Origin of the sequence: Haloarcula sp. K1, from assembly GCF_001647155.1 — an archaeon.
GTDB classification, from domain to species: domain Archaea; phylum Halobacteriota; class Halobacteria; order Halobacteriales; family Haloarculaceae; genus Haloarcula; species Haloarcula hispanica.
The window spans coordinates 1-41274 of record NZ_LRHL01000013.1 but is presented as its reverse complement, the minus strand read 5'-3'; the positions used below and the strand labels follow the sequence as shown (position 1 = coordinate 41274).

Annotated in this window: 33 protein-coding genes; 7 read left to right on the top strand and 26 right to left on the bottom strand. The window is 56.5% G+C overall.

Annotated features, from left to right (window positions below; all coding sequences use genetic code 11):
* Positions 1-46 precede the first annotated feature (46 nt).
* Complete coding sequence (locus AV929_RS06355) at positions 47-1237, bottom strand: ABC transporter substrate-binding protein (RefSeq protein ID WP_064287771.1); 1191 nt, start codon at positions 1235-1237, stop codon at positions 47-49.
* Positions 1238-2074: 837 nt separating this feature from the next.
* Between AV929_RS06355 and AV929_RS06350 the strand changes: the two genes are divergently transcribed.
* A complete protein-coding gene (locus AV929_RS06350) occupies positions 2075-2902 on the top strand; it encodes an IS5 family transposase (protein ID WP_064287770.1) in 828 nt (275 codons plus the stop codon).
* A 21-nt stretch (positions 2903-2923) separates the two neighbouring features.
* Here AV929_RS06350 and AV929_RS06345 read toward each other — a convergent pair whose 3' ends face one another.
* The 4 genes from AV929_RS06345 to AV929_RS06330 form a co-directional block, all read right to left on the bottom strand.
* Complete coding sequence (locus AV929_RS06345; RefSeq protein ID WP_064287769.1) at positions 2924-3562, bottom strand: MBL fold metallo-hydrolase; 639 nt, start codon at positions 3560-3562, stop codon at positions 2924-2926.
* Between the two features lie 3 nt (positions 3563-3565).
* Positions 3566-4165: an ECF transporter S component gene (locus tag AV929_RS06340; protein ID WP_064287768.1), complete on the bottom strand. Its 600-nt coding sequence runs from the start codon at positions 4163-4165 to the stop codon at positions 3566-3568.
* A 119-nt stretch (positions 4166-4284) separates the two neighbouring features.
* Positions 4285-5106, bottom strand: a complete 822-nt coding sequence (locus tag AV929_RS06335) for an energy-coupling factor transporter transmembrane protein EcfT (RefSeq protein WP_064287767.1) — start codon at positions 5104-5106, stop codon at positions 4285-4287.
* Positions 5107-5110: 4 nt separating this feature from the next.
* Positions 5111-6982 (bottom strand): ABC transporter ATP-binding protein, encoded by a 1872-nt coding sequence (locus tag AV929_RS06330; RefSeq protein WP_080510055.1) that lies wholly within the window; start codon positions 6980-6982, stop codon positions 5111-5113.
* A 502-nt stretch (positions 6983-7484) separates the two neighbouring features.
* Between AV929_RS06330 and AV929_RS06325 the strand changes: the two genes are divergently transcribed.
* Positions 7485-8312, top strand: a complete 828-nt coding sequence (locus AV929_RS06325) for an MBL fold metallo-hydrolase (RefSeq protein WP_064287765.1) — start codon at positions 7485-7487, stop codon at positions 8310-8312.
* 120 nt (positions 8313-8432) lie between these two features.
* On the opposite strand, the gene AV929_RS06320 is transcribed toward AV929_RS06325, so the two are convergent.
* From AV929_RS06320 to AV929_RS06295, 6 genes are all read right to left on the bottom strand, one after another.
* Entirely contained in the window at positions 8433-9020 is a 588-nt protein-coding gene (locus AV929_RS06320) for an AsnC family transcriptional regulator (RefSeq protein WP_064287764.1), read from the bottom strand.
* A gap of 95 nt (positions 9021-9115) precedes the next feature.
* On the bottom strand, positions 9116-9847 hold the full coding sequence (locus AV929_RS06315; protein ID WP_064287763.1) for an FAD-dependent oxidoreductase: 732 nt from the start codon (positions 9845-9847) through the stop codon (positions 9116-9118).
* A 3-nt stretch (positions 9848-9850) separates the two neighbouring features.
* On the bottom strand, positions 9851-11038 hold the full coding sequence (locus AV929_RS06310; protein WP_064287762.1) for an ABC transporter substrate-binding protein: 1188 nt from the start codon (positions 11036-11038) through the stop codon (positions 9851-9853).
* A 165-nt stretch (positions 11039-11203) separates the two neighbouring features.
* A complete protein-coding gene (locus tag AV929_RS06305) occupies positions 11204-12151 on the bottom strand; it encodes an NAD(P)/FAD-dependent oxidoreductase (protein WP_196219979.1) in 948 nt (315 codons plus the stop codon).
* The gene (locus AV929_RS06300) at positions 12148-13401 is read right to left on the bottom strand and encodes an ABC transporter substrate-binding protein (protein ID WP_064287761.1); all 1254 of its coding nucleotides are present in this window, start codon (positions 13399-13401) and stop codon (positions 12148-12150) included. Before AV929_RS06300 ends, AV929_RS06305 begins: the two co-directional genes overlap by 4 nt.
* A gap of 262 nt (positions 13402-13663) precedes the next feature.
* Positions 13664-14266 carry a HEAT repeat domain-containing protein gene (locus AV929_RS06295; protein WP_064287760.1) on the bottom strand — a complete coding sequence of 201 codons (603 nt, stop codon included), beginning with the start codon at positions 14264-14266 and terminating at the stop codon, positions 13664-13666.
* A 714-nt stretch (positions 14267-14980) separates the two neighbouring features.
* Here AV929_RS06295 and AV929_RS06290 point away from each other — a divergent pair.
* Positions 14981-16165, top strand: a complete 1185-nt coding sequence (locus AV929_RS06290) for an ABC transporter substrate-binding protein (protein ID WP_064287759.1) — start codon at positions 14981-14983, stop codon at positions 16163-16165.
* Between the two features lie 297 nt (positions 16166-16462).
* On the opposite strand, the gene AV929_RS06285 is transcribed toward AV929_RS06290, so the two are convergent.
* Positions 16463-16897 (bottom strand): hypothetical protein, encoded by a 435-nt coding sequence (locus AV929_RS06285; protein WP_064287758.1) that lies wholly within the window; start codon positions 16895-16897, stop codon positions 16463-16465.
* 1621 nt (positions 16898-18518) lie between these two features.
* Between AV929_RS06285 and AV929_RS06280 the strand changes: the two genes are divergently transcribed.
* Positions 18519-19601, top strand: coding sequence for a Gfo/Idh/MocA family protein (locus AV929_RS06280; protein WP_064287757.1), 1083 nt, complete (start codon positions 18519-18521; stop codon positions 19599-19601).
* Between the two features lie 494 nt (positions 19602-20095).
* On the opposite strand, the gene AV929_RS06275 is transcribed toward AV929_RS06280, so the two are convergent.
* From AV929_RS06275 to AV929_RS06265, 3 genes are all read right to left on the bottom strand, one after another.
* The gene (locus AV929_RS06275; RefSeq protein ID WP_064287774.1) at positions 20096-21379 is read right to left on the bottom strand and encodes an AGE family epimerase/isomerase; all 1284 of its coding nucleotides are present in this window, start codon (positions 21377-21379) and stop codon (positions 20096-20098) included.
* 257 nt (positions 21380-21636) lie between these two features.
* Complete coding sequence (locus AV929_RS06270) at positions 21637-23013, bottom strand: CBM35 domain-containing protein (RefSeq protein ID WP_230458851.1); 1377 nt, start codon at positions 23011-23013, stop codon at positions 21637-21639.
* A 483-nt stretch (positions 23014-23496) separates the two neighbouring features.
* On the bottom strand, positions 23497-25215 hold the full coding sequence (locus AV929_RS06265) for a glycoside hydrolase family 27 protein (protein ID WP_230458850.1): 1719 nt from the start codon (positions 25213-25215) through the stop codon (positions 23497-23499).
* A gap of 255 nt (positions 25216-25470) precedes the next feature.
* Here AV929_RS06265 and AV929_RS06260 point away from each other — a divergent pair, with 255 nt between their 5' ends.
* Both AV929_RS06260 and AV929_RS06255 read left to right on the top strand, forming a co-directional pair.
* On the top strand, positions 25471-26559 hold the full coding sequence (locus AV929_RS06260) for a Gfo/Idh/MocA family protein (RefSeq protein WP_064287755.1): 1089 nt from the start codon (positions 25471-25473) through the stop codon (positions 26557-26559).
* Between the two features lie 49 nt (positions 26560-26608).
* Positions 26609-27340 carry a sugar phosphate isomerase/epimerase gene (locus AV929_RS06255; RefSeq protein WP_064287754.1) on the top strand — a complete coding sequence of 244 codons (732 nt, stop codon included), beginning with the start codon at positions 26609-26611 and terminating at the stop codon, positions 27338-27340.
* A gap of 12 nt (positions 27341-27352) precedes the next feature.
* On the opposite strand, the gene AV929_RS06250 is transcribed toward AV929_RS06255, so the two are convergent.
* Positions 27353-27811 carry a universal stress protein gene (locus tag AV929_RS06250; RefSeq protein WP_064287753.1) on the bottom strand — a complete coding sequence of 153 codons (459 nt, stop codon included), beginning with the start codon at positions 27809-27811 and terminating at the stop codon, positions 27353-27355.
* A gap of 63 nt (positions 27812-27874) precedes the next feature.
* Complete coding sequence (locus AV929_RS06245) at positions 27875-28240, bottom strand: hypothetical protein (RefSeq protein WP_064287752.1); 366 nt, start codon at positions 28238-28240, stop codon at positions 27875-27877.
* 186 nt (positions 28241-28426) lie between these two features.
* On the opposite strand from AV929_RS06245, the gene AV929_RS06240 reads away from it, so the two are divergent.
* Positions 28427-29341: a HEAT repeat domain-containing protein gene (locus AV929_RS06240; RefSeq protein WP_064287751.1), complete on the top strand. Its 915-nt coding sequence runs from the start codon at positions 28427-28429 to the stop codon at positions 29339-29341.
* A gap of 1 nt (position 29342) precedes the next feature.
* On the opposite strand, the gene AV929_RS06235 is transcribed toward AV929_RS06240, so the two are convergent.
* From AV929_RS06235 to AV929_RS06195, 9 genes are all read right to left on the bottom strand, one after another.
* Complete coding sequence (locus tag AV929_RS06235) at positions 29343-29585, bottom strand: hypothetical protein (RefSeq protein ID WP_064287750.1); 243 nt, start codon at positions 29583-29585, stop codon at positions 29343-29345.
* A 59-nt stretch (positions 29586-29644) separates the two neighbouring features.
* On the bottom strand, positions 29645-30694 hold the full coding sequence (locus AV929_RS06230) for an ABC transporter ATP-binding protein (RefSeq protein WP_064287749.1): 1050 nt from the start codon (positions 30692-30694) through the stop codon (positions 29645-29647).
* Positions 30691-31767: an ABC transporter ATP-binding protein gene (locus AV929_RS06225; protein WP_064287748.1), complete on the bottom strand. Its 1077-nt coding sequence runs from the start codon at positions 31765-31767 to the stop codon at positions 30691-30693. The genes AV929_RS06230 and AV929_RS06225 overlap by 4 nt, the downstream gene beginning before the upstream one ends.
* Positions 31767-32801, bottom strand: a complete 1035-nt coding sequence (locus AV929_RS06220; RefSeq protein WP_064287747.1) for an ABC transporter permease — start codon at positions 32799-32801, stop codon at positions 31767-31769. The genes AV929_RS06225 and AV929_RS06220 overlap by 1 nt, the downstream gene beginning before the upstream one ends.
* Positions 32788-33786, bottom strand: coding sequence for an ABC transporter permease (locus AV929_RS06215; protein WP_064287746.1), 999 nt, complete (start codon positions 33784-33786; stop codon positions 32788-32790). Before AV929_RS06215 ends, AV929_RS06220 begins: the two co-directional genes overlap by 14 nt.
* 80 nt (positions 33787-33866) lie before the next feature.
* Positions 33867-35612 carry an ABC transporter substrate-binding protein gene (locus AV929_RS06210; protein ID WP_230458849.1) on the bottom strand — a complete coding sequence of 582 codons (1746 nt, stop codon included), beginning with the start codon at positions 35610-35612 and terminating at the stop codon, positions 33867-33869.
* 445 nt (positions 35613-36057) lie between these two features.
* Entirely contained in the window at positions 36058-38508 is a 2451-nt protein-coding gene (locus AV929_RS06205) for a glycoside hydrolase family 2 protein (RefSeq protein ID WP_064287744.1), read from the bottom strand.
* A 335-nt stretch (positions 38509-38843) separates the two neighbouring features.
* The gene (locus tag AV929_RS06200; protein WP_064287772.1) at positions 38844-39638 is read right to left on the bottom strand and encodes an IclR family transcriptional regulator; all 795 of its coding nucleotides are present in this window, start codon (positions 39636-39638) and stop codon (positions 38844-38846) included.
* A gap of 32 nt (positions 39639-39670) precedes the next feature.
* Positions 39671-40759 carry a Gfo/Idh/MocA family protein gene (locus AV929_RS06195; RefSeq protein WP_064287743.1) on the bottom strand — a complete coding sequence of 363 codons (1089 nt, stop codon included), beginning with the start codon at positions 40757-40759 and terminating at the stop codon, positions 39671-39673.
* Positions 40760-41274 lie beyond the last annotated feature (515 nt).

Genomic DNA, 41274 nt, shown 5'->3' with positions numbered 1-41274 from the left:
CTTCCTCGCTTCTCAAACTCGCTCAACTAGGCAGTGCCCTTCTCGATTATGTGTTCCCGTTGATGATGTCTGCGACGCGCTGGCGGTCAAACAGCTTCTCGTCGGAGGTTACCTCACCGAAAATGTCTGGGTACAGTTGTTGTGCGGCTTGTTCGGTTAGGAAGAGGTTCTGAACTGGGCCTTGCCAGAGTAGCCCACCACGATACACTCGTCCGTTCTGTACGGCGGTCAATTCACTAGCGACTGTATGGTCCTGCAGAGAGGTGAGGACCGTCTCCTCGAACTCACTGGCGGATTTCTCTTCGTGTCCTCGTATGAGTAACACTTCGGGATCGATCATCAGCAGGTTCTCGAAATCGAGTTTGCTCCGGTTTTCGGCACTGAGTTGTTCCACGCTCGTGTTGGTGAGTGCATCGGTAACTCCGAGGTCGTGCCATTGTTTCTTGTTCGTCCCCCTATCATCAAGCCGATACGGTGAGAACGTCTCCGGTTCATCTGACGCTTCGTAGGTGAGCAGGACACTCGGCTGATCGCTTTCCGCCGGGAGTAGGGACTGGATGTCGGCAATAAACTCGTCGTGGAATTGCTTGAACGTCTGGTACTGGTCTTCTTTCTGGAACACCTGCGCAACCTTCTCGAAGGCCTCGTACATCGTGTAGTAGCGGTGATCATGCCACTCATCAGACCGACGGTAGATGCGGTTGCCAATGAACGGACCGACGTTCTCTGAGATCTCGGTCAGGTCCTCATCGGTCCAGTCGAATGACAGTTTCATATTCTCTGGACTAATGAGATGTACGTCGTTGTCCAGTTCGTAGAAAATCTCCTTATCGATCCCATCTGCCCACAGCGCCGTTAGTGCATCCGAATCAACTGAGACACCAGGAACGGCATCATAAAACTCAGTGTAATACTCCGCGGGCTGGCCAATACCGGTAAGATCATCACTCAGGCCGAGCGCGACACCCATGTCCGCATAGCCTGGATAGTAGGTCGCCCACTTCTTGGGAATGCTCTTGAAGATGACCTCCCCGGTGGGTGCCATCGATACCGTGTAGGTCTCGTCTTCGGACGCTGAGGTCGTTGTTGACTCGCTGGTTTCTGTTTCAGTTGGGGTCGATCTACTATTAGACTGAGCCGCACAACCCGCGAGCAGTCCCCCACCCACAACCGCTCCGCCGTACTTCATGTACTCACGCCGCGTCGGTGCCTCGTGGCCGCCAGAATTGTCTGCCATGGGATTTAGGCTCACCTAAAACATAAAAACGTTTTGAACTTTAGGTTGGGCTAAATTCCAGCAAGGAGAGTCCACAGCGCGGACACATCGGCGGACTGCTGTTCGGGAGCGCGAACCCACAGTAAGGGACTCCCTCCGTCAGGAGTAGTCCTCTCCCCAACCACGATGGGTGTCTCCTCTCGAACCTACTTGACCGTGCCGACATCAACCGGCGTCGACCCAGACGGCTTATCGACTAGCCGTCCCAGATAATTGTGACAGCCGACAGCACGCTGACACTGTTGAAGAAAGAAACCGGAATCGAATAGTGGGGTTATCCCCCGAGGGCGTCTGAGTGGCAACGCTGTCGGAAGTCTCCGACATCTGCGTATATGATTGAAAATCCGACAAGATTGGACGTTTGGTGAGCAATCTGAGTCAGTTCCTCTTCACTAAATCTGCCGAAACCACGCATTACAGTCCAGCTAAACTCGGTGTAGTCTCAACTTCCCACAACCTCGGAGGATGATTTTGATGTGAGACTTTATTTCAAATACTGTCGTGACGTATAGTAGTTCGGATGGCCAACCTCAGTCGAGCCGTAGCGTAGTCCCAACGCCTGCTGGTTCAAACGTCTCCGGAAGACACTCGTTGAGAACGCCCATGGCCGTTGTCCCCGTACAGTGGGCACCCACGAGGCGGTTGAGTTTCCCCGCTAGCCAGCCCGCAATCTCCCGAACTTCTTCGGAATCCAAGGCGATGAGGTGTATGCCACCGATTGGCTCTGGTGAATCACCGGATAGCGTCGGCTTCGACCGTTAGAACTAGGAAGTTGAAGCGGGAAACCGTCGATGATTCATGTCTAAGATCTCCCGCTTCACGAGCAAAGTCGTTCAGTTAGCTAAAAATGCTGTTGGTGAGCGAGGCGAAGTCGCCGCCCCCGAAGGGGGTGGCGGCTTCGCCGAGTATGCGGTGGTGTCGCTGCACTGTCTGCGGGTTTATCTGGAAAAATCCTACCGAGAGGCACTCGATTTGCTGAGCGAGATGCCACAAATACTCGGGGAGATCGGCCTCAACGCGGCCGATCTTCCCGACCACTCCACGCTAGTCAAGTGGTTTGACAGGATCAAGACAGCATTCTGGCGAGTGCTGCTGCGCCTGTCGGCGCAGCTGCACGACACGAGCGGTCACGCCGCCATTGATGCGACATTCTTCGACCGCGAAAACGCTAGCAAGCACTACTGTCGGCGGACGAATTACCGGGTTCAGACGCTCAAAGCAACTGCTCTCCTCGACACAGAAAGCCAAGCCATTCTGGACGTTCATTGCACGACTGAGAAACGCCACGACACACGGCTCGGCTGGCAGGTCGCCCTCCGCAACGCGGCCGACCTCGCCAGCCTCGCTGCCGACAAAGGCTATGACTGGATGGATTTACGCGACAAACTCCGCGAAGAGGGCGTGAGACCACTGATCAAACATCGTGAGTTCCGGCCCATCGATCACGCGCATAACGCGCGGATCGATGGGCCTCGATACCGCCAGAGAGCGATGTGTGAGACCGTCTTCTCGACGATCAAGCGCACGCTCGGCGACGCCGTGCGTGCGCGAACTTGGTACGGTGAATTTCGTGAACTCGTTCTGATGTGTGCCGTTCACAACATCAAGCAATCGCTAAAACAGTGAAATCAAGCTACGTCTGGCGATTCACCACGGCCCACCGATTATATATCGGACCTCCCCGCCACAGACTGACTCTGCGTGCTTGACAGTGTTGCGTAGTCCGGCGTGGCAACAACCCAGCACCAGCGCCAGCCCGTCGTCAGTCTCGACGACGACCGACTGGTCGTCGACAATCGGGTCCTTAACGACGCCGTCTTCCCGCTCCACTTTCCCAATCCTGTGATCCTGGTGTGTTCGAGGGATCTCGCCGAGAGCGCAGACACCGTCGGCGACCTCGACAGGATCTCGATGTTCGACAACTTTCGCCTTCGCCTCGACCGTCGACTTCGTGTACGGGATGCCCAGCGGTGCGCCCTCGAACTTCCCTTCCCGGTCGAGATAGCGGTGGGCCCATATCTTGGGATGGCAGTAGACATCGGGCCGGTCCATCACGTCCAACACGCCCATCATCCCGCTCGTGTGGTCGAAATGTGAGTGACTCACCACGACCGAGTCGAACTCCTCGATCGGAACCTCAAGCAGTTTCGCGTTGTGGACGGCGGCCGACTGACCGGTGTCCAGAAGCACGTCGCCGACCGCCACCGAGAAACCCCATTCACCGCGCAACCCGCGTGGGTACGGGCTCGCCACCCTGTTGTCGGCCAAGATCGTGATCTCCACCATCGTTCACACCCCCATTTCGGCGTCGTCGACGACAGGATACGCCGTGAGAACACCAGTTGCTGCGAGTCTATCAACGAGCAGTTTGGCGAGGAGGCCGCTCAGGACCGCCCCGCTGAGACCGTGGCCGACGACGAGCGTCACCTGAATAGGAAGCGCAAGCGTCTGAAAGCTAGAGGGGATGTAGATCATTCCCAGCGCGAGAAGCCCCGCGGACGCGCCGCTGGCAACCATCATCGTTCGGTCGTATCGCCGGTATCGCGTGAGGAGGAAGGGGATCTCCGAACCGATCCTGGCGACAATCGTCGGGACGGTAACTGCCAGACCGAATGGTGTGAGCGGGATCCAGACCAATCCCACGAAGACTCCGTTGAGTACTGACGCTCCGGGTTTGCGCACGATATACAGTGCCATCAATCCTGGAAGGTAGAACAGTCCCGCGTTCAGAATCGTTCCCAGAGGCCCCAGCGCTGCCCTGATCGTGAATCCAGCGAACACGACCGGCAGGAGCGCCAGTCCCGGGACGACCCCCAGCGCGGCGACGACCAACAATTCCTTCGTCTCCCAGTTCCTGATTCCCGTCCACTGTGTGCTGAGTGCTAACATCTATTGTGACTTCGAATCTACTCGATTTAAATTTTTAGGTCTACCTAAAACAGTCTGAGTATTCGGCTATTTCGTTTGAATTCGGTGACAACAGAGGCATTGCGGACCAACATCAGCAATCATTGTAGAATAGTCAGGGCTCCGAACACGTTCAGCTGCCACAGTATCACGACGATCCCGGCCGACAGCGTCCAGAAGAGGACGACGAACGCGACGTCCGTTCCGGTGACCGAATGCGTGCGGTAGTGGGTCCGTTCCTCGTAGGCACCGAAGGCTCGCGCATCCATCGCGAGTGCCGTGCGTTCGGCGCGGCGGATCGCGTTCACGAACAGGGGTATCGCGTAGCGGCTCACCCGGTGGACTCGGTCGCGAAGTCCATCCGTCTGCGGCGTGCCTCTGACTGTGTGGGCAGCGCGGACCCGTTTCACGTCGGACCGCATCATCGGTGCGAACCGGAAGGCGGCCATCGCGCTGTAACCGATACGGTAGGGCAGACCGAGGTTCTGTACCAGCGCACGAAGGAACGATTCCGTCTCCGTCGTCAAGACGAACAGCAACGAGAGGACGGACAGTGCGAGGATACGCAACCCCGTTGCCGCCCCGATCCGGACTCCGGATTCTTGCACCGCGAGTGGGCCGAGAGACACCAGAACCCTCGAGGGGGCTCCGTCGGGACCGCCGACGACGAACGGATAGACGAGCACAAAACTCGCTGCGAGGACAACGAGCGGCGCCGCCACGCGGAGGTAACTGAATGGGGAGAGACGGCCCAAGACGACCGTCACGAGGGCACCGACCACGACGAACGACAACGGCGTGTACGGATCGGTCGCGAGCATCAGTAGCCCCATCGCCGGCGTGATGGCTAGGAGCTTGCTCACCGGATTCAGCCGGTGGAGTACTCCGTTTTCCTCGGTCTGATCGATTGGCTTGGCCCGCATGGGCTCACCGCTCCTCCCCGTAGTCCGGGCGTCGGCGCTCCTGATCCGGGTATCTTTTTGCCTGATCCGGGCGTTCCTCCCCGCTATCCGGGGCGGTTGCGTTCTGGTCACGAGATATTGGGTCCATCCGTCCGCCGGTACAGTACTTGTAGCACCGCTTCGGGGTCGCCGGGCCGGAAAACACGGGAAGGTGGTCAGCGAGTTCGGCCAGTGGCGGCCGAGAGAGGGCTGCCGCCGAGAGCGTCTCTCGGTCGTCGAACAGGTCGGCCGGCGTCCCGTGGAACTGTATTTCGCCGTCGACCAGCACGGCGACAGTGTCCGCGTGTTCCGCGACAATTCGCATGTCGTGGGTGAGTACGACGACCGTCCGCCCGGACTCGTGTAGCTCGGACAGCGTTCTCATGAGAGCGTCTGTGTTCGCGCGATCCTGTCCGTAGGTCGGTTCGTCGACGACGAGGACGTCTTGCCCGACTACGAGCATCGTCGCCACGCTAAGTCGGCGTTTCTCACCGTGGCTGAGAGTGAACGGGTTCCTGTCGGCGTACTCAGTCAGATCGAAGCGCTCGAGGGTCCGGTCGACGCGGCGTTCGATCTCACCGGCGCCGAAGTCGAGTTGTCGGAGCCCGTACGCAAGCTCGTCTCGGACGGTGTCAGTGAGGAACTGATCTTCGGGGTTCTGGAACACATATCCCACGTATCGGCTGATCTCGCGTGACGGGAGCGCTGTCAGGTCGTGCCCGCCGACGAACACTGTCTCCGGCGGCGGGGAACAGACGCCGACACAGTGTTTTGCGAGCGTCGATTTCCCCGCTCCGTTGGGTCCGACGAGCGCGAGGAACGACCCCTCTGGCACGGCGAGGTCGACGTCTTTCAACACCGGGTCCGACGCCTCGTCCGGTCCATACCGAGCGTCCAGTCCGCGGATATCGAGTGCGGGCGACGTCGTGGATCCGCCGCTGGGATCCGGTTCGGCCGCTCCGGCCGGCCGGGAATCGAAACGCGTTCGCTCGGATGGTTGCTCGGTGAGCAGGTCGCTGACGGCATCGACCGTCTGGTTGACCGTCACGGGTAGCGTCGTCGCATCCGGCCAGTCCCCACTCGCCCGGAGTTTGAGTGCGAGTCGCGTCACCGCGGGGATCCAGACCCCTTCACGCCGAAGTTGCTCAGGGTGTTCGGCAAAGACAGTCTGGGGCGTTCCCTCGACGAGCAGCCGGCCGTCTCTGTCGAGGACGACGGTCCTGTCGACTGCGTCAAGCAGCGACTCGCACTCGTGTTCGATCAGGACAGTCGTCCTGGATTCGTCTCGAGCCAACTCCCGGAGGAGCCCGTAGACGGCCTCGGTTCCCTGCGGGTCGAGATTCGCTGTCGGTTCGTCTACAACGAGGATATCCGGCTCCATCGCCAACTGGCAAGCGACGGCGAGCCGCTGTTTTTCTCCGCCGGAGAGCGTGTCGATCTGGCGGGTCTCGAACCCTGATAGGCCGACGTCGTCGAGGGCGGTGGCGATCCGCTCGGAGATCTCGGCAGGCTGAACGCGAAGATTCTCGAGGCCGAAGGCGATCTCGGTTGCGACTGTCGACGTAACGAACTGCAGGCTGGGGTCTTGGAAGACGAGACCGACCCGAGTTGCGAGTTCGGTCTGAGACGTTTCGGTGACGTCACGCCCACAAACCTTGATTGTACCCTTGAGCTCACCGGGCACGCTGTGTGGAACGAGTCCGGTGAAACATCTTGCGAGCGTACTTTTCCCGGACCCGGACGGGCCCAACAGAAGAACGAACTCCCCCGGGTCGATACCGAGGGTGACGCCAGACAATGCCCGCTCCCTGTGCCCACGATACCTGTACCGTAACTCGTGAGTTTCGATCCCTGACATAGACCCCGACTCAGGCCACCGCCTTCGTGGTCCGATAGGAGACGGCCACGTTCCCGACTTCTCTGTTCATTCGAGTTGTCCAGATGTTCGAACCTCACTCTTAATGCGATTTGCACTAGAAAAAGAAAGGAAGACTGAACCACGACCTCGAAAAGTGAACTCTGGTTGCCGACCGAAACCAGACTCCCGAAATCGAGGGTATACGGGCTGGTTCGCTCACACGCTGTGGAACCCGCCGCTAGGTGGGGGACGAATGTCCGTTAGACGGCGAGGCCGACTGGTCGAAATCCCTTTCAGACTGCGATTTTCGGCTCGAAATCTAAGACGATGCGCCGTCGAACTTCGATATTCTATCGGAAACCGCAATCAGAAACGGACCCATACGAACTGCTGTGAGCGAAATCGTAAGCCCCGGTTCGAGAGTTCGTCCGACCAGTGACCGGTACCGGAACAGCGGCCGACGTGAGACAGTGTATCACGCTGCGTCGGGTGGTGAGGACCGATGAAGGTCACGATCCTGGCCGACAACACCGTCGCGACGGGAGTCCCGAAAGGCCTCTGTGGTGAGTGGGGCTTCGCGGCGGCGATCGGCGACGTGCTGTTTGACACCGGGCAGTCGTCAGCAGCCCTGGAGAACGCGCGATTACTTGACATCGGCACGACGTTCGAAGACATCGTACTGAGTCACGCACATTACGACCACACCGAGGGACTGGAGTCGTTTCTCGACCCGTTCGAACGCCCGACCGTCTACTGTCATCCCGATGTCTGGACTGCACGGTACATCCGGGAACCGGCCGATGGCAGGACGCTGGAGAAACCGATCCACATCGGCATCCCCTACGCTCGGTCCGAAGTCGAGACGGGAGCCGATATCGTTGAACACCACGACCCCGTCGAGGTCCGCGAGGGCGTGTACGCACTCGGTGAGGTTCCCAGACCCCACTCGGACAACCCCGTCCATCTGCGCGAGGCCGACGGCGAGTTAGTCGAGGACTCGGTTCCGGACGACCAGTCGGTCGCCGTTGAGACCACTGAGGGGGTGGCGCTGGTGCTCGGATGCTGTCACGCGGGTCTCCGGAACACTATCGAACACGCCGAAACGGTCACCGGTCGGGATGTTCGCTACGTAATTGGCGGCACCCACCTCGTTGCCCGCGACCCAGAAGAGATTCACGCACTCGCTGACTGGCTGGAGGGGAGACTCGACGTGTTCGCCGGCACGCACTGCACCGGCTTCCAAGCCGAAAAGATACTCTCTGAACGGATTCCCGACGCCTTCCGCTCGGTTGGCGTCGGGAGTTCGGTCGAACTCCCACCGACGGCCTGACGCACACAGACCTGACGCGGACAGGGGGTGGGCGTTCGCCATAGACTGTCGTGAGGGCCGTCTATAATCAGGATCGCCTAGCGGGGCGTTCGGAACACCGATAATCGGCTTTCGACCCGTTCAGACGCCTTCCTGGAGCCGGTTTAACTGGTCTTCGAACTCGCGCTTGCAGGTCGAACAGCAGAAGTGGTACATTCGGTCGTCGAGCCACTCGGACTTCCCCTCGCTGTCGACGGTGTTCCCACACTCCGCACAGGTGAGCGCGAAGTCGGTCCCGTCGAGCGACGGTTGCCACTCGATCTCGTCGATGAGCGTCACGGAATACTCCGCGTTCTCGGCCGGTTCCAGCAGGTCACGGAGCCACGAGTGAACGCCGTTGACGTCCACCCGCGCGTTGAACCAGAGTTCGCCGCCGGCGGTGACCATCACATGTTCGACGGCGTCGGACTCGTCAAGGCGCGTCCGGAGCGAGTCGAAGTTGTTCCCCGGGTCGACCTGAACGAAGACCTGTGCGCCCGCACCGAGCTGCGTCCGGTCGATATCGACGGTGAAACGGTTGATGATACCCGCGTCCTGTAGTCGCTCAATGCGGTCGGCGACAGCAGGGCCCGACATGTCGACCTTCTCAGCGATTTCGGTGTATGTCCGGCGGGCGTCGTGACTTAGGAGTCGCAGGATCTCGATGTCCGTCTCGTCGAGTGCTGCCATGGGCGACAAAGAAACCCCGCGTGAGAAGTATCTCCCGGTTAGTATATCGAACTCACATTGGCATTCCCCTTCGTCTGCAAGGTCTCTCCGGCGCGCTATTCCTCTGTCAGACTCGGGTGATTGACCTGTTCGTCCGGGTGGGGTTCGGCGAAGCGCTCGGGGGTCACCTCGAGCGAGCGTCGTTCGCGCTCCCGTCGCTCTTCCCCGTCGATCTCCTCACAGCCCGGGGGTAACTCGCGGCCGCGGTCGGTGAAGTAGCCCTCGGGCGCGACCCAGTCGTGGTAGAACGGCCGGTTGTCGTCTTCGAGGATCGTCACGCCGACCTCCGCGCCGTGCCCGGCACAGACGATAGCCTGGTGAGGTTTCTCGGCGAGTCTGCCGGCGGCGTACAGGCCGTCGATGCCGGTGCGCCCGCGCTCGTCGGTGTCGACGAACGCCTTCCCGCGGTTGATGATCCCGACGCCGTCGATACCGTCGAGATAGCCGACCGCGTTCTTCGTTGCCGCGACAACATATGTCGCGTGGTAGCGGTCACCGTCCCCGGTCTCGACGGCGAACCCCTCGCCGGTCCGTTCGACCCGCGTGACGGTGCCAGTCACTTGCTCGCAGCCGGCTTCCGCCGCCTGTTCTTCCAGCAGGTCCAGCAACTGGCGCCCGTTGACGCCTGCTGGGAAGCCCGGGAAGTTCTCTAGGTGAGCGTTGCGCCGGAGGATCGACTCGCCCGAGTCGACGACGAGCGTGTCCAGCCCGTGGCGAGCGGTGAACAGGGCTGCTGAGCGGCCGGCGACCCCACCGCCGACGACGACCACGTCCATCGGGACCGTCATGATTCAGAGGTTCCCGTTGACGATGTCGGCCACGCGCTGACGGTCGAACAGCTGTTCGTCTGCCGGGACCTCGTCGATGGAGCCCAGCCACTCGCCGAATTCCTCGGGATAGAGCTGCTTGGCGAGCGCTTCCGTCGAGAACAGATCGATAATGGGGCCCATGTACTGCCCGCCGGTCCGGACGAAGTTCCCGTTCTCGACGGCACTCAGTTGACTCAAGGTCTCGTGATTCTGTGCCGTCTCGACGATCCCCTGGAACTGCTCGTCGTCGATATATGAGAGGTAGCCGATCATTCCGATGTAGTCCGGGTCGACTTCGAGAAGTTGCTCGTACCCAATCGGCTTGAAGGGGACGTACTCCTCGCCTTCGAACGCGTTATTCACGCCGAGCGTTCGGAAACTCCGTGTGTCGTTCCGTTTCGCGTTGAGGTTCGCCGCGAAGAACTTCCCCGATTCGGGGTCGAATCCGAAGTTGAACGCGGCGACAGTTGGCGCTTCCTCCCCCGAGACTGGCACTCGCGACTCGACATCGGTGTAGAATGCTTCCTTGAGGTCCACCCACGCCTCGTACTGGGCCTGGCGCTGGAAGAGCTGTGCGGTCTTTTCGAACGCCTCGTAGAGGGTATAGTACGGCTCGCGTCCGTCGAAGGGGAACCGTATCAGTGATCCCATGATCGGCCCCACCTTCGATTCGATCTCCGCGAGGTCCTCGTCCTCCCACCCCGAGTACTTCTTCAGCATCCGGGGGTCCATCAGATGGACATCGGCATCCACGTCGTAGAACACTTCTTTGTCGTACTGTGACTCAGCGGACTCACCGAGCGTCCGGACGGCGTCAGCGTCGAACTTGACCCCGGGTAACGCGTCGTAGTACTTCAACGGGAGTCGGTCAAACGCCGCGACGGCCGTCGGCTGGATACCGAATCCCATCGCGATGTCCATCCACGCACCAGGGATGCTCGCATAGGTTTCGGGAACATCCTCGAACGTGTGGCTCCCCGCGGGTTCGATGGTCACCTCGTACGGCGTCCGGGATTCCGTCTCCGTCGGCGTCCCCGTCCTGTCAGCTGGTGTCGAATCACCGTTCTCACCCGTGCAACCGGCGAGGAGCCCGCCACCCAGGATCGTGCCGCCGCCCTTGATCGTCTCTCTCCGGGTCGGGACCTCGTGAACGTCTGCTTCGCTTGCCATATTTTTAGGCCGACCTAAAAAGTAATAAATTTTCCCATTTGTCCCCGCTGTAGCACGAAATCTGGTAGTTAGCTGGGCCGTTTCGTCTGGGCTGACAGGGGGTGTCGCTCTGGTGTCGGCCCGCACGCGTCCACGAACCCCACTCCCGGGCGGTACTCCCGGCAGTTATGCCGATTCGTCACCGGTCGTCTCCGGCTGTTCTCTCAGGTACGCCCGTATCCGGTCGTCGTCTATAGTATCGAGGAGTAACTCCTGATCGAGATGAGCCGCGAGTCGACGGTGTGCGCGCCGTCGCCGACGCTCGATCTCTGACCGGTCGAGGTGAGCGGATTTCACGAACTTGATCTCTCGCTCCCGGATATCTTCGAGTCGATCCTGTTCGATATCGTGATCGTTAGGGAGCCTGTGGTCGGCGAATCGCTGGTGCCAGGCTTCCTCGTCGTCCCAGTCGTAATCGAGCGCCTCGCGTCGTCGCAGCCAGTCATAGTGCGTGGCCGCTTCCGGCCAGCGGCCGTTTGCATTACGGACATCAGCGAGGATTTCACGACCAACCGTCATCCCGTGTCCAGCGGCGATCTGTACTTGTTCGCCGTGTCCGGCGAGGCCCCCAGTGACATACAGCCCCTCGACCGGCGTCCGTCCATTTGCGTCGGCGTAGTCGTGGTCGAACTCCTCGTAGGCCTCGCCGTGGTGCTCGTGAGTGTCGAACATCGCCTCGTCGCTGTCGAGTCCACGCAGATACTCACCGTCGTAGGTGGTCGCAGCCACGACACACGGGGTCTGCACGGACCTCCCGTCCTGTGTCCGAACGCGAAAACTCTCGTCTGTCCCGTTACGGACGACCGCGACCGTGTCCGAGACGATTTCACAGCCCGCTCGCTCGACGTGGTCGTGTATCAGTTTGTAGAACGTCTCGATGTCGACTCCGTCGGGGAACCCGAGGTAGTTCGTCAGGAACGCACACCGGCGAAGCGACGAATTCCCCCGGTCGAAGACCACGGTGTCGAGTCCATACCGGGCGGTACAGACGCCGACGGCGCACCCAGAAGGCCCGCCACCGACAACCACTACATCAGCATCCATGCCGTCCCGGACAGACTCGGTCGCGGTCATGACGACAGGTTCCCGTTGATCGCGTCGGAGACGCGCTGGCGAGCGAACAGTTGTTGATCCTCAGGGATCTCGGGGTACGGTTCGCCGTTCTCGTAGCCCGGCCACTCACCGAACTGGTCGGGGAACAGCTGCTTGGCGGTCATCTCCAACTGGAACAGGTTCATAACCGGACCCTGCATTCCGTATCCAGAGGGATAGTACCGCTTGTCCCGGAACGCCGGGACGTCGTCGGCTAGGGGATTGTCCATCAGCTCCGACCGATTATTCAGGAACGTTTCCCCGAGTGCGGCCCCCCAGTAACGCAGGACGACATCCGGCTCGACCTCGACCATCGCTTCGTAGTCGTAGGACCCGTCGCTGCTGGGATCGATATCGGTCTCTGCGAACGCGTTCGTCATCCCGAACGGCCGAAGGTGGTTCCAAATATACCCCTCCTGTGTGAAATCATACGGCCAGAACGTCCCGCCGGTGTAGGCGATGACCGCCAGCGATGGACGCTCGGACTCAGAGGGCAGATCGGATTGGATTCGACTGACAAGATTGTCGCGCATCGATTTGAACGTCCGATAGCGCTCTTCTTCCTGTATCACGGAGGCGAATTTGCCGATGTACTCCCAGAGCGAGTAGTACTCGTAGTCGTCACGACACCCCTCCGGGGGCTCCCCGTTCGTCCGACTATAGTAGTTCCCGAACCACGGGCCGATGTCCTCCTCGATCCGCGAGAGGTCTTCCGAGCTCCAGCCGAACGTGTCGCTCTGCAGGAGACAGGGGTCGAGAAAGTGGATGTCACTGTCCAATTCGTAGAACAGCTCTTCGTCGAGCGTGTTGGGATTCCCACTCGGCGTCATGCGGCCGAGATCTTCCCACTCGAACACTACCCCGTCGAGGCTGTCGTAGTAGTAATCGACCGTGTCCCCGAACAGTTGTTTGTCGTATCCGATAGCGTTGATCGAATCTCCGTGACCGAGCGCGACGGCGGTATCGGCAGCAATCGGGTAGTACGCTACAAAGCTCTCCGGAACAGTATCGAGCGTAACCTCACCAACCGGTGAAAGAGTCACCGAGTAGCTCTTATTTTCGGGTGTCGACGTGTCCGTCGCAGTCTCGTCACGATCCGTCTCGGTCGGCGTCGATCCGGAGTCAGACTGCCCTGTACACCCGGTGAGAAGACTACCCCCAACAACTGCCCCGCCGTACTTCATGTAGTCTCTGCGCGTCGGTATCTCGTTCTCGTTGGAATCGTCTGCCATTTACTTTAGGCTTGCCTAAATATGCAAAAGCGTTCCGAAGTTTAGGCCGGTCAAGATGTCAACAGAGGGTACAGCATCGCGGACACACCGGCAGCCCGCTCTCGGGCAAATTGAGTCCGCAGTGGGGACACGCTTCGCCGTCAGGGGCGTTCATCCCCTCGACAACGGCGTCTGTCCCGTCTTTTATCGACTCGATCGTGCCGACCCCCTCGGAAACGTCCGCGGATTGGTCGCTGGCTAGCTGCCACCTGCAGATCGATAGTCAGTCGGTCAGGAAGGTCGGTGGGTCCTCTTGCGTGCCCGCATCTCCTTCGAGGTCGAACTCTGATCCAACGCTAGTCTCAGACGCGGCGAGTAGTCTAAGCGCTTCGGCCGCCCGCCCCTGCACGTACGGGTTCTCGTCACCGAGTCGCTCCTGGAGCGGTTCCGCGGCCGCGGTCATTCCTAGATACTCACACCCGACAACGACCAGCCCCGTACAGAGGTGATACCGGACGAGTTCGTTTTTGTCGTTGAGGTGCCCAGCCAGCGACGCGACCTGATGGCGAAGCCGATGCGGGTTGCCGAGTGCGACGTGCACCAGCGCCTTCGCCAGCTTCTCCTTGACCTTAGGTTCGTCGAACTCCAGTCCGATGCGGAGGTCAGCTACTGTCTCCGGGTCGGTGACTTCTTTTGGCGAGTCGACCGCGACGTAGCCGAGTGCTTCGGCACTCCGGGCACGGACATAGTAGACCAACTCGTCGTCGGCCAGCCGGTCGGCGAGCACGTCGACGGCGGGCAGAACGGCTGCCGGCTCCGACTGGACCAGCGTGACGGACAGCTTCGTCGTCGTCAGCCTGACCGCGCGGTCTTCGCCAGTTTTCAATAGGAATAGCCGTTTGGAGAGCAATCTGAGCCAGTTCCCGATCACTGAAACAGCCGAAACCACGCATTACACTCCCGCTAAACCCGCTGTAGTCCCAACTTTCAAATTAAGTGGGATAGTTGAGACTAACAGTCTCAATGCATACGAAATGAGATTTAGGGGCATTTTGGCTGAATTAGCTGTTCAATCTGGATGCCTATTGACTGCCAATTGATTTGCCAATCTGCGTAGCGCTTCGAAGAGTTGTGCTGAATGCACAGCGCGTCTACAGCAGTAATTACAGTGAGTGGGGCGTCCAACGAGATGTTCGTTTCAGGAGCAAGTTGATGGTGACTAGGAGTACCAGCAGAAGAGCAATTACATTCCGGACTGTTTCAAGACGGATACCAGCAAGTGATCCCGTGTAGAAGGATCTCAAGCCTATTACCATTGCACCCGCTAATCCCACGGACTGAATTAGTGTATTAATTCTCTCACCACGACGGTAGCTCAACACGATATTGTAGATGAATGTCCCAAGAATGACTCCTATTGCGGCGACACTGATGGGCTCCATTGTCTGGAAGGTGATGCTCTGCCAATAAAAAAACCGCCGGCTAAATCGGCCGTTCCACTACATTCCATTGTAGACGCAAATCGCTACAGGAACAATCATATCATTTTTGGCCCACCTAAATCGAAGCTATTATATTTATTTAGGCTGCCCTAAATAATATGTCAAGCAATAGTAGAAGTCAGGGTGAACCGACACGGCGTGATTACGTGAAGTACGGTGGGGCAGTTCTGGGTGGTGGACTGGTCGCAGGTTGTGTTAGTGGTGGCGACAACACTGCTCAGGAAGAGACCTCAGAGACAACTGATACACCGGAATCGTATTCCGTTTCGATGGAACCTGCTGGCGATGTAACGTTCGATAGTATACCCGAGACGTGGATGTCGTACTTTAGCACCTACGGCGACATGGCAATCGCTCTCGGACAGCTTGACAGGATGGAAGCCGCCATCTTCACGGACAACTGGCCCCTCCAGTTCTACGACGCCCTCCCGGACATCGACATCACCCTGGATGGTGTGCAACAGATTTGGTCCGATGGAATTTCGCTGGAGGCGTTCTACGAAATCGATGCCGACGTCCATCTGATGGACCCAAACTTCCTCCAGCGACTCGACGATAGTTGGGGCTCCGACCGAGTTGCAGAGATTGAGACAAACATCGGGCCTGTCATCGGCAACTGGATTCGCCGGCGGAACTTCGACTGGCACGACTACGAGTACTACTCCTTGTACGAGGCGTTCGAAAAGATTGCACAGGTCTTCCAAGAACAGGAGCGCTACGAAGCTCTCAAGACGGTCCACGACGAGTTCATCAGCGAAATCCAATCCCAGCTTCCCCCGCAAGAGGAACGCCCCGAAATCGGTCTCATGTCGGTCAACGACGACTTCGAGGCGGGAGTGTTCTCGCTGTACCAGATAAACGCGGGCAACGGCAAAAAGCAGTACCAGGACCTAGGTATTAACGACGCGTTCGCGGATCTGGATTCATCGAACACGAACAATGCTGATTACGAACTCCTGCTTGACATCGATCCAGACATCCTCGTCTTCCACTTCGCCGCCTCCCATGTGACGGAAGAAACGATCGAAGAAAAACGAGAGGTCCTTCGCAACAGTGACTTAGGGAGCCAGCTGACGGCTGTTCAGAATGACCGGATGTATCCCGGTGGGACGGCCTATCAGGGACCGGTTATCAACCTGTTCCAGACGGAGATGGCCGCCAAACAGTTCTATCCTGAGGTCTTCGGTGAGTGGGATGGTTACGAAACTCTGAGCGAGGAGAGTAACTGGCTGTTCGACCATCGACGAGTCGTAGACATCATCAACGGAGATTTCAGACAATGACCGATAACACCACTCAACACGAGGTCCCAACTCACAGACACGACCTCAAGTAAGCTACTGGATTCCTGTCGGCGCATACTCATCCTCTCAGCGAAATGGACCCGTTCAGTGAGTGGCTTACGTACACGGGTGGGATCATCCCGCAAGCTTTCGATGAGTGAGAAGTTATTTGACCAATACCACGTCGATGATATCGTCGACAGAACTCGTGGTCGACTGATACGCTAAGTGACCGACTCCTATTCTGAATGGAACGTCTGCGGCTACTGTTCAAATCTAATTACGATTCCCGAGTGGTTATTTCGTAATCTGCCCCCGAGAACGCCACTGTGCAGCAGCGACCGCAACTGTCACGGCAGCTAAGTGTACGCCGCCATAGGCGGCCGTCAACTGGAAGAAGTCGGGGGAGAGTGTTACGGTGGCGATTATTGAGGTAATGAGGCATACTCCTACAAAAGAAAGGACAAAAGTAATGATCCACACCCGCACCTTTGTTTCTTCAGTGTGCGAACTGATGCGGCGGCTCCAGTAGTAGCCGACAGCGAAGGCAACTAACGTTAGCGAGATGCCGATGCCCGCGGCTGCTTCAAGCCAAGGGGGTGTGCCCACATGCTGTGTGAGGAGGAAGACGGCGACAACTACGATTGAGACGATCGAGTACCAAAAGATACCCATAGAGACACCAGCCAGCAGCCGAGAAGTGAACGCCGGTTTGTAACCGGATTCAGACATACTTAGAGATCCACAGGCGAAGTCAAAACATTATCTATGATTGTAACGCTGGCTATGTGTAGATGCTCTGTCTTGATCTACGAGTCCCCTGTACTGACCGTAGCCCCTTACCACATTTAGGCGGGTTATTATTAGCGGATTTGGAGTGAAACAGCCGTTCAGTAGATGTGCTTACTTATCAACAGATGACCTCGATTCGGAGGTGGTTCTCTCACGTAATGCTTGGGTCTTTCCCCTGTTATAGAGCCAGAATAGGACGAGTAGCGTCAGAGGGAACAATACAATAGCGATGATGGCAAGAGGGGGAAAGAGGAGGAATAGAGCAAATGTTTTCCATGAAACGATAGTGTCACGCGACATAACTGAACTTCAGGTCAAGATGGTATTTGTCTTGTGGAACTTCACAAAAGTGAGCTTCCGTACCTTCCCTGTACTGAGCAGTAAACGGGTTCTTGAGCCTGCCGTGGCCAGCATCTCGTAGTGGTTGCGAGTTGTGACTCTCAACGCAGTGTCTTTCGATGGATCGCACAGCAGTCATACGCTGAGTGGCCAGTATATCGTTCAACGCCACTCTATGACCGGAGTTCTCTCGCCGATCTCAAAGAAGACATCCGGACCGTTGCCTCCACATGGTTCGACCATGAGGCTCACGACTCCGTCGACGAGTTCGTATCTCACTACTCGGTTACGTACGTCGGGTTTGGACCACACGACCGGTATTCGGGAGCTACCCAGTACGAGATGGCCTAACCGTTCCGACTGTTTCTGCTCAAAGAGGTCAATGGCTGGAGCCACGAAGCGGCACTCCTCACGTCCCTCACTCACGGTCCAGAACTCTGTGAGCAACTAAACCTAAAGACGATTCCAGACCGTCGGCACTGTGGTGCAGTTGGCACCACCGTTTCACTGCGATCCCCAAGACACCGTCGAGACCGCGGATCGAACGGTCCTTATCAAAGCTCAGCGGGTGTCACGGTCCGGCGTGAGCCTGAACGACAGAGTCGCAGACACCGTGACGAGAGTGCGGAATCGGACTCTGATGACCAGACCGTCTTAGATCAGGCCGAAACAGTCACTGAACAGGTAAGTCGTGTTGCGTTACCAGCGTCTCACTGGACCGTGGCGGGAGCTGTGAGATCCACGGAACGCTTACTGGCATGATCTCGTCTGGAGACTTAACGATGGGAGCGTCACCGAATAGTGATTATTCCGTCAAAAGCAGCCGTGTGTACTGATACAATGGAATCTTCTTGATTCTCAGTTACCGGATTACTCCACCAATTAGCGCACTTCATCGAAAATCTGTAGTTTGTCAAAATAATCTTAAGCTCTCTCGATCCTTCAGGAACAGAGGGCGAAATAGATTTAAAACACGCCAAACGAGAGTATTTGTATTTATCTATTCATTTATGGTGGTGAAATGAGAGTATAGGAACAAAATAGAGAGGATATCTATTGGACCGAGTGCCAAGATCAGACTACTTACTATTGAAACAATTGAAACGATTTACGCACCGTCGCACCGTGGTCATGTAATTAGGTTCGTACTAACTTGTAATGGCACTCAGTATTCGGCGGGTTCGAACGTAAATGGTATGACGGTCCTCGTAGAGAAATAGATATGCGAACAGACAAACGACTCGATATCGGAGTAATCGGGCTCGGGACATACGGACAGTACCGGGCTGAGATTCTCGATAACTTTGGCCACCGAATGTATGGGGCAGACACGGATCTCGACAGGGAACAAGATGATGTCTCTGATTTCGAAGGGGGACTGTACGATACCCCCAGTGCATTGTACGAACAGGACATCGATGCAGTCGTCATCGCGACACCAAACAAGTTCCACGAGCCGATCGCGGTAAGCGCCATGGAGTGTGGAATTGACGTCTTCATCGAAAAACCACTGGCACATACGATGGAAAGTGCGTCACGAATCGCGGAGACGGCGAAGGAGACTGGAAGGATCTGTATGACCGGATTTCAAAACCGGTTCCTGAATGTCTGTAATATTCTTAAGTGGTATATCGATGAGGGATATTTCGGTGGGATCAACCACATCCAGGCAAGCTATACCCGCCGTCGCGGGGTCCCGGGACGTGGTTCGTGGTTCACTTCGAAAGAGATTGCCGGTGGAGGTGCGGTAATAGATATCGGGATTCACGTCTTCGATCTCTTGTTTTATTTTCTCGATTCACCAACTGTCTCGACCGTCACCTCGTCAACGCGATCCGATTTCGGGCATCGTGAGTCCTACGCATATCTCGATATGTGGGGAGAGGACGACGACGCGAATATGTTCAACGTCGAAGACGCGGCGTCGGGATTCATTGAGTTCGAGAACGGGTGTACAGCGACGATAGAAATTGCGTGGGCTACGAACGTTGAACCCGAACACGCCTATTATATCCACGGAACAGAGATGGGTGCGCACCTCGATATTACAGATATCGTCGAGAGCGAGGCAGATGTTGTTCAGATGCTCGATTTCTATCGAGCGGAGACAGGCGGGGCGGACCACTTCCTCGATACGACAGTTACGACCAATCGGAACGATCCGTATCGCGATCAGATGGCGATGTTCACCGACGCCGTCGCGACAGGTGAGGCTCCAGCAGTGAATACCGTCACACAGGCACTCGATACCCAACGCCTCGTCCACCGAATCTACGAGCAGAACGACCTGACAGAACCATTTTGACAAGATGAACCGAGTTCAGTATTTCATACTATCAAACCCTGGTAGGGATAAATAACACACGTACAGCTGTTATCGAATCCAGTACGGTCAATTGTGTTTCAGTCGCACCGTGCTTGGAGTTGTCGTCGCGTGGCCACTGATCACTCTGTCCGTCGTACAGCTCATTTGGGTGGACAGTAACAGATGCTGTCCCACCGACGCTAGGAGGCGTAATATTTGATAATAGGAAACGCTCGGCCGATCATTTCCGTCGACCTATGCGTGTGTGAAACGAACTATATCCAGGCGATAGTCGCAGTGGATGCCGCGATGGCCTCGTCGCGGCCCCCGGGAAGCAATACTGAACACGCCTTACTAGTCTCCGGGCATGCCGTGTCCGGTGCGATGTGCTGTCGTGTAGGCCTGCTACTGCTGGAGTCGAGTTCCCTCGGCCGAAATACGCCAGTAAAGAGAGGAACGCCAGAGGTGGAGAACTCAGCTCCCCTCCGTATGGTCTACGCCGGTGGAAGCGACAGCTCTTCCAGTTCGGCGATGCACTCCAGCATCGCACGACCGTTGTGATAGGCGGCCTTGTACTCCGCGCCTTTGCGACCCACCGGTTCCAAATCGTCCGTAATACCGGAGTGCCACTCGCCGACGTCCCAGTCGATCTGATGGTCGGTGATGAACGAAACCGTTTCCTTGAATACCTCACGATACGTCTCGTCGCCTGTATGGGCGTACATCTTCAGCGCACTCGTGGCACATTCAGCTTGAACCCACCACGCCTTAATTCGGTTCGTCGCCGGTTCACCTAACGGTCCGTAGAAATAGAACCCGCCGTGCTCGGCGTCGTATCCGTATTCGAGCGAGTAATCGAATAGGTCTCTGTAGAGGTCTGTGAACAACGATTTCGACACGTCTACCGCTTCGGCTGCTTCCATCGTCAGCCAGACGTTCTCTAGGTCATGACCATATGAAGCGATGCGGAAGTCATCGTCGTCGAGTTTCGGTGTCCAGTCGGGTTCGTACTTGTCGCTACAGGCCGTCAGGCCGTGTCGAACGACCGTGCAGGTCAGGATATGAAGCAGTTCCTGCAAGCGAGCAGCGCTTCGCTCCGTGCCGATAGCCTCGTGGAAGGTGGTGAACGCCTCCATGAGATGGAGATGGGTGTTCATCAGTTTCAGCGAGGGGTCCAACACGTCGTTGCCGGACTCCTTTGGCGACCAGTCCGGTTCGATGTTCTCCAGATACGTCTGCCCCTCGGTTATCGGCGTCCAGTCCGCTTCGAAATATTCGATATAGCCACCGTGTGTGTGGTCTTTTGCTTCAGTTTCCAGTAGGTCGAACAGTTCGACGGCGAGATCACGGGCCTCCTCGACAGCTGTTGTACGGTAATATTCAGAGAGTGCGTAGAGCCCGAACGACTGGCCGTACATGTGTTTGTTCGGTTTAGTTGTAGTACCGTCACGTTCGACTTCCCAGTAGAAGCCACCGTGGTCGTTGTCCCACATCTCGTCGCGCAGGAACTCGTACCCAAGGTCAGCCGCCTCGCGGTATTCCCCATCGCCGTACCCTTCGCGGTCGAGGCGAGACGAGAGCCAGACCATCCGAGATTGACTGACGATCATCTTGTCGTCTTGTCCATTGAACTCGCCGTCCTCATCGTATCCGAGGACATACCCGCCGTGGTCCTCGTCGAGACAACGGGGATACCAGAAACCGAGGATGGTGTCTGTCAAGACCTCCTGTAGTTTCGGGAGGTACGACTCTGCTAACGAGGTGGGGGGCTCACTCATGATATACATCGACATACACTCAACGATCATATATAAAACTTTTCCAGTGGTGGCGATGAGAGCGGTACGGTGAACGACATGTTGGAACGAGCTAGTGACACACTGCTCCGGTTGTTCGAAGAGTCCACCGATAGTGCGTAGCAAATCACCGAGGACCGGCGGGAGGGGCAACGCGAGGGGATGATACAGGGCGGGCAAACAGAAGGGGCGTCTATTGAACCGGCGGGCGATAGTCTACGGCTGATGGTTAGCGACGCTTATTCGACCACGACAGCGTCGATATCGTAGTACCCCCACCCTTTCTCAATGGTGATGGTGTTAGTTCCCTCGTTGAAGGCATACGTCCCAACGCCCGTCTTCGTGAACGAGGAAGATTGTGGGAGTGTTATTTTCCCCTTTGAATCCTCGTTAACGTAGAGATTTGCTTCTTTCGTATCGTGCTCAGAGGCGTACCGGACCATGACTGTCCGGTCACCGCTGGCGGCGGCATCAAAGTCCATCGTCACTGAGTCGCCGGTGCTGTCAAAGCCAGTGACATACGCGTCGCCCCAATACCCTGAGCGACTAGTGCTTGTAGATACACCGTCATGTGAGTGATATTCAGCGTTCAGGTGCTTCTTTTCCGTGTTTCCGCTATCATCCTCCTCTGAGCCGAGTTTACTGTATATCGTTTCGAAGTATGCCGTCTTTGAGGGGGAAGTCGCACTACATTGATCTCCCCAATACGGCGAGGTCATATTCATCGGTTCAGATGATCCGTCCCCGTTCCATGCCCACCCGAGAACTGGCCATCCCAGTGACTTGGCATGATCGACGAGTGCAGACCAGTCGGCCTGTCCGTCCCGCTTGCTACCGAACTCGCCGATCATACACGGGTACTCACTATTGTCGTCCAGATAATCCAGATCCTGTACGTCCAGCCAGTCGCCGTCGACAGAATTGTAGGCGCTGGGATAGATATGCGCTGAGAAGATGATATTGTCGTCGGTGATCGACGACGACGCATCAGCTGCAATATCTGTCTCTTGGCCGTACCCCGAGAGATCACAGACTATTGGGCCTGTGTAACTCGTGTTGTTGCGAACGGTATTCAGTGCGTTGTTATACGCGTTGGCGTACTCGCTTGCGGTCGTATCGTGGCTCCCCCACTCATTGTGGAGATTGACGACGAATGAGGAGTTTGCCGAGAGATAGCTGTAATTATCTGCCCACCAGCTTGCGGCGTCATACAGCGCCTGAGGATCACCGGACCCGTTGTTAGGGTAGTGGTGACAGGTGGCGATAACCTGGTACCCGTTGGCGTTGGCCTCGTCGATCCATCGTCGAGCGTCCGAGAGCGTCGCACTCGTCTCTCCCCATGACGGGGGTTCGATCTCGATTCGGACCGTCGAGATATCAGAGTGATCGTTCATCAGGTCCCAGCCCAAGTCCTGATCGCCGTCGCAAAAGTACGTGGGCTGGAGGTTTACTCCGTCGCCGAACGAGGCGCCCGTCGCGGCGACAGGCGAAGTGCTGGCAAGCCCGCCGAGTCCGAAAACTGTACTCACTGCTGTCGATTTGAGTAGGCTTCTCCGTGTTATCATAGGTTTCCCGCATCCCTGTGAAAAAGTGGCGTGATAATAAATCCACACCATGAATAATCCAAATTTTTGTTTGTGAATAAGTCAAATGGTTAGTTCACGGTCGGATCTAAGCCCCAAGTAGCCGTGCACATTCTTTCACGGCGAGGTAGTGACTTAGTGTACGATAGCAGTCTTGACGATAAAAGTGCCAGCAGACCCGGACGAGTCTCAAACAACTATCGGCCGAAGGACAGTGCTACGCGTGAATGTGAAGGCAAGGAGTTTCGTTACTGGGAACGGGCCAAAGCATCCACCTCCCTAGTAGGGGCAGACGGATCTGACCTTGGCATCTATCGTAGCAACTGAAATATTTTGCACACCGATCACACTGCAGTCGTGCGATAGAATATACGCTGAATTTCAATGGCTACTATATCTCAAAGCGATGATCGAGTGGAGTTGCACAGCATCCTACCCAAATCACGCAACGTCCTACTCTGGCCTCAAATTCGGTCAACTATACAGTATTTCGCGGTCTTGTGCTATTTGAGACAGTCAGTCGGAGCTTGGGGTAGAATCGGCAGATTCGTCTACGGTTACGATAAGTGGTGTTTCGATAGTGGTACCGTCGGCATACTCGGTAGCGATAGTGAGTTCGTAATCTTTTGCCTCTGCATTTTTCGGGGTACGTGCCATCCAGTCCGCTCCAGCGTTGTATTGATTGCCACCTCCACCCACGATAGACGGTCCAGCCGCGATGTCGTCGAACGTCATTGAGTCAGGCTTCGAACTCCAGTCGTCGGGAACGGTACACCTTACCTGAACTTCGTCGAGTGAGATAGGCGACACGTTAGTGAATTCGATTCGTGTCGTAATTGCTTCACCCGGCGCGACAACCACCTCGCTTGGAGTAGAGGAAACTGTCGCAAGTGGCTTACTATCGTCAGAGCTACCACTACTGACGCGGAACAGTGCGAGACCGTGGGATGGTACTGATGCGCTAATCAGCCCAGCGGTCTGCCAATCGCCACCATTCCAGAGGTCACGTACATTGTAGCGCTCTTCATCGTCAAGTCCCACTGCCTGCGCGCTGGTCGTGATTGTCGTTCGCATGTCGCTACGATTCAGTAGTCCTACTGCCTGGTCACCGTTAGCTAGTTCTTTCGCCCAGACAGAGCGTGGCTGGCCGTCTTGACCGGTAATATGTTGAATCCGTGTCGCCTGATTCCCCGCCGGGTCCTGGTTGATCGCAATCACCTCTTCGTTGGTGAGAACCGCCTGGGTGTGCTCGGACATATTTCGGATGTCATTCCCTGCAATTAGTGGCGCAGCCATCATCGCCCACATCCCAAAGTGGGTTCGATCTTCTGCTTGAGTGAGGTTTGGATATTCGGGAAGATCTACGCCGACGACAAGCATGTCCGGGTCGTTCCACTGGCCGGGCCCAGCGTACTCGGCGAGTGGCTCGTTCTGGTCAATGATGTCGATAATCCCGTTCCCCCAAAGATCTTCTTGTTTGCTCCAGAGGGGTTTAATATCGCCAGTTGTCCGCCAGAGGTCGCCACCCACGTCTGCGGCCCAGAACCACGGGTCGTTATCTCCCCACTCACAGATACTGAGAACGATATCACGGTCGGTTGCTTCGAGCGCCTCGTGCATTCGCGTATAGCGCTCGATCGCCGATAAGCCTCGGTGGTTTCCACAGTTGTCGTACTTCAGGTAGTCTACTCCCCAATCTGCGAACGTCTGTGCGTCTTGTTTCTCGTGACCCAGACTACCGGGCAAGCCTTCACACGTTGTCGTCCCAGCCGATTCGTAGATGCCGAATTTCAGCCCCTTACTGTGAACGTAATCGGCGACGGGTTCGATACCATTGGGGAACGTCTCAGGATCAGCTTGGAGAGACCCATCTGCGTCACGCTCTGGGGCCATCCAACAGTCATCAACACAAATGTACTCGTAACCGACCTCTCGTAGCCCGTTTTCTACCATTGCGTCGGCAGCCTCTTTGATCAACTCCGCATTGATGTCGCAGTAGAACGTGTTCCAGCTGTTCCATCCCATCGGTGGGGTTTCTACTAATGTCTCATCTGAACCCTCGGGTTCGTCAGAGTCGTCAGTAGCACTCACCGACGAACTCGCGAGCAGGGTACTCCCTCCGAACGCTGCTGCACCCTGTATCATTGACCGTCGTGTTACCGACGAAAGAGTTGAATCATTGCTTTCTACGCTATCCAGTATCCTCTCGGCATCTTCTCCGTCATTTTCGGTCATAGCTCTAATCCCATAGTGTGTTAAATACACACACAACCGCTATCTCCCATCGTTCTATTAAATATGACGATTTATTGATGATATTTCCGCTGGAGAACGCATCAGTGGATGAAACTCAGTACCCGTCCTTCAGGAATTCCGATACGATGTAACCGAAACCGACTGGGATTAACATATACACCACCAGCGGCGAAACGACACCGCTTCCAATGAAATGGAGATGTTTAAAATGCATGGACGATAATTGACGAAGTGATGACGGCTTACAACGTTGCAGTCGTCGGTACAGGCCCCGACCCGTCGAACCCATCAGTCGATGGATTCGCGATGGGCTATCGTCACGCCGAAGCATTCCTCGCTGACGAGCGCTGTGAACTGGTCGCGTGTGCGGATATCGTCCCGGAGAACGGTGCGGCATTTGCTAACGCCTTCGACCTCCCACAGGACCGCGTATTCGAGGACTACGCCGAATTGCTCGAAAAAGTGGCTCCGGACGTGGTAAGCGTCGCCGTGCCTCCACAGGTCCACGAGGAAGTCGTCGTCGGCTGTGCACGCGGCGGCGTCGAGGCCATCCACTGCGAGAAGCCAATGGCCCATACGTGGGCCAGCGCACAGCGGATGGCACAGGTATGTTGGCGGCATGGTGTACAGCTGACGTTCAACCGACAACGCCGGTTCGCTCGACCATTCACCAGGGCGAAGGAGTTGCTCGACGACGGCGAGATCGGCGAGCTTCGGCGGGTCGAAATCGGCTGGGGAGATTTCTATGACACCGGTGCGCATACGGTCGACCTCGCCGGAATGTTCAACGACGATATCGCCGCCGAATGGGTACTCGCGGGCCTTGACTACCGCGAGAAGGACGTTCGGTTCGGGAGCCATCAAGAGAACCAGATGTGGGCGCAGTGGCGCTACGAAAACGGCGTCTACGGTGTCGCCTCAACCGTCGACGGAAGCGACTTCGTGGACGCCGCGCTAACTCTCAACGGAACCGCCGGGACGATACGTATCGACGTAGCAGACGGCCCGATGCTGTCGGTGAAACGGGGTGCCGACTCGCGACAGGTCGATGTCGACGGCGAGACGATGCACAGGACTGGCACGGAAAGTGAGGCCCGATACGGATCGCACTTCCATGACCGAGCAGTCGAAGCACTCATCGACGGGATAGGAACCGAAATAGAACCACGCATTAGCGCTCGAATCGGCCTGAATACTGCCGAGATACTGTTCGCAGGCTACGAGTCCGTCCGAAAACGAGGCCGTGTGGAACTCCCGCTCACCGTCACGGACAATCCACTCGAAGCGATGGTCGAGACGGGCAGCTTGACACCCACCGAATGAGTCAGAAAGTCCAAAATATTATGAGAGGGGACAATCCACACAGAACTGCATGACAAAAGTTGGCTTTCAACTGTACAGTCTCAAGGCCGTCGACGATCCGTTACCGACAGTCCTCGAACGAGTCAGTGAGACGCCTTTTCATGGTGTCGAGTTCGCCGGGCTCAATGGCGGAACCGTCGACCAAGCGCAAACGGTACTCAAGCGAACGGAACTCCAGTCGGCAGGAGCGCATGTTGGATTGGACGAAATTGAAGTCGATCCAGAGGGGATGGCGACCACGTATCGACGATTGGGGTGTGAACACGTCGCTGTGCCGTGGCTCGACCCGGGGCACTTCGAGAGCCACGACCGTATCGCAGCGGTTGCCGAGCGGCTTGACGCTGCAGCTGAAGAACTCTCTAACCACGGGCTGACCCTGCACTACCACAATCACGATCAAGAGTTTACTAGCCTCGGTGGCAGTCCGGCTATCGAGATCCTGCTCGACCTGACCGAAACCGTGCGATTCCAGTTAGACGTTGGCTGGGCCGGTGCAGCCGGCTACGACCCGCTTCTGATACTGGAAACATTCGGTGACCGAATCGAGCTAGTACATCTCAAAGACTTCGACGAGAGTGTTGGTGAGACCGTCCCCGCCGGTGAAGGTGACTTGGAGATTGACAGACTCGTAGAGTCCGTTCACGACCTCGACATCGAGTGGCTCATCTACGAGGCGGAGGACGAGCCAGATAGCTACGAGACGCTCACTCACGCAGCGTCGATCGTTGCAGACTACTGGTGACCCCGGTCCGGCTTACGTAGTGACCATCGTGGTGAAACCATCGAACTGGATTGCGACTTTCTGGGCGATATCGCCAAATATTGCTTTTCCCGTCGGTGAGCGCGATGCACCGACGACGAAAACGTGGTCACAGCCCTGCTCTTTCGCTGTGTCGAGTACTCGCTGTCCCCGAGCTTCCTCATTGTCGACGGAGACCACAATATGAGCGTCGACCCTAGTCTCAGCTAATAGCGGTTCTGCGAACGATTTCGCGTCTGCCGCTGCTCCTTCGATGACCGACGAGTGATCGTAGTCGACGTTTTCGATACGTCCGATAGATTCGAGCTGTTCGACGTCAGCATCGTATTCAGCCTCGTTGAGATGCCAGAGTAAGACGAGTTCGCTATCAGTTCCGGCAGCGTAGTTCACTGCTTCTTCGAGCAGTGCTCGATGCGTATTAGTCTCTCGGAGGCTCACTAATCCACGGTTCACATCGTTCGAGTGGTCGGGTCGCAATATAAGTGTAATGGCACTCCCGAAGCATCGGGCAAGCGACTACGACAGTTCTTTCGCGTTCCCCTTCGCATCCCAGATTTCACGCAAAACGCGAGCGAGTACCGCAGTTTGCTCTGGAACGCCGTCGTCGTTGGTCTCGATAGCCGCGTCTAATACTGGGTCGACGAAGGGCTCCGTGAGCGGGAACCCATCAATCACGTCTGCAACCTCGAACTGATATGCTCCATCCGGATCTGCCTGAGACCACGCCGTAACAGCGGCTTCGTCGTCGTAGGTAATCGTATACGTCTCCCCACCGAGTGCCATCTGCAAGTCGGACAGGGTCCCGATGTCGATCCGAGAGTCACCGTCGACGAGCGATACCGTCTCACCGTCGACAGCAATCTTCACTGACTCCGTAGTCATATCGGATAGTTCGGTTCTACCTATATCAAGGTTGTCGACTACTCGATACCGTCACGAGATACTCATGGTTCACGGCGACATATCTCGCCGATGGCTGAAATTCGTCGTGGCCCCGGCGTCATATGAGTCGTCCCCACTTCGGAAGTGACCGGTACGTATATTCGGCTTGAAAACCGTGTAAAACATATGACCGAGAGTACGAGCCTCGACTCGCTTGACCCCGGATTGGTTACCCCTGAAGAGGTAAACCGTGATGCCCTTCGTGACGCACTCAATGCGTCAGGGAATCGTCGCCGTACGCATGCAGCGAAACTCACGGCCACGTTAGCCGCGACGGACCCATCCTTCGTCGAACCGTTGGTCACGACGATCGCGTCTACGCTCGGCGACGAGCGCGTTGTCGTCAACCGCGAACTCTCGTCTGCGCTCGCATCCCTCACCCACGAGTCCACGGATTCGATGACGCCGGCCGTTGAGCCTCTTCTCGAGTTGTTGTCCGATGAGGTCCCACTCGTCAGATCGGTCGCTGCGATGCCGATTCGGTCACTTGCAATAGAGGATCCCACTCTGTTCGTCGGTCACGCCGACCAACTACTCGAGGTCGTCGAACGGGAGGTCTCTGACCCGACGGCCGGCTTCGACGCGGCCCCACTTGACGACCCCGAGATGTTTGAACTGCACCAGAGTATCTCGCAAGACGAGGAGCGGCGGCAATTCGTTGCGCGGACGGTTGCAGTGATGGTCTTAGAAGAGGCCACCGCCATCGAGCCCGAATCAGTCGCCGACGACGTGGACCGCCTGCTCTCGCTACTGAACGACGACGACCCTGCGGTCGTCGGGGCAATAGCGAACTGTATCACGTCGCTCGCACAAGCAGATGCCGATGGCCTCAGCGACGCGGCCGCCGCTCTCGGCGACCAACTCCGGGCCTGGGAACACGATGACGCGGTCCGTGCACAACTACTGCGTGCGCTCGGATTCGTGAGAGACAGCGAAGCTATATCCGCTGTCCGAACTGTCGCAACAGACGAAGACGCACCACCAGAACTCCGAACCCTCGCGGCTGAGACCGAAGACTGGCTCCGCGAGCAGTCCGAATAGTCTACTCTCTCCTACCACGCGTTTCTCGACGGATACACCCGACGTAGAGTGCCCCGACGATGCTGCCGAAGAAGAGAATCATAACGAGATTAACCACGGCGATAACGTACGATCCAGTACCGGGTTCCCCGAAGAGGAGTGTCAGGGAAGTCAACACCAGCATGAAGACAAGGAACGTAAGCACGAACCGCAAGAGCCCCTCATAGTCACACACCACAGACCAGAACTTCTCAATATTAACCATGCGTCAGATCACTGGAAGTGAGATAATAAACGTTCCCGTAGACCCTGAACGGAACCTGCTCAGTCGTCGGTCAATTCTGGACTGTTCCAGTATTCGTGAGTGTCATCTTCACGAAAGCAGGCGACCTGCTGTTCGCCGTGTTCGTAGGCCGATGGATTGGCCTGTGTACAGGCTTCTCGCGCTTTCGGGCAACGAGTATGAAACCGGCATCCGCTCGGCGGGTCAACCGGGTCCGGGATGTCTATCTTCCGCATCGGCATCTCGCCGTGAGCGTCAAGCGAGAGGTCCGGCGTGGCCCATCGAAGGACCTCGGTGTACGGATGTTGTGGGTCGTTGATAACTTGCTCTGCGGGGCCGATCTCGGCGAGCTGACCGAGATACATTACGCCGATCTTCCCATCTCCGTGCGAGGAGAAGTACCGGGCGTTCGAAAGGTCGTGCGAGATGAACACGAACGAGGTGTCGAACTCCGCTTGCAGGTCGAGCATCATGTCCATCATCTCAACTCGAAGAGACACGTCAAGTGCGCTGATAGCTTCGTCAGCGAGGATTACGTCCGGGTTCATCAGCAGTGCCCGACAGAGCGCGACCCGTTGTTTCTCACCGCCCGACAGCTGGTGCGGATATCGGTCTGCGAAGTCGGCAGCAGGATTCATCCCGACTCGCTCGAGCAGTGAGTAAATACGGCTTCGCTTCTCGCTCTTGCTGAGATCCGGATTCACCTGTCGGAGTGGTTCCGAGAGAATTGACAGTAATCGTCGGTTCGGGTTGAGCGCACTGCCGGGATCCTGGTGGATGATCTGGAGCGACGTTCGGATATCCGACCACTCGAGATCAGCGTCACTGTTCCCTTCTCGAATCTCCCAGATGTCGTGTCCACGGTACTTGACCGAGCCCTGTGTCGGACGCTGGAGTCCAATAGCGGTCTTCCCGAGCGTTGTCTTCCCACAGCCACTCTCACCGACCAGTGACAGGACATCGTTCTCCTTGACGTCCACGGAGACGCCGTCGACAGCTCGGACCGTCTCAGGGTCGTTCCCGAAGTCCAGGAGCCGTTCGTTCTCGAAATGAACCTTCACGTTTTCTAGGGAGATGACGGGATCACTCATTGCCGATCACCCTCTGAAATCGATCGTTTTTCATCGTCGAGATGTACGAGTTCAATCTCGTCGTAGGATTCGCGCCAGTTGAAACACGCCGAACCGTGGTCTCCCGCAACGATGTGGAAATCTGGCACTTCGGTACGGCACTGTTCTTCAGCCAGCGGACACCGGGGATGGTACGCACAGCCATCTGGCATATTGATCGGTGCCGGACTCTGGCCATCAATCGGGCGCATCTCTTCGAGTGGTGCATCAAGGTTGGGAGTCGAGTTGAGCAATGCACGCGTGTACGGGTGAGCAGCGTGATTGATGATTTCCTCGGTCTGTCCGATCTCGATGAGGCGGAAGGCGTACATGATCGCCATCCGATCAGCGAGTGCAGCGACGAGTGGGAGGTCGTGTGTGATGAACAACATCGTCAGGTCGTACTTCTCCTTGAGGTCGTCAAGGAGAAGCAGGATGGACCGTTGCATCAGTAGATCCAGTGCCGCTGTCGGCTCGTCCATCACGAGTACCTCCGGTTCCAACACCAGGCTTAGTGCAATGAGCGCACGTTGTTGCATTCCGCCACTGAGTTCGTGGGGATACGACGAGAGGACCCGGTCGGGTTCGAGATAGAGATCCTCGAGCAGTTCGTGAGCGCGGTCCATCCCCGCTTCCACGTCTTCGTCGTGTGCCTCGAGCGTCTCAACGAAGTGCTTCCGGAGGCTCATCGTCGGATTGAACGAACTCATCGCACCCTGGAAGACCATCGAAATCTCCTGCCACCGTAGTGATCGGAGTTCCTCGGTGTCGAGTTCGAGGATGTCGGTAGAGACTCCACTGTCGGGATGGTACTCGATCGTTCCGCTCAGGAGCCCTGGATCTGGGACGGCATCGAGCAATGCCGAGGCCAGCATCGATTTCCCAGATCCGCTCTCTCCGACCACGCCGAGTATTTCTCCACGACCGAGGTCGAGCGAGACGCCGTCGAGGACGTACGAGGTTCCCTCGTCGTACGTGACCGACGCGTCCCGGACTTCGATGATCGGATCGTCAACTGCGATGTGCTCCGTGTGCTGGTCGTGTGCCTGCGTCATCAGTTCATCACCTCCGTCGGCGCGACCGAGTCGTTCTCGTTGTCGGATTCGGACTTCGACTCTCCCGCCATTCGAGTCCGGACGCGCGGATTAAACACCCGATCCATTCCCTGTGCCAGCAAGATGAACGCCAGAGCGATGAACATGATGAACGCCATCGGAACGAGCAGTTGGTAGAACGTCCCGCCGCCGCTGAGTGCACCGGCCTGCTTGTAGGCGTTGTTGAGTTGAATTCCCCAGTTGGAGACGGAAGTTGGTAACACTCCGAGGTAGTACAACCCGACCGCAGCAAAGATGACGTATCGAGCGGCATTGGCGAAGTTGACCAGCACGTACGGCATGATATTCGGGATAATATCCTTCACGATGATGCGTGCCGTTCCGGTCCCCATCGTGCGGGAGGCCTCGACGTACGAGTGCTCCCGGATCGCCAGAACCTGAGACCTGATGGAGCGAGCGAGTCCCGCCCAGTAATTGATCGTTATTATCACCCCAATCACCGCAGGGTTCTCCGGCGAGAGAATAATGGCGACGACCATGATAAGCGGCAGGCCGGGGATTGACATGGCAATGTCAGAGAACGTGGTCAAGAGACGATCAGTAGCCCCGCCTTTGTAGCCGGCGACCGTTCCGATGAGGACCGCGAACCCGGTCGCGAACACGCCGCCAGCAAGGACCATAATAAGCATTGCCGGCGTCGCGTGGATGGCCATCGCGAGCACGTCCTCGCCCGAGCCGGTGGTTCCGAGCGGTGCGACGAAGAACTGTTCGAAGGGCTGGAGGCTCCGCGGGTCCTGGTTCGTGGCCGGAGCCTCGTAGAGCCAGACACCCACGGTCCCGATCAGGACGTACGCGAACAGAATGATCGACCCGATTCGGGTCCGGCGGTCGTCCCACGCGACGAGTCCGGGCTTGTAGACAAACTCCTCGTAGATGTCACGGAGCCGTTCGCCGGTCGTCACCTCAACGTCAGAACTCGTCGTGCCGAATTCGAACTCGTTGCTCGCCGTCGAATCTGATTCAGTATGCTTCACTTTGACCACCCGATTGAACGCGCGGGTCAATGAGCCCGTACGTCAGGTCCGCGATATACACCGAGACGACCAGCGTCGTTGTGATAATGAGAAAGACACCCATCATCAGCGCGTAGTCCCGGTTGATTAGCGCCTGATACATGTAGTATCCGATGCCGGGGTACGTGAACACCTGCTCTAGGATGACGGATCCGCCGATGTTGAATCCAATGAGCGTTAGGAACCCGGTGTACATCGGAAGAATCGCGTTCCGACCGACGTAGCGAACGGCGATCCGACGGTCCGAGAGCCCTCGGAGACGGGCAACACGGACGAAATCTTCACCAAGTACCTGGATACTGTTCCCACGCATGGCGAGTGCCTGCAACCCTGCTTGAGTCAGCACGACTGACGCGATGGGAAGTGCAGCGTGGTACACCGCATTTGAAAGGAACTGTACTGTGAATCCGGGTTCTACGCCTGGACTCGTCCGGTACCGCGCTGGGAACAGACCGAACTGATAGGACAGAACGACGACGAACCCGATTGCGAGGACGTAGAACGGAATTGACGAGAGCAGGATCGACGCACTACTGGCAACAGTGTCGAAAGCCGAGCCCTCGTGGTACGCCATCAAGGCACCGAGAAGGATTGCGATCACGAACAGGAGGATAGTCGCAGTAACCATGACGAACACCGTCCACGGAAGTGCATCGACGATGATCGACGACACTGGCTCCTGATAGTAGAACGACTGACCCATGTTCCCCGACAGGAGTGACGTGACGTACTCGTAGTACTCGACGTACACTGGAGTGGGGTCTTCTTTGTATGTCTGTACGATTGCGTCGATACGAGACGGGTCAACACCCTGCCGTATCAACCGAGCCCGAAGCATCTCAATCGGGCCGCCCGGGATGAGACGGATCATCCCGAATGTGAGCGTCATCACCAACCAGATGGTGAGAAAGGCTCGACCCGTTCGTTTGATAAAGTAGCTGTTCATGGGATTGGATTCAATAACCTATTAAATAATTGTTTTGATTCAGTAGCCGTCTGACACGCTGACTAGATCGTTACTCAGGTTCAGCCGGAGTACTTCATCTCACCCTGCCGCGGAAGCCATGTGCAGGCCCATCGGACCTGTGAGACCACCGCGTTCTTTTCCGGGACGTCCCATTGGTCGGTCGTCAAGAACGTCTGCTCCTGTTTCTCCATGACCGGAATCATCGGCAGATCGACGTTTGTGACCCACGCCTGCTCGACGATAATGTCCCGAGTCTTCTGTTCGTCAACCGTCTCTGACAGCGTGGTTAGCCGCTCCTTTGGGTTCGTCGTCATCGAACCAGAATCGGTACGAGAGGGAACGGTTACGTCAGACTGAGACCCACCGCGCGATGACGCAGCCGGGCCATAGTTGTAGGTGAATCCACGGAAGTTCTCGATCAGTTGATGTTGAAGCGAGAAGTACGGGAATGCTGCACGGCCACCACCCGGAAGCCAGCCTCCGGCAGAGAGGACGAAGTCACTGTTGGGCCACGCGGTTCCAAGTAGCGAACTGAAGTTCCGAGAGTCCACAGAGGCGTCGAATCCGAAATCGTTGAACTGGTCAACGATCGTCTGGGTCGCCGTAATCCAGTCGCTCCAGCCGGACGGAACAGTGACGGGCAACTTGACCGGGGTACCGTCACTGTCGGCCCAGGTCCCGTTCTGTTTGGAGTACCCTGCCTCCCGGAGTATCTGTGTCGCTTTCTCAGTCTGCATTGACTCCGGACCATAGTCCTCAAAGTCGCTATAGGCGTCCTCAAGCCATCGCTTCTGATCGTCGGTCGGGATACCGACAGGAATCGGCGGTACTTTTTTCAGCGTGTGACCGACGTTCTGGACGATAGTTTTTCGATCAAGTACGTGTGCGATGGCCTGTCTGACCGCCCGGTCACCAGCGTGTTTGTGGTTGTGGTTCGGGATGAGACCGTATCCCCACTTCGAGGGGACTGTCTCCATCTGCACTGTGTCGGGGAAATTCTCGACCACATTCGGCGGTGCGAAGACGCTAAAGACGGAGTCGACATTCATGGCCCCGATAGCTTGGTGGACTGCCGTATTGCCGTCGAGATATCGGAACGAGTAGTTCCGGAAGTTGATGTTCTCTGAATCCGGATGGTCGTCCCGTCGGCTCAAGAGGAGCTGCTGATTGGCCTGCTCTTCTAGGGTGAACGGCCCGCTTGCGACCACATCAGTATATTTGAACGAGCGCAATTGCTTTGCGGCCGCTTCTTCGTCCCCATCGAATTTGTCCACGTACTCCTGGAAGATTTCCTGCTTCTGGGTCATGAATCGCTGACCCAAGACGTTGAATTCGATGATTCGTGGGTTTACCTGTGTGCTCAGGTTGAGGACGACTGTCTGTTCGTCTTCGGTAACGATGTCGTCAGTGAACTGGGCGATGGCGCCTCCGGACAGCATCGAAAGGCGCAGCTGCGTCGCTACGTCAGCGGCGGTGACGCTATCGCCGTTTTCCCAGTTCACCCCCTCACGAAGTGTCATCACGAACCGGTTCTGGTCGTTCTGAAGTTCCCAATCTTGGATCAGGTACGGAACAAATCTCCCCCGCGAAAAGTTGAAATTCGCGAACCGGTCGAAGAGCAGGTACTGGGATATCTGAGCGTAACTGGTCGGATTGCTCGGGTTGTACTGGATCTGTGTTGGTACCTGATTCGTGTACCCGACATGGGTAACGTCGGCGACCTGTTCCCCGGAGCCGGACGTGCCATCCGTTCTATCGCTTCCGTCGCTCCCACTACTTCCGTCACACCCGGCAAGAGTAGCCACACCAGTTGTCCCCACGAGTGAGACGAACTTTCGTCGGTCAAGTTTATCACTATATTCAATGCTATCGTTGTCGGACATTGCTCATCCAGACGGTTACGCTGATTATATATAAAACTATGGAAATTATTGTTTATTTATAATAGCTGGGCGCGCCCAGCAGCCACCACAGAGCTCAAAACAACCCACAGAGAGCACCAGGTCAGGCCAGTGGTCGCGGACGGACAGGGAGTCCAATGACTACGTTGGTGTGACTGACGTCCCCACTTATGCTGGCACGAAGGGGGTTGTTTGACTGACGATGTCGCACGACAGTCCAACCAAAGTGGCTGTCAGTGCGAACGGATATCGATGACACAGCAAGGCTTTGCTGTAATATTCCTCGCCAATCAGCTCATTAGAACGGTTCAATTTAAATATTCGCAAACGCTCCGTGGGAACAGCCCGCTTAGTACGTCGCTTGGAGGTGCCGAATCGAGAGTTCCTGCTTGAGTTCCTCTCCAGTGACGTTGTCATTCGAATTGAAGGTTATCTGCCGCTCCTCTCCGGCAGGGAGGTGAAAATAGTTGTCCGAGAAGTTACCGTCTGTCTCCGGGAGCGCGAGCTGGACAAAGAGCGCCATACTGTCTGCGCTAATCGTGAGCGTTGTGCCGTCAACGGTGACATCAAAGGATGGCTGGCAGAGATCAAGATGTTTGTAGGGTTCGAAGAACTCGTAACTGGGATACGATTCAACGGGACCTTCGAGAGCGACACGTAGATACGCCTCAGTGTATCGCTCGCTGATAACGGCTTCTGGGTCAACCGTCACGACTTGCATACTTTCCTGTGGGTCAAGGGAAACAGAGACCTGCTCGGTCTCGATGACTTCACCTGTGAGCGTTTCCCAGCGCAAATTCAGCGTTTCCTCTATCGGCTTGGTTTCGTCACTTACTACCCAGATTTCGAGTCCGTCGTCCGTCTCCGTCGTTGTGACGAGCACAGGGGCGAATATACGCCGAGCGATGTACTGTAACGCCTTCCAGTCGCCACCATACTCGATCGAAGACCACGACGCACACGGCCAGAGGTCGTTGAGTTGCCAGTACAGCGTTCCCATGCAGTAGGGCTTCAGCCGTCGCCAGTGCTCGATTGCAGTTTGCATCGCCATTCCTTGCTGGATCTGGCTGAGATAGACGAAGTTCTCGAAGTCGAACGGCACGCGGAAGTGGTCAGCCATCCGGCTAAGGATTCTCGCATTGCCGCCTTCATTCCGCTGGTGATGCTCCATGAGCGGTGCGGTCGGATTGAGTTGGTCAGCCGGGATGACAGAACTCAGCAGCTCAACGGAGGGAAACGACTGATAGCCGAATTCAGAGACAAATCGGGGTTCGGTCTCTTCGTACTCCGAGAAGGGGGCGCCCTTATGCCAGACGTCCCAGTAGTGGATATCCCCAACATCGGTACGGTATGGTTCGGGCTCCTCGTCACCTGACGAAGGAGACCCTGGCCAGTACGTCCGTCCCGGGTCTTCAGCCTCGACGACAGCCGCAATGCGGTTCAAGAACAGCTGTTCGAATCCATCAGCCAGTTCTTCGTGGTGGTCGTGTTCAGCGAACCAGTTTTTGACACCTTCTTCTACTTCGTTGTTACCACACCAAAGCGCGATTGACGGGTGATTCCCGATCCGCCTGACCTGGTCTCTGATTTCGTTCTCTACAGAGTCCAAGAACGTCTCATTAGAAGGGTACAGTGCACACGCGAACATGAAGTCTTGCCAGACGAGCAGACCGAGTTCGTCACAGACCTCATAGAACCGATCGGACTCGTAATACCCTCCCCCCCAGACGCGAATCATGTTCATATTCGTGTCGACAGCCGAGCCGAGGAGGTCCTCGAAACGGTCGTCAGTCACGCGACCATAGAGCGCGTCCATCGGTATCCAGTTCGCACCTTTCGCGTAGACTGGTGTCCCGTTTACTTCAAACCGGAACCCCTCGCCGTCGTCTGACTCGTCTAACGGTTCACGAACGACCGAAATCTCACGGAACCCGATCCGATCAGTCTCTCTGTGCGTGGTTTCGTCGGTCGCTACCTCGACATCGAGATCGTACAGCGGCTGGTCGCCGTAGCCATTCGGCCACCAGAGATCAGGATCATCGACTATAACCGTCACTTCGTACTCTTTGACCCCGCTGGGGATCGAAATGGATTCTGCCACCTCTGTCCCCGCGACCGATACCGAGAGCGTACCATCGGTCGCAGTCGTAGACTCAATGCCCACTGTGACGCCGAGATCAACAGCCCGGTCAGAATGCTCCTGCGTCGTCTTCGTGTGAGTGATACGAGGGCCCGAAAAGCCGACCAGACGGATATCTCGATAAATTCCGACAGTGGGGAGACACGGACCCCAATCCCACCCGTAGTGGCACTGTGCCTTTCGAATGTGGCTACGTGCAGGCTGGTCGACTGGGTATCGAAGCGCGGGCACGTTGTAATCGTAAGCGTTCGCTCGGTTGATGCCGTACTCAACGGGAGAGTGGAACAGAACCTCTATCGTGTTCTCGCCGTCCTGAAGTTCTTCGGTAACGTCGAATTCGTAGATCCGATGCATATTCTCTGTTTCTCCGACGACTTCCCCGTTCACGCGCACGGTCGAAACAGTGTCGAGCCCATCACAGTGTAGCTGAATCCTGTCGTGAGAGAGCAACTTCTGATCGATCTCGAACGTTCGTCGGTACGTCCACTCGGACTCTCCAACCCACTGGACGTCGAGTTCGTTATCCCCGTGGTACGGGTCGGGAATCGCCTCGTTTTCGAGAAGATCGCTGTAGATTCCTCCGAGAACTGTCCCTGTGTTCCAAGGTTCATCGTCAGAGCGGCGAAACCGCCACTGTCCCGTCAGTGACTGGACTTGCATACCTCTGCACTGTATGTTGTCCTTTATAATAGTATCGGTGATCGGGATCTGTATGGCAGGGCCCCTTGTTTGACACTAGGAAACTCTTCGATAGCATACTGGCAGTATTCACCAATTGCAGACTCGCTCGTGTCAATCAAGAACGCAGCATCAGCCAGGAAGTGCGATATCTATCGACAGGAGCGGATCTTCGAAATTTGTTTTATATTGGGAAACATGATTATGGACCTGAGTTCTTCGCTTCTCCCAAAATGTGGTCGGTTCCGTTAGATAACGTGTGTACTCGTGTTATTCCGGGCGATACTAGAAGCGGACGCGTAGAACCACGGGTGGTATCAAAACATGTCTTCCCACCGGGAATACGTCGTATTGATTTCCACGACACCGACAATGTTCTGCAGGAGGTCAGGGATCTCAGAGCGAAAGCGATCACCTGCCATCCGATCCACCGGTGCAGAGACGCTCAACGCCCCGAGTAGCGTATCGTCACTCGAGACGATTGGAGAAGCGACACACCTGATGTTTTCGTATCGTTCCTCGTCGTCGAAGGCAATTCCGCGAGAGCGAATCGCCTCTAACTGACCGCGTAGTTCATCAGGGTCAGTGATCGTCTTCTGCGTGTACGCCTGCATCGCTGTATCGTCGAGATACGCCGCCACCTCATCGGCAGGGAGTTCTGCAAGGAATGCCTTCCCAGCCGCCGTACAATACAGTTCCTCGATGCTGCCGACGTGTGTCAGGGTGTCTTCGCTCGCGCTCCCGGACGACTGGTACAAGGTGATACCGTACCCATCTCGTTCGACTATGAGACGCGCTTTCTCCCCGGTCTCTCGTGCAAGTTTATCGACATCGCTTTTTCCGAGGTGATATAATTGCTCCTGTTCGCGAACTTTTCCGCCCAGCGTCAGAAATCTGAGGCCGAGTTGGTACTTTCCATCGGATCGTTCCAAGTAACCGTGTTCCTCCAACGTAGCGAGGTAGTGGTGTACCGTGCTCTTTGAGCGGCCGAATTCGTCCGCGATTTCGGTCACACCTGCGATTTCCTTTTCGCGGATGACCTCAAGAATCTCAAGCGCTGTCTCCACCGACTGGATGGTTTTGCGTTCTCTCTTTCTTGAGGAGTTTGTCATACTCACTACCATGGAGTGTGGCTATTTAGTTTTTACATCTCATCGTTTTGATTGCTCGCATCGTAGAGTCGGTCGATTACTTGCTGTACCTGTAACGCTTGTTCGACATTGTTCCGTGCAGGTCGCTCTCCCGAACGAACGGCCGACAGGAACGCATCGATTTCCTCCCGATATGGATTATTGAGCGGTGCAACGACCTCAGAGTTGACGAAGTGGTCGCTGCCGCCTGAGCGTGCTTCGTAGAGTTCCAGTTCGTTACGAACGTCGACTACCGGGTCGACCTCTTCGAGTGAGTTCGTGATATCGAGATGAGCGCCGGCCTCTGTCCCGCGAATCTTGTATGAGTGTGTTGCAGTATCGTTCGCTGCCCACGCGACTTCGATGCTGACCGTCAGCCCATCCTCGAACGAACAGAACGCGGTCACAGAGTCTTCAACGTCGTACATCCGAGCCTCGTCGTCTTCACCCCACATGTGGAGATACGAGTAGTCGTCGTGGTGGCCGAAATCCGAACGAGACACTGCCATGACCGTATCCAGAGTCGGTCGCCCGGCGAGGAACAACAACATGTCCACCAGGTGAGCGCCAATATCGATCAAGGCACCGCCGCCTGCGATTTCTCGAGACGTGAACCATGTTCCCCGTCCGGGGATACCACGCCGACGAATGTATTTGGCGTTGATGTGCGTGAGTTCACCTAGATACCCCTTTTCAATATATGACCGGGTCACCTGACAGATATTGCGGTAGCGGTGATGATACCCAACGAGACAGATGTTGCCTGTCTTTTTCGCGGTATTGGCGATCCGCTCGGCCGAGGCTAAGTCGTGAGCTAACGGCTTTTCAAGCATCACGTCGAGACCGTTTTCCAGCGCATCGACGGTTGCACCCTCGTGAAATTTGTTCGGCGTCGAGATGATTACCGCATCGATACCGCTATTGTATAATTTGGAGGGTGTTTCGTACGTTTCTCCGTCGAATTTCTGTTCGAACTCGAAGCGGTTCTCGGGATCCACGTCCACACCAAGTACCTGATGTCCCATCCCTTGCAACATCGCAACGTGATTCTTCCCGTGAGACCCGAGCCCGACAATGCCAATGTTCAATTGATCGTCAACCATTGATTCATGATAACGTGGCTCTTTTTCTTAATATTGGTGCTTCAGCAGGTGTGCCTCGATATTCACTTAGTAAAAAATCGCACAGGTGAAGAGATAGAACCGGTGAATACGAACACTCACCAATTGTGACAGCCGACAACACGCTGACGCTGTTGAAGAAAGAAACCGGAATCGGATAGTGAGGTTCTCCACCCTTAATAGCGCAGTGTCTGAGTGGCAACGCTGTCGGAAGTCGTCTAAATTCGCGAACATGAGTGGGAGTGCAACAAGATCCGGCATTTGGAGAGCAATCTGATCCAGTTCCCGATCACTGAAACAGTCGAAACAACGCATTACAGTCCCGCTAAACCCCCTTTAGTCTCAACTACCGCAGTTCCAAATTCCGTATAGCAGTATACACTTTATCAAAATCGACGGAGCCAATAATTGCACTATAGAGTGCCTGAAACGTCGATACTCTGGTTTTGGGAATAGGTTTGTATTAATGTAATAAGCACCACCAGTTTTAGGCGGGA

What these genes read in the sequence shown, in the direction of transcription:
- AV929_RS06355 (WP_064287771.1), bottom strand. Translation starts at nt 1,237, where the DNA reads ATGGCAGACAATTCTGGCGGCCACGAGGCACCGACGCGGCGTGAGTAC.
- AV929_RS06350 (WP_064287770.1), top strand. Translation starts at nt 2,075, where the DNA reads ATGTCTAAGATCTCCCGCTTCACGAGCAAAGTCGTTCAGTTAGCTAAA.
- AV929_RS06345 (WP_064287769.1), bottom strand. Translation starts at nt 3,562, where the DNA reads ATGGTGGAGATCACGATCTTGGCCGACAACAGGGTGGCGAGCCCGTAC.
- AV929_RS06340 (WP_064287768.1), bottom strand. Translation starts at nt 4,165, where the DNA reads ATGTTAGCACTCAGCACACAGTGGACGGGAATCAGGAACTGGGAGACG.
- AV929_RS06335 (WP_064287767.1), bottom strand. Translation starts at nt 5,106, where the DNA reads ATGCGGGCCAAGCCAATCGATCAGACCGAGGAAAACGGAGTACTCCAC.
- AV929_RS06330 (WP_080510055.1), bottom strand. Translation starts at nt 6,982, where the DNA reads ATGTCAGGGATCGAAACTCACGAGTTACGGTACAGGTATCGTGGGCAC.
- AV929_RS06325 (WP_064287765.1), top strand. Translation starts at nt 7,485, where the DNA reads ATGAAGGTCACGATCCTGGCCGACAACACCGTCGCGACGGGAGTCCCG.
- AV929_RS06320 (WP_064287764.1), bottom strand. Translation starts at nt 9,020, where the DNA reads ATGGCAGCACTCGACGAGACGGACATCGAGATCCTGCGACTCCTAAGT.
- AV929_RS06315 (WP_064287763.1), bottom strand. Translation starts at nt 9,847, where the DNA reads ATGACGGTCCCGATGGACGTGGTCGTCGTCGGCGGTGGGGTCGCCGGC.
- AV929_RS06310 (WP_064287762.1), bottom strand. Translation starts at nt 11,038, where the DNA reads ATGGCAAGCGAAGCAGACGTTCACGAGGTCCCGACCCGGAGAGAGACG.
- AV929_RS06305 (WP_196219979.1), bottom strand. Translation starts at nt 12,151, where the DNA reads ATGACCGCGACCGAGTCTGTCCGGGACGGCATGGATGCTGATGTAGTG.
- AV929_RS06300 (WP_064287761.1), bottom strand. Translation starts at nt 13,401, where the DNA reads ATGGCAGACGATTCCAACGAGAACGAGATACCGACGCGCAGAGACTAC.
- AV929_RS06290 (WP_064287759.1), top strand. Translation starts at nt 14,981, where the DNA reads ATGTCAAGCAATAGTAGAAGTCAGGGTGAACCGACACGGCGTGATTAC.
- AV929_RS06285 (WP_064287758.1), bottom strand. Translation starts at nt 16,897, where the DNA reads ATGTCTGAATCCGGTTACAAACCGGCGTTCACTTCTCGGCTGCTGGCT.
- AV929_RS06280 (WP_064287757.1), top strand. Translation starts at nt 18,519, where the DNA reads ATGCGAACAGACAAACGACTCGATATCGGAGTAATCGGGCTCGGGACA.
- AV929_RS06275 (WP_064287774.1), bottom strand. Translation starts at nt 21,379, where the DNA reads ATGAGTGAGCCCCCCACCTCGTTAGCAGAGTCGTACCTCCCGAAACTA.
- AV929_RS06270 (WP_230458851.1), bottom strand. Translation starts at nt 23,013, where the DNA reads ATGGTGTGGATTTATTATCACGCCACTTTTTCACAGGGATGCGGGAAA.
- AV929_RS06265 (WP_230458850.1), bottom strand. Translation starts at nt 25,215, where the DNA reads ATGACCGAAAATGACGGAGAAGATGCCGAGAGGATACTGGATAGCGTA.
- AV929_RS06260 (WP_064287755.1), top strand. Translation starts at nt 25,471, where the DNA reads ATGACGGCTTACAACGTTGCAGTCGTCGGTACAGGCCCCGACCCGTCG.
- AV929_RS06255 (WP_064287754.1), top strand. Translation starts at nt 26,609, where the DNA reads ATGACAAAAGTTGGCTTTCAACTGTACAGTCTCAAGGCCGTCGACGAT.
- AV929_RS06245 (WP_064287752.1), bottom strand. Translation starts at nt 28,240, where the DNA reads ATGACTACGGAGTCAGTGAAGATTGCTGTCGACGGTGAGACGGTATCG.
- AV929_RS06240 (WP_064287751.1), top strand. Translation starts at nt 28,427, where the DNA reads ATGACCGAGAGTACGAGCCTCGACTCGCTTGACCCCGGATTGGTTACC.
- AV929_RS06235 (WP_064287750.1), bottom strand. Translation starts at nt 29,585, where the DNA reads ATGGTTAATATTGAGAAGTTCTGGTCTGTGGTGTGTGACTATGAGGGG.
- AV929_RS06230 (WP_064287749.1), bottom strand. Translation starts at nt 30,694, where the DNA reads ATGAGTGATCCCGTCATCTCCCTAGAAAACGTGAAGGTTCATTTCGAG.
- AV929_RS06225 (WP_064287748.1), bottom strand. Translation starts at nt 31,767, where the DNA reads ATGACGCAGGCACACGACCAGCACACGGAGCACATCGCAGTTGACGAT.
- AV929_RS06215 (WP_064287746.1), bottom strand. Translation starts at nt 33,786, where the DNA reads ATGAACAGCTACTTTATCAAACGAACGGGTCGAGCCTTTCTCACCATC.
- AV929_RS06205 (WP_064287744.1), bottom strand. Translation starts at nt 38,508, where the DNA reads ATGCAAGTCCAGTCACTGACGGGACAGTGGCGGTTTCGCCGCTCTGAC.
- AV929_RS06200 (WP_064287772.1), bottom strand. Translation starts at nt 39,638, where the DNA reads ATGACAAACTCCTCAAGAAAGAGAGAACGCAAAACCATCCAGTCGGTG.
- AV929_RS06195 (WP_064287743.1), bottom strand. Translation starts at nt 40,759, where the DNA reads ATGGTTGACGATCAATTGAACATTGGCATTGTCGGGCTCGGGTCTCAC.